Raw genomic sequence first — 55,042 nt, 5'->3', positions numbered from 1 at the left:
CAGGCGCCGGTCGGGCCGATCAGGCAGGGGCGCGCGGCGTGGCCGCGGGCGATCCAGGCGTCCAGCAGCTCGGCCGTGGCGTTCAGCCGCTCGGGATAGGCGAGCCCGGCGGCCTCCAGCCGCAGGTCGGGCCACTGCTCCGGCGGCGGCAGCCGGTCACGCGCGAAGGTGTCGATGTGGGCGCTGCCTTTGTTCGCGTCGGGGGTCACCGGGCCCCTCCGCGCACCGAGCGCTTCAGCCGGTCCAGCAGCGCCAGCAGGGTCACCACCTCCTCGCGCTCCAGCCCGTCCATCAGGTCGACCAGCCAGGTCTGGTGCGCGTCGGCCATGCCGCGGAACGCGGCGCGGCCGGACGGGGTGAGCCGGACGAAATGCGTGCGGCGGTCGTAGGAGGCCGAGGCGCGCACCGCCAGCCCGTCCTGCACCAGCCGGTCGACGATGCCGGTGACGTTGCCGTTGGTGACCATCAGGCGCTTCGACAGCTCGCCCATGGTCAGCCCCTCCGGCGCCTTGTCGAGCAGGGCCATCAGGTCGAAGCGGGCCGGGGTGGTGTCGAACGTCTCGCGCAGGCGGGTGCGCAGCTTCTGGCCGATCAGCGCGTCGCAGGCCGACAGCCGCAGCCACAGGCGCAGCTCCGGCCGGGCGGCGAGATCCGCCGCCGCCTCGACGTCGGTGGGGCCGTCGCCCTGTCCTTCGGCCGTCTCGTCGATGATGGCGGGGCCGCCAGCCTTCACCAATCCCCCTAAAGCGCTTTCTTGATTATCGGCCGCCCACTGTAAGGGGGCGCGGCGCCGCGGAGGCATGCGTTGAACGAATGGTGGCCATCCCAACAACGGGCACAAGCGCCTTGACCAAATAATAACTGATCAGCTATATAACCGTATGGCTATCAATTCATCGCTCGACCTCAAGTTCGCCGCCCTCGCCGACCCGACCCGACGCGCCATCCTGCAGCGTCTGGCCCGGGGCGAGGCGACGGTGTCCGAACTGCGCAAGCCGTTCCAGATCAGCCAGCCGGCCATCTCCAAGCACCTGAAGGTGCTGGAGAACGCCGGCCTGATCGAAAGTGGCCAGGACGCCCAGTCCCGCCCCCGCCGGCTCAACGTCGCGGCGCTGAACGAGACGGTGGACTGGGTCGACGGCGTGCGGGGCCTGTGGAACGAAAGCTTCGACCGCCTCGACGACTTCTTGAAGACGATCCAACGAACATCGAAGGAAGGGTGAGACCATGTCCCAGGAGGCTTTGGGGGCCGCCGGCCCCGTGTTCTCGATCGCGCGCGTCTTCGCCGCCCCGCGCCCGCTGGTGTGGCGGGCGTGGACCGACCCGGCGATGCTGGCGCGGTGGTTCGGCCCGAAGGGCTGCACCGCCACCATCTTGACCATGGACCTGCGTCCCGGCGGCTACCAGCACGCGCGCATGGAGATGCCGGGCGGCCTCGTGATCTGGGGCAAGTACGTGTACCGCGCGGTCGAGGAGCCATCGCGGCTGGTCTGGGAGCACTCCTTCGCCGACGAGCACGGCAACGTGGCACCCTCCCCCTTCGGCGGCGCCTGGCCGCTGCGCCTGCTGTCGACGGTGACGTTCGAGGAAGTCAGCGCGCGCGAGACGAAGATCACCGTCACCTGGGTTCCGATGGACGCCACGGAGGAGGAGTGCAAGGCCTTCGCGGACGGCAAGCCGTCGATGACCGGCGGCTGGACCGGCAGCTTCGATCAGCTCGAGGCGTTCCTGGCGGGCGCGACGGCGGCGTAGGCGCGCTCAGTCCGTCCCGAGGTACTGGTCGATCTCGGCCTGCTCCATGACGTGGGCGGTGCCGTGGATGATGCCGTTGGCGACCTGGATGATGCGGTGGATGATCTCCACCGACTGCCGGCAGTCCTCGCGCAGCCGGTCCGGGTCGCCGCCGTGCACGTCGTTGCCGATGCGCTCCAGCGTGCGGTCGACCACCTGCGTCATCTGCGCGATGGTGTCCTCGAACGGCTTGCGGAACTTGGGCGGCACGTGCTCGTACGCCTCGATGGCAAGCGCCTTGTCGGAAAAGCCGCTGTCGCGGAAATGCTCCTGGTAGGTCTTGGGCTGCCAGAGGCGGCATTCCTCCAGCATGTCCGGCATGTCCGGCACCATCTCGATCAGCATCACGATCTCGTTGAAGTGATTGAGATAGTCGGTCGCCAGCAGCGTCTTGTCGGAGATGTTGGTGCCGTGCACCCTCTGCCGCCATGCCTCAAGATCGGCGAGCTCCTCCGGCGTCAAGCCGTCGGTGACCTGGGGATCGGTCGTCTGCTCGTCCATCGGCGGTCGGAATCCGGGGTTGGGGCGGGGCCGGCCTCTCATTACCGGGCGGGGACCGCGGGTGCAAGCACCGCGGGCGGCGCTCCCCGGGAAAAGAAAGGGCCGCCGGCCGCGTCCGTGCAACGGCGCGGCCGGCGGCCTCGAGGAACTGGCGGTTCAGGGAGGAATCACACCATTGCGGCTTGGAACAGACGATCCGGGCCTTTGTTCCGAAATTGCGAGCGGAACGAAAAATGCGCCGGCTCCGGGGATGTCCGGGGCCGGCGCACCACAGTTGGAACATTCGCCTCGCCCAAAATCGGGCGAACACCATCGTAACTGGAAGGTCTTAGACAATGGTTAAGCCGCACCATCAGCAGCTTTCCGTCCGCCGGCCGGTGGCTAGATCAGCTCCGGGCCGGGTGTCCTTCGGCTTACTCCTTTTTGGTAAAACCGGGAGTTACTTTGGAATTCCCTCGGGAAAAGCTGCGCCTAATGCGATAGGCCCGTTCCAATTCGGGAACCAAGCGCCGACATTTACTGCGACCTGAAGAACGGCGACGCTGTCGTTGCCGCCGCATCGCGATGGGGGACGGGGAAGCACTATGGTGGAACGCACCCGCGAGTTGATGGCGCATCTGCCGTATCTGCGCCGTTACGCGCGCGCCCTGACGGGCTCGCCGGCGCGCGGCGATACCCTGGTGACGCGCGCGCTGGAGCAGGTCCTGGACGGCGCCGCCGGCCTGCCCGAGGGCGGCACCGCGCTGCGGCTGGCGCTGTACACGCGCCTCAACGCCCTGGCCGACGAAGGGATCGGCGGGCCGGGCGGGGGGATCGAACGCGGCTCGACGCACCCGGTGGAGGCGGCGCTCAACACGCTGGACGAGGTCGACCGGCGGCTCTACCTGCTGGTCAACCTGGAGGACGTGACGCTGGCCGACGCCGCCGACACGCTGCGCCTGCTGCCGGAGCAGGCGGTGGAGCGCCTGAACCACAGCCGCGAAGTGGTGCGCAACCACCTGACCGCGGTGATCCTGATCGTCGAGGACGACGCCATCATCGCCTTCGACCTGACCGAGACGGTGCGCAGCATGGGGCACCTCGTCTGCGGCAACGCCACCACCATGGACGAGGCGCTGGCGCTGTCGGCCGAGCACACGCCGACGCTGGCGCTGATGGACATCCGCCTCGCCGAGGGCGACAACGGCATCGAGGTGGCGCGCGAGCTGCGCCGGCAGCGCTTCCTGCCGGTGATCTTCGTCACCGCCTTCCCGGACGAGCTGGCCAAGCGCGGGCTGGAGCATCTCGGCCCGGTGATCCCCAAGCCCTTCACCCGCGACCAGATCGAACAGGCGATCACCCGCGCGGTGTTCACCCCCGTGCCGGAAGAAGCGAAGGTGGCGGCGCCGCCGGCGACCTGACGCGGCGCCTCCCTCCTACCGGAACACCACCGTCCGGTTGCCGTTGATCAGCACCCGGTGCTCGACGTGGTACTTCACGGCGCGGGCCAGCACGACGTTCTCGATGTCGCGGCCCATCGCCACGAAGTCGTCGGGCGTCATGGTGTGGTCGACGCGCTCGACCTCCTGCTCGATGATCGGCCCCTCGTCGAGGCCGGACGTCACGTAGTGCGCCGTGGCGCCGATCAGCTTGACGCCGCGCGTGTAGGCCTGGTGGTACGGCTTGGCGCCGCGGAAGCTGGGCAGGAACGAGTGGTGGATGTTGATCGCCCGGCCGGACAGCTTCTCGCACAGCTCCGGCGACAGCACCTGCATGTAGCGGGCGAGCACGACGAGGTCGATCTGCTCCTGCTCGACGATCTCCCACAGCCGGGCTTCCTGCTGCGCCTTGGTCTCGGCCGTCACCGGCATGTGGTGGAACGGCACGTCGTGCCACGCCGCCAGCTGGTAGAAGTCGCGGTGGTTGGAGACGATGGCCGGGATCTCGATCGGCAGGTAGCCGATGCGGTAGCGGTACAGCAGGTCGTTCAGGCAGTGCCCGAACTTCGACACCATGATCAGCACGCGCTGGCGGCGGGTGGCGTCGTGCAGCTTCCACGTCATGCGGAAGGGATCGGCCACCACCTCCTGGAACGCCTTCGACAGCTCGGCGTGGCTCGGCCCCTTGCGGCCGGCGGCGAAGTGGACGCGCAGGAAGAACAGGCCGCTGCCGCGGTCGCCGAACTGCGCGCTGTCGATGATGTTGCAGTTCCGCTCCGCCAGGAAGCCGGACACCGCGAAGACGATGCCGACCGTGTCGGGGCACGAGATGGTCAGGATGTATTCGGAGCCGGTCTGGGACATGCGGAAAACCACGGGCTGGCTGGGGTGACGGGGCACCTCCCCTAGCACGATTGCCCGCCGGATGCATCCGGCAAGGCGTGGGGAGCAGCATCCCCGAAAAAACAAAGCCCCTTCCCCGGAATCACCGGGAAAGGGGCGGATGCCCTGCCGTCGAGGGTGTCGGCCTCAGGCCTCGGGGAAGTGTTCCAGCTCCCGGCGCAGGTTGCTCGCCTGGGCGCGCAGGGCGACGAGACGGCCGACGTCGGGCGCCGGACGGCGCTCCTCCTCGACCAGCTGATCCTCGACCTCGCGCTGTTCCTGCCGGATGATGTTGAACAAGGCTTTCCTCAACATCGATGCCTCCGCGCTGCCAGTTCTTAAAATTTTAATCCGAATCGATCCATTCTTCAAGAGAGCGTTCGGACGATATGGCGTCTTCGGTCGACTTTGCTCCGATACGTCATGAAGACGCCAGTTAACCTTGCGGAGTAGTTTGGCGGCGCTTGACAACACTTTTTCGCATGCGCATTGGTTAATGGCCGTGGGCCGCCAGCGGAGGCGTGGCCGTATCCACGGATGTCGAACGCGACGCAACGTCGCATGGAACAGGGTTCGTATGAACAGAAGGCTTCTCGTCAACCTCTTGTGGTCGCTGCCGCTGGCCGGCGGTTTCACCCGCACGGCGCTCGCGGTGCCGGCCTTGGCCCCCCGGCGGGCGGGCGTGCCGGTGGTGGTGCTCGACCCCGGCCACGGCGGCGCCGATCCCGGCGCCATCGGCCCGCACGGCACGCGGGAGAAGGACGTCACCCTCGACATCGCCCGCGAGATGGCGCAGCGCCTGACGCGCGAGCACCAGGTCAAGGTGGTGCTGACCCGCGAGGCGGACCGCTTCCTGGCCATCGACGAGCGGGTGGAGATTGGGCGCGCGGCACAGGCCGACCTGTTCGTCTCCATCCACGCCGACAGCGCGCCCACCAAGGAGGCGCGCGGCCTCTCCGCCTACACGCTGTCGGCCAAGGCAACGGACGGTTTCGCCGGTGCGCTGGCCAGCCGCGAGAACCGCGCCGACGCGGTGGCGGGCGTGGACCTGAAGGGCGCCAAGCCGGAGGTGCGCGCCATCCTCATGGACCTCGCCACCCGGCACACCGCCAAGGCGTCGCTGGTCGCCCGGCAATCCATCGTCAAGGGCGCCGGGCGCGAGCTGCGGCTGCTCGACAACCCGATGCGCGCCGCCAATTTCGCCGTGCTGAAGGCGCCGGACGTGCCGTCGGTTCTGGTCGAGACCGGCTTCCTGTCCAATCCCGAGGACGAGCAGGCTCTGCGCACCGCCGACGCCCGGCGCACCGTCGCCCGGGTGCTGGCGCGCGAACTGGCCGCCGTGCTGGCGCGGGCGCCGTTCGCGTAAGGCCCGCCGCAGCCGATTTCACACCCTTGTCTTCGCAAGTGCAGCATCCCTGCATCACCTGGAAACAAAGACCAAGATGAGCGAAAAAACCCGTTGCAATCCGACATCAGGCGTGACTTTTTCGCACCGCCCGCCCAGTGGTGCGGCGGGTGGACGGAGGTCGGTCGTGTCGGGCTTGGCGCGCCTGTGGGCGGTGGTCGGGTTGGCCGTTGTGGCGGTCGGCGGGACGGCGTGCGTGCCCCTGGTCCTCGGCGCCGGCGGCACCGCCGCGGTCGCCGCGCACGAGAAGCGCGGCATCCGCGGCTTCGCCAACGACACCACCATCACCGCACAGATCAACGAGCTGTGGTTGCAGCATTCCCTCGACCTCTACCAGCGACTGAGCACGCGGGTGAACGAGGGCCGCGTGCTGCTGACCGGCCGCGCCGCCGACGCGCAGCAGCGCCTGGACGCCGTCCGCCTCGTCTGGCAGGCCACCGGCGTCAAGGAGGTCATCAACGAGATCCAGGTCGACAACGACTCGGGCATCGTCGATTCCGCCAAGGACACCTGGATCAACACGCAAATGCGCACGCGCCTCACTTTTGATGGTGCAGTCGCGGGCCGCAATTACAACATCGATACGGTGAACGGCGTTGTCTATCTGATGGGATGGGCCGAGAACCAGGCCGAGCTGGACCGCGTCATCGGCCATGCCCGCGCCATCCCGAACGTGCAGCGCGTCGTCAGCTACGTCCAGGCCCAGCCGTAGAGAACCAGAAGTAGAGAAGAGGCATCCCGCACCGCCATGGCCCTCGTCTTCGCCCCGAGCCGCTTCGCCGCCTTCCTCTCGGCCCTGGTCCTGGCCGTGGCGACGCTTGCCGGCGCGGCGGGCGCCTGGGCGGCGGAAGGACGGGGGCAGGACGCCAACAGCCCGGCCAACCGGCTGTTCGTGCAGGCCATGCAGCTGGTCCGCCAAGCCGACAACACCTTCGACACGGCGGAGGAGAGCCGCTTCCTCAAGGAGGCCGACCGGCTGCTGAACGAGATCGTCGCCAAGTACCCCGACAGTTCCCTGGCGGTGCAGCTGGTGACCAACCAGTTCGTCGGCGACTTCGACTTCTACGAGTTCCGCGGCCGCATCAAGGCGCTGGTCTGCAACGAACCGCTGAGTAGCCTGTGCTTCCTGCACCGCATCGGCGAACTGCTGCCGCCGGTGGAGACGCCGATCGCCGCGGCGCGCTGGGACTGGCTGTCGCTGGCGGTGGCCTACCAGCAGCTGGGCGACCCGGGCCGCGCCAAGGAGATCGTCTCGCCCTTCGTCAGCGCCGTGCGGCGCGGCAAGGCGGCCGACAGCACGGGGCAGGACCTGTTCGTCGCCCGCGCGCTGGCGCTGATGGGGCAGGCGCCGCTGGCGCTCGACATCACCCGGCAGATCACCGACTGCGGCACCCGCATCTACAACCTGGGCGACATCGGCAAGGCGGCGGCGTGGCGCGGCGACGCGGCGCAGGCGGCGGCGCTGGCCGAGGAGGCCAAGCAGTACGCCGCCTCGCACGGCTGCTCGTGGGAACTGGGGATCGTCGTGCAGGCGCTGCTGCGCGCCGGCAAGGAGGCGGAGGCCCGCACCCTGTTCCTCAACACCGTGGAGACGCAGTTCTCCAAGTTCCGCGAGGCCAAGGAGCTGAAGGGCGACTGCTGCCCGCCCGAGCTTGCGGTGGCCGCCGCCGACCTGGGCGACCCGAACCTGGCACTGGGCATGCTGCGCAACGTGCAGGACGAGAACCCCTGGACCATCCCGGCGGTGCTCGGCCGGCTGGCGCGGCGCGGCGACGCCTCGGCAGCGCTGGGCTACGCCGAGCAGGTGCAGGATACCGACGTGCGCGGCGAGGCCCTGGCCGAGCTGATCGACGCCAGCGTCAAGCGCAACGAGCGCGCCGCGGGCGAGCAACTCATGCGCCGCCTGAGCAAGCTGGTCGAGGACAGCAACGGCAAGCGGCCGGGGCTGCTGGCGCAGCGCGCCAAGGCGGAGAAGGTGCTGCACGGCGAGGACCGCTGGCGGACCACCTTCCAGCAGGCGATCACCGCCGCCGAGCGGGCCAGCAACTTCGTCCGCCGCGACATCGGCGCGCCGCTGCTGGCGACCCTGGTGCGCATCGAGACCGGCCTGCCGATGCTGGACTGAGTGCCGGGCCGCCGTAACCCCTTGGTGGCCTCCGCCCTCGCCTTCTGAACCCCACACCCCCCTCTTGCACCGCAGCGGGCACTCCCCCCCCTCCCCTACACTCGGGGCGCCATCCGGCGGTGGAGTCAATCGGTCGAGGGGGCCGCATGTCCGTCACCACGCTTCACAATCCGACTCCCAGGGCGTCCAAGGGGCTGGTCTTCGAGATCGGGCGCAAGCTGAACACCTGGGGCTCGCGGACCGAACCGGAGGAGCGGTTCGCCTGGAAGCAGTTGGAAGGCTGCGAGCGCGTGCTCGACGTCGCCTGCGGCATCGGCACCTTCATGCGGATGCGCCCCGCCAAGACCGTCGGCATCGACCTCAACGAGGACAGCGTCGAGCACTGCCGGGCCCTGGGCCTCGACGCCCGGTTGGGTGACGCGCTGAATCTGGATTTCGAGGACAGTTCCTTCGACGGCGTCCATTCCGCGCACGTCATGCACGCCTTCGACGCCGGGCAGGCCACCCGCTACCTGTCGGAACTGATCCGGGTAACCCGGCCGGGCGGGACCATCGTCGTCTCCAACCTGTGCGATCCGGCGCAGATCTTCGGTTACCCCGAGGTGGCGCGGCCCTACACGCCGGAGGCGCTGTTCCGCATGGTCCACGCGGCGTCCAGCCCGCGCTCCAACGTCGGCACGGAGATCGCCGGCGTGCGCTTCAAGGCCATGCACTTCCGCCGCCCGCCGCTGGTCCGCTGCCGCTTCGTGCGGTCGGAGACGCTGTGGCACGCCGCGGGGGTGCTGAACTCGCTGCAGTACGGCTGCTTCCTGCGCAAGTTCTGGACCTTCGAGGGCTACACCATGGCCGTCACCAAGGCGGCCTGACCCTAAAGACAGGTCCGCCCCTTCCCCGAGGCTCCGGGGAAGGGGCGGTCTCACCTCCCTTTATCGTTCCGCCCATTTTCAGGACGCTACGCCGGGCCGGTCCCCGTGATGCCGATCCGGCGGACCTTGGGCTTGCGGTCCCCGGTCTTCGGCAGCGTGACGGTCAGCACGCCCTTGTCGAAGCCGGCGGTCACCTTCTCAGGATCCACGGTGTCGGGCAGACGGAAGCTCCGGCTGATCGTGCCGTAGCTGCGTTCGATCAGGTGATGGTCCTTGTCCTTCTCCTCCTTTTCGGCCTTCTTCTCACCCTTCAGGGTCAGCACGCCGTCGTTCAGCGTCAGCTCGACGTCCGTCTCGTCCATGCCGGGCAGTTCGGCCTTGATGGTGAGCGCTTCGGGCGTTTCGCTGACGTCAACCCGCGGCATCGGCTCGACGCGGCCAAGCCGCGGCCAGCCGAACGGCTCACCGAAAGGCATCATCGACCCGAACACGCCGTCGAACAGACGGTCCATATGCGTCCGCAGATCCAGGAACGGATCCCTGTCGATCCGCACGGCCGGAGCACCACGCATCGTCGTGGCGCTGGTCGGCATCGTCTCAGTCCGGTCGGTCATCACAACCTCCCTCGCCGGACACCGGCGCCGAAGCGCCGGGAAGGTCCTCGGCCTTCGACAAGATATATAGCATTTTTCGCGCTTTTTCGCAGCCGCTCCGATGGGCGAGGGACAGCGTGTCGCACCCCTTCAGAGCACCTGCTTCGGCAGCGACATCAGCTCGCCGCGGATCTTGCCGAGGCTGGGGCGGTTGTGCGGGCCGAAGGGCACGGGACGGCACAGGTGCATGGAGGTGATGCCGACACGCGCGGTCAGCAGCCCGTTGATCACGCCCTGCCCCACCCGCGTCGACAGCGCCGCCACCAGCGAGCCGCCGAGCGCCTCGACCGCCACGTGGTGCGCGCTCTCGGTCACCCCGGCGACCGCGAGGTTGGCGAGCATCCGGCGCAGCAGCCGCAGCGAGCCGACATAGCCTGGCCGCGCCCCGTACAGCCCGGCGACGGTGCGCACCAGCTTGAGGTTGCGCCACAGCACCACGGCGAGATCGACCACCGCCGCCGGGCTCAGCGCGGTGACGATGGCGGTGTCGCGGGCCGCCAGCAGCACCGTCTGGTAGGCGCGGCGGTCGAGTTCCGACAGCACCTCGCGGTCGATCAGCCGCACCACCTCCGCGTCGTCGTGCGCGTCGGTCACGAAGTCCTTCATGCGGGCGAGCGCCGGCTGCAGGTCCGGCCGGTCGGCGTAGAGGCGGCCGAGCGCGCCGGCGAAGCGGTCGCCCTCCCCCTGTGCCGCCGTCACCATCAGCGCGCCGGCCTCGCCGCGCAGCTGGTCGATGCGGCGCAGGCGGCGCAGGCTGCGCAGCTCCCTGACCAGCATCGCCACCGCCGAGATGCCGGCCACGCCGACCAGCGCCGCCACCAGCGTGCCGAGCGCCAGGCTGGTGGCGAACGACCGTTGCAGCAGGTCGGCGGTGTCGAAGCCAAGCGCCACCAGCACCAGCGCCGCCAGCGCGCCGAACAGCCATCGCCCGATGCCCGGACGCTGGCCCTCGGCGAGCAGCGCCGGCAGGCGCTCGGCGGCGGAGCCGGGAGGGGCGTCCTCCTCGACGGGGACCGGAGCGGCGTGCGCCGGGTCGATCTCCATGGGGGGGACCCAGGTTCGATCCTTAGTGGGGCGGTCGGTCATGCCAGATAGTCCCCCAGCAGGAACTGCAACGCCTGGTCCAGCCGGATGTGCGGCAGCCCGCGCCCGTCCGCCCCGGCGTCCGGCGGCGGCTTGAAGGGCATGAACTGGTAGGGACGCAGGAAGACGTCCCGCATCTCCGGAATGTCGCCGGGGTAGAGCACCGTCTCGCGGTCGCGCCCCACCGGCGTACCGCGCACGCAGCGCAGCTGCTGGCCCTCGTGCTCGGCCATCACCGTCTCGGTGGACTTGAGCGCGGCGATGGCCATGGTGTCCACCTGGGCGCCTTCGAAGCGGACGGCGCGCCGCGCGTCGGCGACCAGATCGTCCAGCAGGCGGCGCAGGTTGGGATGCTGGCTCGACGCGATGTGGTCGGCCTTGGTGGCGGCGAACAGCACGCGGTCGATCTTGGTGCCGAACAGCCAGTCCAGCCACCCGGACGAGCCGTGCCGGAACGGCTCCAGGCTCAGCTCCAGCGACCGCTTCATGTCGGCCACCGCGTCGGGGCCGGCGTTCAGCGCGCCCAGCACGTCGATCAGCACGATCTGCCGGTCGAGCCGGGCGAAATGCTCGGCGAAGAAGCGGCGGACGACCACGGTCCTGTAGGCGTCGTAGCGCTCCTCCAACAGCTCCCACAGCGTGCCGCGGCCGCGCGGCGCGCCGGGCAGCGGGCAGAAGGTGAGCAGCGGCGCGTTCTCGAAGTCGCCGGGCTCGATGAAGCGGCCGGGCTGGATCAGGCTGAGGCCGTCGGCGTTGCGGCAGGCGTGCAGGTAATCGGTGAACAGCCGCGCGCCGGTGCGCGCCAGTTCCTCCTCCGCCCGGCCGGCGGGATCGACGGTGCCGAGCCACGCCCGCCAGTCGGCCGACAGCGCGGCGCGCGGCGCACGCCCGGCCAGTTCCAGCGTCAGGGCGCTCCACTCGGCGAAGGACTGGTTGAGCAGCGGCAGGTCGAGCAGCCACTCGCCGGGGTAATCGACGATGTCGAGGTTGAGGATCGCCGTCGGCTGCACCACGCGCTTCAGCGCCGAGGTGGAGCGGTAGCGCATGGCGAGGCGCAGCTGGCTGATGCCGCGCGTCGGCTCCGGCCAGCGCGGGTCCGGGCCGGACAGCGACTTCAGGTGCTCCTCGTACTGGAAGCGCGGCACATCCGGATCGGGCTGCGGCTGCAGGCGGGCGGCCTGCAGGCGGCCGGTGGAGACCACGTCGAGGAACGGCAGCCGGCCGGCCCTCAGCAGGTTGTCGACCACCGCGGTGGTGAACACCGTCTTGCCGGCGCGGCGCAGGCCGGTGACGCCGAGGCGGACGCTGCTTTCCACCAGCGCCCGCCCGGCGACGCCGCCGGCCCGTTCGACAAGGCGGGAGCCGGCGGTGGTCAGGTCATCGAGGTTGGGCAGGCGCACGGGGCGGACTCGCGGCAGGGTTGGTCCCCGCACATATGGGGGCCACGTCTCAGCTGTCGAGGTTGCCGAAGCTGTGGAAGTTGAGGAGGCCCGGCGCCTTGTCGATGATCTCCTCGAGGATCAGCGAGGCGGTCTCCAGGTCGCGGCCCAGCTCGGCGCCCAGCTTGCCGGAATAGTTGGGGCGGTTCAGCTTCTCGTGCGCGTCGTGCAGGCTGCGCAGCTCGGCCATGAAGATCTCGCGGGCCCCCATCGGCAGGATCGGGTTGGCCGACAGCACGAAGAAGAACCGCATGCTGGCCCGCACCAGCAGCGCCAGCATCACCATGTCGAGTCGCTCGAACTGGTCGCGCAGGTCGTCGGAACGCTCGCTCTTGAGGTTGCGCAGGCGCTGCTCGATCAGGATGACCAGCGCCTGGAACTCGCCGACCTTGTCGCGGAACTCGCGGTAGGCGCCGAAGCTGTGCTTGCTGGCCTCGTGCTCGGCGATCTTCGCCAGCTTGGACGCCTCGCGGCACTGCCGCTCCAGCGCGCTCAGCAGCTGCTTGACCTCTTCGCGGGTGTACTGACGCTTCATGGCTGCCTGGGCAGATAACCGACGGGACGACGCCCGGCCGTATAGCACGGCTGCGGGAGAAGGTCACCGTGGCGTGTGGTCCCAAGCGCTTTCTTGGTTCCGGAAGCCGCGCCGCCGAAGCAAGAGTTCACACGGATTTCGCGGATTGAGACACGGATTACACGGATTTTCTTGATGCTTGCGGCACCGAAGCTCACCCGCAAGCCTTTGCTATGATGCAGCAATATCCGTGCAATCCGTGTCTCAATCCGTGAAATCCGTGTTCCGGGTTGCCCTCCGGATCAGTGGTCGGCCGCCACCGCCTGCGCCGGCTTGCGGACCAGCGGCATGAACAGCAGCGCGGTCAGGAACACGCCGGCCATCACCAGGAACAGGTCGTTGAAGGTCAGCACCATGGCCTCGCGCTGCACCATGCTGGCCAGCATCTTGGCCGCCGCGGCGCTGGGGTCCGCCACCAGCCCGTCGAAGCGGGCGGCGAGGCCGTCCAGCGTGTCCTGCACCAGCGGGCGCGCCGGGTTCAGGTTGTCGCCCAGGCGGTTCAGGTGCAGGGCCGCGCGGTCGATCATCACCGTGTTGATGGCGGCCAGACCGATGGCGCCGCCCAGGTTGCGCATCAGGTTGTAGAGGCCCGACGCGTTCTTCAGCTGCGCCGGCGGCAGGGTGCCGAGCGCCAGCGTGTTGATCGGGATGAAGCACAGCATCAGCGACATGCCGCGCACCGCCTGCGGCAGGAACAGCTCCCAGAACGAGGCGTCGGAGGTGAGGCCGGAGTTCAGCCAGACGCCGCTGCCGAACAGCGTCAGCCCGATCGCCAGCATGACGCGCAGGTCCAGCTTCTTCGACAGGATGCCGGCGATCGGCGCCGACATGAACTGGAACATGCCGGTGACGAACATGATCTCGCCGATCTGCAGGCTGTTCAGCCCGCGCACCCGCGCCAGGAACAGCGGCGTGATGTAGACCGCACCGTAGAGGCCGATGCCGATGATGAAGCTGTACAGCGAGCCGATGGCGAAGTTGCGGTCGCGGAAGGCGCGCAGCTCGACGATGGGGTTGCGGTAGGTCAGCACCCGCCAGAAGAAGCCGACGCCGGCCGCCACCGCGACCACGGCCAGGATGGCGATGGCCTCGTCGTCGAACCAGTCGTTGCGCGGCCCCTCCTCGACCACGTACTCGACGCTGCCGAGGAACAGCGCCATCAGCCCGAGGCCCAGCAGGTCGAAGCCCTTGAGCAGCGAACGGTCGCCCTTGTCGAAGTCGACCAGGTTCCACACCAGCGTGGTCACGATCAGGCCGGGCACGACGTTGATCAGGAACAGCCAGTGCCAGGAGAAGGTCTGCGTCAGGTAGCCGCCGAGCGTCGGGCCCAGCGTCGGCGCCATGGTGGCGACGAGGCCGATGACCACCGACACGCCGGCCCGCTTCTCCGCCGGGAACAGCGCGAAGCTGGCGGCGAACACGGTGGGGATCATGGCGCCGCCGATGAAGCCCTGCAGCGCCCGCCACAGCACCATGGTCTCGATGCCCGAGGTGAAGGCGCAGGCCACCGAGGTCAGCGTGAAGCCGGCCGCCGACAGGGTGAACAGCACGCGGGTGGACAGGATGCGCGACAGCATGCCCGACAGCGGGATCATCACGACCTCCGCGATCAGGTAGGAGGTCTGCACCCAGCTGATCTCATCCGCGCTGGCCGACAGGCCGGCCTGGATCTCGCTGAGCGAGGAGGAGACGATCTGGATGTCGAGGATCGCCATGAACATGCCGACGATCATCGCCAGGAACCCCAGCTTGTCGCGCCCGGTGAGCGCGCGCTGGGGATGAGAGACCGCCGCGTCCCGGCCGCTGGGGAGCGGGGGGCTCGGCCGGGACGCGGGGCCTTCGCCGCCGTGCGGCCCATGTTGGGGGGCGGGGCCGCGGGCGGATTCGGGAATGGCGATGGCGGTCATGGGGGGACCTCGGGGTGTATTGCCCCCACCCCGGCCCTCCCCCGCTTCGCGGGGGAGGGTGCCTTTAATCCCCCTCCCCTGCGAAGCGGGGGAGGGGTCAGGGGTGGGGGCAAGCGTGTGCGTTTACTTCTCCGCCACCGCCTTCGACGAGATGGCGGTGCCGAACACGGAGCCGGCCAGATGCGGATGGTCGTCGCGGCCGCGGGTGTCCACCTCGGCGACCACCGACAGCCCCGGCCGCAGCAGGCCGGACAGCTCGGTGTCCTTGGGGAGCGCGATGCGCACCGGCACGCGCTGCACCACCTTGGTGAAGTTGCCGGTGGCGTTCTCCGGCGGCAGCAGGCTGAACTTGGAGCCGGACGCCGGGGCGAAGCTCTCCACCGTGCCGGTCAGCTTCCTGCCGGGGAAGGCGTCCACCTTCACCTGCACCTTCTGCCCCGGCCGCATGTCGGCGAGCTGCGTCTCCTTGAAATTCGCCACCACGTAGACGTCGGGCAGCGGCACCAGCGAGAGCAGCTGCACGCCCGGCCGGGCGTACTGGCCGACCTGGACGCCGCGGTTGCCGACCACGCCGTCCACGCCGGCGCGCACCACCGTGTTGTCGAGGTCGTTGCGCGCGGCCTCCAGCGACGCCGCGGCCTGCTCCATGTGCGCCTTGATCTCGGCGGAGGCGGCCTCCAGCACGGCAACTTGGTCGCGCTCGGCGGCGAGCGCGGCGCGCGCCTTCAGCACGGCGGCGTCGGCCTTGCGCAGGTCCGCCTCGGCGGTGTCGAGCGCCTGGCGCGAGGTCCAGTTGTCGCTGGCCAGCGAACGGGTGCGGTTGAACGCCTGCGCGGCGCGCTGGCGCTCGGCCTCGGCGGAGGCCAGCTCGGCCTCGGCGCGGGCGATCTGCGTGCGCTGCCAGACCAGCTTCTGCTCGTTGCTGCCCAGCGCCGCCTTCTGCGCCGCCACGTTGGCCCCGGCCTCGGCGACCTTGGCGCGGTAGTCGCGGTCGTCCAGCACCACCAGCACGTCGCCGGCGGCCACCTGCTGGTTCTCCGCCACCCGCACGTCGCGCACGTAGCCGGCGACCTTCGGGCTGACCACGCTGATGTCCGACTGCACGTAGGCGTTGTCGGTCGATTCGACGAAACGCCCTTCCGTCCACCAATGCCAGCCGCCATAGCCGGCGCCGGACAGCGCGATCACAGCGACTCCCGACAGAATGAGCTTCCGAACGCCCTTGGCCATGGTTATTTAACCCCTGCGGTGCGGTTTCGCCGGTCCTGTCGCAGGGCCGAACTGAACCGTTCAGTTTTGTCTTGAGGCAAGATGGCGCAGTGCATATCTCTTGTCAAGAGTGAACTGAACGGTTTAGTACTATCCATGCCGGTACGGGTTTCGAAGAGGTGGGAGGACGGAATGGCGGGTGTGGTGGCGCCGAGCCCCGAGGCGGGCTCAAAGCCGGCGCAGATCCTGGAGGCGGCGGGCAAGCTGTTTCTGGAGAACGGTTACGGCGCCGTCAGCATGGACAACGTGGCGAAGACCGCCAACGTGTCCAAGGCGACGCTGTACGCGCATTTCCGCAGCAAGGACGAGCTGTTCGCCGCCATGGTGGCGTGCGAGTGCCGCGACCAGATGGGCGCCCTGACCTGCGAGGAGGTGAGCCGGATGGAGGTGGCCGACGCGCTGCGGCTGGTCGGCCGGCGCTTCATGAGGCTGGTGCTGTCCGGCAAGGCGCTGGCCGCCTACCGGGTGGTGGTGGCCGAGGCGCACCGCTTCCCCGAGCTGGCGCGCGCCTTCTACGAATCCGGCCCGGCGGTCTCGCACGCACACCTGGCGGCGTACCTGCGCGAGGCGGACCGCCGCGGCGCACTGCGCATCCCCGACGTCAACCTCGCGGCCGAGCAGTTCTTCGGCCTGCTGAAGGCGCACATCCACACGCGCTTCATCCTGTGCATCGAGAGCAACATCACGGAAGCCGAGCTGGAGCGCTTCCTCGAAGCGGCGGTGACCCTGTTCACCAAGGGCTACGCGGCGGCGCCGTAATAGAGCATGGCGGTGTGCCGCGCCTCGGCGAAGAACAGCCAGCGCTCGGCCAGCACGCCGACGGCGGCGCTCGGCACCGCCAGCACCGCCAGGGCCGGCAGCGCCAGCGCCGCGAGGCTGAGCAGCAGCGGCAGCGCGAACAGCGCGGCGTGGGCGATGCGGCGCAGCTTGGCGGCGTGCGCGCGGGCGACCTGATAGCCCAGCTCGCGCATCAGGAAGTTCTCTTCGGTGTGCGGCTTCTCCAGCAGGTGGACGCGGCCGAGCCGGTCCAGGCCGGTGGCGCCGCCCACGTCGCGGCGCGGCGCCTGCGCGTCGATGGCGCGCCAGTACGCCGCCTTGACCAGCCAGCCGGCCGCGCTCAGCCCCACGGCGAGCCCGCCCAGCCCGCGCCAGCCGCCGCCCCACAGGCCTTGCAGGGCGGCCAGCAGCAGCGCGCCGGTCATCAGCGCCAGCACGAGGTACACGGGCGGCACCCAGCGGCTGTTCCATTGCCGGACGGCGCGCAGGGACGCGTAGATCATCGACGTGGCGTAGACGGTGGCGAGCGCGAGAAGCGCGCTGGCAATGCCCAGCACGGCCACCAGCCCGCGTGGCGCCCCCAGCAGCACCGCCAGCCCGAAGAGGCCCGCCGGCGCGTAGGCGGCGAGCGCCAGCACGCCCTCGCGCGACAGCCACGACGACCGCCACTGGCTCACCGCCCGCCACGCCCGCTCCGGGTGCGTCAGGTGGAGGGTGGAGGACAGCAGGCCGCCGGTGACCAGGGTCAAGGCCAGTGCGAGGGCCGTCAGGGTGAACCACGCGCCGGGCGGGAGGAGGCCGAACGGGGTGAGGACGCCCAGCAAAGCCAGCAGGCCGTAGCCGGCGCCGGACGCGGTGGTGAAGAAAATGACGGAATAGGCCGGGTGCATGGTCACCGCGTCAGCATCTTGTCGACCCAGCGCAGGAAGCGCCCGCCGCCGTGGTCGACCTTCGGCAGCTCGGCGCCTTCCGCACGCTTTCCGGGCCGGGGCGGCAGGTAGGTGCCGGTGGGGTTCTGGCCGAGGTCCTCCATCACCCGGAAGCCGCCGCGCTCGCGGCTGAGCTTCGACACGGTGGATTCCGGATCATTGAAGTCGCCGAAATGCCGGGCCTTGGTCGGGCAGGCCAGGACGCAGGCGGGTTGGCGCTCCTCCTCGCGGAGGTTGGCGTTGTAGATGCGGTCGATGCACAGCGTGCACTTCTTCATGGTGCCGTCGACCTCGTCCAGCTCGCGCACGCCGTAGGGGCAGGCCCAGGCGCACAGCTTGCACCCGATGCATTTGTCGTAATCGACCAGCACGATGCCGTCCTCGGCGCGCTTGAACGAGGCGCCGGTCGGGCAGACGGTGACGCACTGCGGCGTCTCGCAGTGGAAGCAGTTCTTCGGGAAGTGCACGGTGCGCCCGGCCCCCCCCTCCCCCGCCTCGTAGGCGAAGACGCGGTTGGCCCAAGCGCCGCGCTGGCCGGCCTGATAGGCGTTGACGTCGCCGAGCGGCGCCGGGTTGCCGCCGGCGTTCCATTCCTTGCAGCTGGTCACGCACGCGTGGCAGCCGACGCAGGTGTCCAGGTCAATGGCGAGCGCCAGCCGCTTCGGCCCGCGGGTCTCCGGCAGGCTGGTCATAGGCGATCCCTCACGCGCGGCGGCACCGGCAGGCCGGGAGCGCGCGGGATGGCGGCGAACTGCGGCTCGGCGAGCGTGGCGCCGGCCACCTTCTCGATCCGCACCCGCAGATCGAACCACGCCGCCTGGCCCGTAACCGGATCGGAGTTGGACAGCTCCTCGCCGGGCAGCCGCTCGGAGATCAGGTGGTTGAGCAGGAAGCCCTCGGTCGCCTCCGGCGCGTCGGGGGCGAGGTTCCAGGCGCCCGAGCGCTTGCCGATGGCGTTCCAGGTCCACACCGTGTCGGGGTTGACGCCGTCCATCAGCTTGACGCGCACGGTGATGGCGCCGTGGTGGCTGGTGACGCGCACCCAGTCGCCGTCCGCCAGCCCCAGCCGCCGCCCGGTGGCGGTGTTCACGTACAGGTGGTTCTTGCCGAGGATCTGCCGCAGCCACGCGTTCTGCGAATGCCAGGAGTGGTACATGATCATCGGCCGCTGGGTCAGCGCGTGCAGCGGGAACGCCTGCTCGTCCACCCGCGCGCCCTCGAAGGGCGGGTACCAGACCGGCAGCGGGTCGAAGGCGGCGCGCACCCGCTCGCGCAGCGCGTCCGGCGGCTGCACCGGGCCGTGGCCCTGCGCCGCGAGGCGAAACTTCTGCAGCGGTTCCGACCAGATCTGCATGACCATCGGCTTGGGCTCGGCGACGAAGCCCATGTGCACGGCGAAGTCCAGGTAGTCGCGGTTGGCGAACTTGTAGAACTGCTGGCCGGGCTCCAGCTCGTGGCTCCAGAAGCCGCCGTTGGCGACGTAGGCCTGGAGCTGGTCCGGGTTCGGCGCGCCGCGGCCGACGCAGTCCGCCTTCGGCCCGCGCCAACCCGCCAGCGGGCCGATGCCCGGCGAGCGCTCGTGGTTGACGATGTAGTCGGCGTAGTCCTTGTACTTCGGCGCGCCGTCCTCGGTCACCATGCTGGGCAGGCCGAGCCGGGCGCCGAGGTCGAGCAGCACCGTCTGGAAGGCGCGCACGTCGCGGTCGGGCTCGACCACCGGCTGCCGGATGGCGTCGGCCGGCCCCTCGGCCGAGCAGATCGGCCGGTCGAGCAGCGAGATGCAGTCCCAGCGCTCCAGGTAGGTGGTGTCCGGCAGCACGAGATCGCTGTACGCCACCATCTCCGAGAAGAAGGCGTCGGAGTAGATGATGCGCGGGATCCTGTACGCGCCGGTCTCGTCGGTATCGGTCAGCATCGCCATGGTGCCGGCCGTGTTCATCGACGAGTTCCAGCTCATGTTCGCCATGTAGAGGAACAACGTGTCGATGGGGTACGGGTCGCCCTTCCAGGCGTTGGCGATCACCATGTGCATGGCGCCGTGCGCGGCGAGCGGCGCCTCCCAGCTGTACGCCTTGTCGATGCGGATCGGGGTGCCGTCGTCCTCCAGCAGCAGGTCCTCCGGTCCGGCCGGGAAGCCCAGCGGCATGCCGCCCAGGGGTTTGCCCGGAGCGGAATGGCGGCCGGCGGGCTTGAGGCCGGGCGGGATCGGCTTGGGGAACGGCGGACGGATGCGGAAGGCGCCGGGACAGTCCACCGCGCCCAGCAGCAGCTGCAGCAGGTGGATGGCGCGGCAGGTGTGGAAGCCGTTGGAGTGCGCCGAGATCCCGCGCATGGCGTGCATCGCCACCGGCCGCCCGGTGGTCACCGCGTGCCGCCGCCCGGCCCAGTCGGTCCACGGGATGTCCAGCGCGATGGCCTCGTCGAAGGCGGCGTGCGCCAGCTCCGCGGCGAGGCGGCGGATCGTCGCCGCCGGCACGCCGCAGCGCTCCGCCACCGCGTCGGGGCCGCAGGCCGGGTCCATGTAGCGCTCGGCGAGCAGCTGGAACGCCGGCACGGCGGTGCGGCCGTCGGGCAAAGTGACGTTGCCCACCAGGGCGGGCGCCACGTCCGGCAGCGTGGCGTCCACCAGCACGTCCTTGCCCAGGTCGTGGCACAGCGGGTTGCCGTAGGCGTCGCGGGCGAACAGCCCGTCGTCCGCGGCACCGGGGGCGCGGATCACCAGCCAGGGCGCGTTGGTGTAGCGGACGAGGTATTCCAGGTCGATGCGGTCGGCGTGCAGCAGCTCGTGGATCAGCGCCATGACCAGCAGGCCGTCGGTGCCCGGCCGGATGCCGATCCACTCGTCCGCCACCGCGGAATAGCCGGTGCGGATCGGGTTGACCGACACCACCTTGGCGCCGCGCGCCTTCAGCTTGCCCAGCCCCGTCTTGATGGGATTGGAATCATGGTCCTCGGCGACGCCGAACATCAGCAGGTACTTGGTGCGCTCCCAGTCCGGCTCGCCGAACTCCCAGAACGAGCCGCCCACCGTGTAGAGCCCGGCCGCCGCCATGTTGACCGAGCAGAAGCCGCCGTGCGCCGCGAAGTTGGGCGTGCCGAACTGCGCCGCCCACCAGCCGGTCAGCGACTGGCTCTGGTCGCGCCCGGTGAAGAAGGCGAGCTTCCTGGGATCGGTGCGGCGGATGTCGCCCAGCCATTGCGCGGCGAGGCCCAGCGCCTCCTCCCACTCGATCTCGACGAAATCGGCGGAGCCGCGTGGGCCAACGCGCTTCAGCGGCTTGCGCAGGCGGGCCGGCGAGGTGTGGTTCATGATTCCGGCCGCGCCCTTGCCGCAGATCACGCCCTTGTTCACGGGATGGTCGGGGTTGCCCTCGATGTAGCGGACGCGCCCGTCCTTCAGGTGCACGCGGATGCCGCACCGGCAGGCGCACATGTAGCAGGTGGTGTGCTTGACCGCGTCGCTGACGGGCGGCGACAGCGCCGCATCCGGGCCGCTGGGCACCCTATCTCCCTGGACCATTATTTTCTCTACTTATTACGTAGGCAATTATAGCCGTCTGCCATGCCGGTGGTCAATCGCCACATTGAACGAGTAATTTTTGCAGTTTTCCTATATCAACACCGATGATAGCGTTGATTGAATGACATATCACACGAAACAACCGCACAGGAGACGCGGCCATGACCTTGGGCACCAGCACGACCGCACCCCGTCCCGATGCACCGCCGCTCGACGACGGGTTGGCGTCCGTCGTCGCGGCGAACGTCCGCAGCTTCCGGCTGCGCCAGGGCCTGTCGCTCGACCTGCTGGCCTCGCTGGCCGGCAGCGACCGTGCGACGCTGGAGGCGCTGGAAGCCGGCGGTGGCCAGCCGACCATCGAGGCGCTGTGGAAGATCGCCAAGGCGCTCGACGTGCCGTTCTCCAGCCTGCTGAGCAGCGTCGGCAGCGGCGGCACCACAGTTATCCGGCGCGCCGAGTCCTCGCCGCTCGCCTCGGACGGCGGCGGTTTCACCTCGCGCGCGCTGTTCCCGCTGGAGGGCGAGCGGCAGGTGGAGTTCTACGAGCTGCGCCTCGCCCCCGGCGCCCACGAGGAGGCCGACGCCCACGCCGCCGGCACCACCGAGAACCTGCTGGTCTCCAGCGGTGCGGTGGAGGTGGTGACCGGCGATGGCGCGTACCGGCTGTGGCAAGGCGACGCCATCCAGTTCGACGCCGACGCGTCGCACGCCTACCGCAACGTCGGCGAGGAGGAGGCGGTGCTGTACTTGGTGATGACCTATATCCTCTGAACGGTGCAAATGCCCCGGATCGGTGGCCTTCCTGGGGCGCGGGCGCGGACGGCTTTACCGCGGGGGTGGTCCTGGTGCAGTATCCGCGCGCCATGGCCGCACTCCTTCAGAACCACTCCGGCGGGCTGTCGCCGCAACGCCCGACGCTGACGCTCGGCGCCAAGATCCGCATGATCAACTGGGGCCTCGTGCTCCTGATCTGCACCATCTCCGGCGTCGGCATCGCGCTGCTCTACTCGGCCGCCGGCGGCCAGTGGGATCCCTGGGCGAAGGCGCAGCTGGTGCGCGCCATGCCCGGCCTCGTGCTGATGCTGGGCATCGCGCTGGTCGATATCCGCATCTGGATGCGGCTGGCCTATGTCATCTATTTCGGCGTGTTCATGCTGCTGGTGGCGGTGGAGGTCATGGGCCACATCGGCATGGGCGCGCAGCGCTGGATCAACCTGGGCTTCTTCGTGCTGCAGCCGTCGGAGCTGATGAAGCCGGCGATGACGCTGGCGCTGGCCCGCTACTTCCACGGGCTGACGCTGGAGCAGGTCGGCCGGCCGCTGATGCTGATCCCGCCGATCCTGCTGGTGTTCACGCCGGTGGGCCTCGTGCTGCTGCAGCCGAACCTGGGCACCTCGCTGCTGCTGATCCTCGGCTCGGGCGCAGTGTTCTTCACGGCGGGCGTGCGGCTGTGGAAGTTCGCCATCGCCATCGGCGGCGGGCTGGCCGCCATCCCGATCGGCTGGGAGTTCCTGCACGACTACCAGCGCAACCGCGTCTACACCTTCCTCGACCCGGAGCTGGACCCGCTCGGCAAGGGCTACAACATCATCCAGTCGAAGATCGCGCTGGGCTCCGGCGGGCTGTTCGGCAAGGGCTTCACGATGGGCTCGCAGAGCCAGCTGATGTTCCTGCCGGAGAAGCACACCGACTTCATCTTCGTCGTGCTGGCCGAGGAGTTCGGCATGGTCGGCGCACTGACCATCCTCTTGCTGTACTGCCTGCTGCTGGTCTATGGCGTGGCGATCGCGCTGAGCTGCCGCAACCAGTTCGGCCGACTGGTCGGCGTCGGGCTGACGACGCAGTTCTTCCTCTACATGTTCGTCAACGTCGCCATGGTGATGGGCCTGATCCCGGTGGTCGGCATCCCGCTGCCGCTGGTGTCCTACGGCGGCACGGCGATGATGACGCTGCTGGTCTGCGTCGGCTTCCTGCTCAGCGTGTCGGTGCACCGCGAGGTGCGGATCTCGCGGACGGGGGTCAGCGAGTTCTGAGGTCCCGCAGGTCTTCGTGCCGGGGGCAACCCGGGCACACGGATTGCACGGATTGCGGCACGGATTACACGGATTTTTTATGCTTGCGGCGCTGAGGTCTACCCGCAAGCCATTGCTGTGCACGAATAAAAAGATCCGTGTAATCCGTGTTCTGATCCGTGCAATCCGTGCATCCGGGTTGCCCGCCACAACAGGATCTCACGGCTCCTCCGGCGGCAGGTCCACGCGCTGGATCATCACCTTGTCGATGCGCCGGCCGTCCATGTCCACCACCTCGAAGCGGTGGCCGCGCCAGACGAAGTGCTCGGCCGCGATGGGCACGTGGCCCAGGCGCTCCAGCACGAAGCCGGCGAGCGTGTGGTAGCCGCCCTCCCCCTTCAGGTCGGGCACGCCGACGCGCGCCTCCACCTCGTCCACCGGCAGCATGCCGTCCACCAGCCAGGAACCGTCCTCGCGGCGGATCACAGCGCCGTCGGCCTCCTGCCCGGCCTCGGGCAGCTCGCCGGCGATGCTCTCCAGGATGTCGGTGAGGGTGACGATGCCCTCGACGCTGCCGTACTCGTCCACCACCACCGCCATGTGCACGGTGGACTGCTTGAACAGCTCCAGCAGGCGCAGCACCGGCGTGCCGTCGTGCACCATCAGCGGCTGCACCAGCGCGCCGCGCAGATCCATCGCCCGTCCGCGCAGCGCCTGGTCGAGCAGCGCCTTGGCCGACGCGATGCCCAGCACCTCGTCCACGTCGCCGCGGCAGACCGGGAAGCGGGAATAGCCGCTGTCGCGGATCTCCGTGGCAATGGCTTCGGGCTTGTCCTCGGGGTCGAGCCACAGCACGTCCGGGCGCGGCGTCATGATGGCGCGCACCGTGCGGTCGGCGAGGCGCAGCACGCCCTCGATCATCTGGCGCTCGGCCGGCTCGAACACGCCGCTCTGCGTGCCCTCGGCGATGAGGGTCTTGACCTCCTCCTCGGTCACCGTCTGCTCGCGCGTGGTCGGCAGGCGCAGCAGCCTCAGCAGCGCCTCGGTCGAGGCGCCGAGCAGCCACGCCAGCGGCAGCGCCACCCGCGAGAGGCCCTGCATCGGCCGGGCGACCGCCACCGCGATGCCCTCGGCGTTGACCAGCGCGAGGCGCTTGGGCGCCAGCTCGCCGACGATCAGCGACAGGTAGGTGATGCCGGCGACCACCAGCGCGAAGGCGACCTGCTGGCCGTACGGCGCGATCCACGGGATCTGGTCCAGCTGCACGCCGAACCGTTCGGCCAGCGTGGCGCCGCCGTAGGCGCCGGCGACGATGCCGATCAGCGTGATGCCGATCTGCACGGTGGACAGGAAGTGGCTGGGGTTCTCGGCCAGCTCCAGCGCCGCCTTCGCCCCCCTGGCCCGGCGCCCGTTCTCGGCGAGCTGCTGCAGCCGCGCGCGCCGCGCCGACACCACGGCCAGCTCGGACATGGCGAAGAAGCCGTTGACCACGATCAGCACGACGATGACCAGAAGTTCCCAAACCATGACCGGTGCCGCTTCCCCCTCTTGTCTCTCAAGCCGTGGCCAAGCCGACGAGCATCAGCAGGCCCTGCGCGAATCCGAACACCACCGCGGCGACGATGGCCAGCGCCACCAGCCCCGCCACCAGCCCCGCCACGATGAAGGCGCCGTCCTTCTCGATCAGGCCGAGCGCCATCAGCGCCAGCGCGAAGGCCGGCGGCTGGTTGCCGAAGACGATGGGCAGCGCCAGCACCCCGGCCAGAACAACCATGGCCGCGCCGATGAAACGCTCGGCGACCGGCGACGTCAACGCCGGCAGCCGCGCGCGCAGCAGCCGGCCCTCGATCCACTGCATGCGCGGATGCGCGCGCCGGAGGACGTTCAGGAAGCCCTCGCGCTCCATGCTCGCGGCGGCGAGGCGGCGCGGCAGCCAGGGCTGCGCACGGCCGAACATCAGCTGCGCGGCGATCAGCACGATCGGCAGCCCGGTCACCGTGGACAGGCCGGGCACCGGCAGCACGTTGGGAATCGCCAGCAGCAGGATCATCGCGCCGAACGCCCGGTCGCCGAGGATGCGCACGAGATCGCCCAGCGCGATGCGCTCACCGTGCTCGTGGGCGAGGAACTCCTCCAGCAGTTCGGACGCGCGGGCGCGGCGCTCCCCCTCAGGGCTGGAAGCGGGGGCGGATATGGGTGGGTCTTCGCTCACTGCGCTCCCAGCGGTTGCGGGTGCGGCGCACCCCATGCCAGTGCGGTGCACAAGGAATGATCCCCTGTTCTACCGGATCCCCGGCGGGTTGACCAGCCGCCAGCCTCAGCCTTTTCGTCGGGCCGCCCCCTACCGCCCCTTCTGCACCGCGAAGCTCAGACGCTTGGTCAGATCCGACTTGTTGACCGGCTTCACCAGATAGCCGGAGATGCCGTAGGCGATGGCGCGCTTCACCGTCTCCGCCTCGCGGTGGGCGGTCAGCACGATCACCGGCAGGTCGGTCAGCGGCGCGCCGCCGGAGGTGCGCAGCGCGTGCAGCAGGTCCAGCCCGCCCATGCGCGGCATCTCCAGGTCGCAGATCACCAGGTCGATCCGCTCGCCGTGCTGCTTCAGCAACTCCAGCGCGTGGACGCCGTCGCGCGCCTCCCACACGCTGCGGACGGCGAGGTCGTACAGCATCCGCGACACCGCGGTGCGGGTGGCGGAATCGTCCTCGACCAGAAGGATGCCGAGGTCGTGGACGGACTGCGGCGCGGCGCTCTGCGGATCGGCCATCATGGTGTGTCGTGCCCGGCTCTCTCCCGTTCTCCGCGTGCATGGTACGGCGCGCGGAACCCCGTGGCAATCGCGGGCGCGAACGCTTATGGTCGTGTCCTTCGACGAACGACGGCCACGCGTGGACCACACCCCCTCCCCTTCCCTGCCGCACGCCGCCCTGCCGCAGGATGACGTGCTGACGCCGACGATGCTCGCCGAGGTGCTGGAAGCCACCGGCGCCGGCATCGCCGTGCTCGACGCACGCCAGGGCGGGACGCCGCTGGTCTACTGCAACCCGGCGTTCGAGGAGATGACCGGCTACACCGCGGCGGAGCTGGCGGGCCGCAACCTCGCGCTGCTGCGCGGCCCGGACACCGACCCGCGCACCGCCGACACGCTGCGCCGCGCGCTGGACGAAGGAACGCCGGCGGCGCTGGAGATCCTGAACTACCGCAAGGACGGCGCGCCGTTCTGGAACGCGCTGTCGGTCCGCCCGGTGCGCGACGCCGCGGGCGCGGTGCGCTGGCTGGTCGGCTCGTCGATCGACATCACGCGCCAGCGCCGCTCCGAGCAGGACCTGCGCGACGCCCAGGACCAGCTCACCCGCCTCGCCGCCGAGACCTTCGCGCTGGCCGAGGACCTCGACCGCGCCCGCGAGGAGGCCGATACCGCCCGCGTCGCCGCCGAGAACGCCAGCCGCGCCAAGTCGCGCTTCCTGGCCATGATGAGCCACGAGCTGCGCACGCCGATGACGGCGGTGCTCGGCATGGGAGACTTGCTGCTGGGGACGGCGCTGAACGAGCAGCAGAAGGGCTTCGTCAACACGTTGCGCTCCTCGGCCGACACGCTGCTGGATTTGCTCAACGACATCCTCGACTTCTCGAAGATCGAGGCCGGGCAGCTGGAACTGGAGGAGATCGACTTCGCGCTCGGCCGGCTGGTCGAGGACGTGGTGCAGCTGTTCCAGGTGCGCGCCGCCGCGAAGGGCCTCAGCCTGACCGCCTCCGTCGCCGACGAGACGCCGGCCTTTGTCCGCGGCGACCCGACGCGGCTGCGCCAGGTGCTGTTCAACCTGGTGTCCAACGCCATCAAGTTCACCGAGCGCGGCGGCGTCGAGATCTGCCTGTGGGCGCCCCACACCGCGGACGGCGAGGATATCCTGCTGCGCTTCGAGGTGGCGGACACCGGCATCGGCATGACGCCGGAGCAGCGGGGCCGCCTGTTCGAGGCGTTCGTGCAGGCCGACGCCTCGACCAGCCGCAAGTACGGCGGCACCGGGCTGGGGCTGGCGATCTGCCGGCACCTCGTGCAGGCGATGGGCGGCGAGATCACGGTGACGTCGGAGCCGGGCGACGGCTCGACCTTCGGCTTCTCGATCCGCGTGCGCCCGGCGCAGTCCGTCCCGCGGCGGACGCCGGACCTGAAGGACCCGGCGCCGCAGCCGGTGGTGTCGCTGCACATCCTGCTGGCCGAGGACAACGACATCAATCGCATGCTGATCTCCACCATGCTGACCCGCATGGGGCACCGGGTGGACGCGGTGGGCGACGGGCGCGCGGCGCTGGCGGCGCTGCAGGGGCGGAGCTACGACCTGCTGCTGCTCGACATGGAGATGCCGGTGCTGGACGGCGGCTCCACCGCGCGGGCGATCCGGCGCAGCGCCGGGCCGGTGGCGCAGATGCCGATCATCGGCATCTCCGCCGACGCCCTGCCCGAGCACCGCGACCGCCACATGGCCTGCGGCCTCGACGAGTACATGACCAAGCCGGTCGACTGGGAGGCGCTGGATACCCTGATGCTGGAGGTCGTCGGCCGGCCGCGCACCCAGCGCCCGGTTCCCGCCGCAGCCCCCCCGGCGGCCGCCGAGGGCTTCCTGGGCATCCCGCTGATCGACCGGGTCAAGCTGTCGGAACTGCGCCTGGCACTCGGTGCCGAGAGCCTGGAAGGCATGCTGCGCCTGATGCCGGAGGCCGCGCTGCGCGAGCTGTCGGCCATTCACGCCGCCTTCCAGGGCGACCGGCCGCGTGACCTGGGGCACGCGGCGCACACGCTGGCCGGGCTCGCCGCCAACTTCGGCGCGCCGCGGCTGGCCGCCGTCGCCCGTGCCGTCAACGAGCGGCACGCCGACGCCGAGACCGTCGCCGCGCTGCTGCCGCTGCTCGAACAGGCGGTCGCCGACACCAACCGGCTGATCGAGGATCCCGACGCCGTGCAGGGCGCGGCCTGACCTCCCCGATGGAGCGCTGGCCGATGGAGCGCCGGTTGTGCCCCACCGCCCCGCTCTGATACTCATGGGCGATGACACGCCGCCGCTCCGCCTCGCGCACCGTATCCGATCCCGACCAGTACGATCTGCTCGACGTGCCCGAGCCGACGGCCGTGCTGATCACCTATTCCGGCCGGGTCGTCGACCTGGAGAAGCCGGACTTCAGCCGCTTCGAGATCGAGGACGTGGCACGCCCGCTGGCCTTCCAGTGCCGCTTCGTCGGCAACACCATCCGCTTCTTCAGCGTCGCCCAGCACTGCCTGCTGGCCAGCCATCTGTGCCCGCCGGAATACGCCTACGACGCGCTGATGCACGACAGCGAGGAGGCGTTCACCGGCGACTGGCCGACGCCATGGAAGGCGCGCATCGGCCGCGAGGCGATCCGGCAGGCCATCGCGCCGATCAAGGTGGGCCTGGCCCAGCGCTTCGGCTTCCGCTACCCGGAGCCGAAACCGGTCAAGGTGGCCGACCAGCGCGCGCTGGCGACCGAGCTGCGCGACCTCTGCGCGCCGCACCGGGTCAACTGGAAGGACCTGCCGCCGCCGGCCCCCGATCCCATCGTGCCGCTGGGGCCGGAGGAGGCGATGGCGGCGTTCCTGGCGCGCTATCGCGAGCTGCGGGGCGAAGCCTGACTACGCCCGCCCCGCCACGTGCTCGCCACGCCCGCGGCGGCCCTGGCGGGCGGCGGCCGGCATCGCCTCGGCGTGGCCTTCGGCCTCGCTGGCGGTGGCGCAGCGTTCGGCCAGCTCGCGGATCGCAGCGCGCACCTGCGGGTCGCGGATGTTCTGGAAATAGCGCGCCAGCATCAGCGCCTCGCGCGAGCGCAGCGTGCCCTCGGACTCCGCCTCGGCGCCCGCCGCCTCGGTGTGCGAACGCCGCTCCTCCAGCCCCTCGAAGAACACCGAGACGGGCACGCGGAAGTAGTGCGCCAGCGTGAACAGCCGGCTCGCCGAGACGCGGTTGAAGCCGCGCTCGTACTTCTGCAGCTGCTGGAAGGTCAGCCCCAGCGCCGAAGCCACGTCGCTCTGCGATAACCCGGCCAGCATGCGCAGCTCGCGCAGGCGCTGGCCGACGAACACGTCGACCTCGTTGAGGCCTTCCTTCTTCTCACGGCCGCGCTTTTTCACAGCTGTCCCCCGTGTGCATCGTACAAACTCTTGAGGCTTCAACACCGGGCAACCCGTACGGGTTGCGCGTGCGGCGGCGATTTCTTAGCTATGCCCGTCTCCCGGGCCCGTCAACGCACGCACCGGCGAACTCGCCCGATGATACATGGCGTTCCGATGCGCGTACGCCAAGCGCGAAGGAGCGGCGCGAACGGCGCGCCCCCTTGAGTTTCCCCAGGACGGGGTAGGCAGAATTTGCCCAGTGCCCGGCAAATTCTGCCGACGAATTAACCCTTAATTCATCAAAACCTTCGCACACTGCCCACCGTGAAAATCCATCGGCGTGGTTTTTGCAATTCCGGCCACCCCTGGTCCGGCGGCTGCAAAGTCTCACCGGTGCGGACGCCGGCCGCTGCTCGGGGACAACCGCGTGAACAACCTGCTGCAGACCTTGCGCAACCTGGGGCCCGCCCGCCTTGCGGCGATCGGCGCCGTGGCTCTGCTGCTGATCGGCTTCTTCATCTATCTGACCACGCGCCTGTCCACCCCGGACATGGAACTGCTGTACTCCGAGCTGCCAGCCACCGACGCCGCCGCCATCGCCAAGAAGCTGGACGAGAGCAAGATCCCCTACGCGGTCGACAAGACCGGCACCAAGATCCGCGTGCCGGCCGACCAGGTCGGCGTGGTGCGCATGAAGATGGCGCAGGCCGGCCTGCCGTCCGGCGGCTCGGTCGGTTACGAGTTGTTCGACAAGGGCGAAGGCTTCGGCGCCACCAGCTTCATCCAGAACATCAATCACCTGCGCGCGCTGGAAGGCGAGATGGCGCGCACGGTGGGCACCCTGGCCGGCGTGCAGCAGGCGCGCGTCCACCTCGTGCTGCCGAAGCGCGAGCTGTTCGCCCGCACCCAGAACCCGGCGACCGCCAGCGTCTTCCTGAAGCTGCGGCCGGGCGCCCAGCTGTCGCGCGAGAACATCTCGGCGATCCAGCACCTGATCGCCGCCTCGGTGCCGAACCTGGAGCCCACCCAGGTCTCGATCATCGACGACAAGGGCAAGCTGCTCGCCCGCGGCGGCGGGGCGAACAGCGAAGACGTGATGATGGCCAACGCCGAGGAGAAGAAGCTCGCCTACGAGCGCCGCCTCGCCGCAACCATCGAGGACCTGCTGGGCCGCACCGTCGGCTACGGCAAGGTGCGCGCCGAGGTGTCGGCCGACCTCGACTTCGACCGCATCACCACCAACTCGGAGATCTTCGATCCCGAGAGCCAGGTGGTGCGCTCCACCCAGACGGTGGGCGAGACCAGCCAGAGCCAGGACCGCGACCCGCTCCAGCCGGTCACCGTCGACCAGAACCTGCCGACCGCGCAGACCGGCAGCAAGGACAACAGCTCCATCTCCTCGAACAAGTCGACCCGCAACGAGGAGACGGTCAACTACGAGATCAGCCGCACCACCAAGAACCACGTCCGCGAGAGCGGGCAGGTCCGCCGCCTGTCGGTGGCGGTGCTGGTGGACGGCGTCTACACCCCGGCCGCGGACGGCGGCCGGCCGACCTACCAGCCGCGCCCCGAACAGGAGATGGAAAGCCTGAAGGCGCTGGTGCGCAACGCCGTCGGCCTCGACGCGGTGCGCGGCGACACGGTCGAACTGGTCAACATGCGCTTCACCACGCCCGAGGACGAGTTCGCCAAGCCGGACGCGCTGTTCCTGGGCATGACGAAGGACGACATCTTCCGCGTCGCCGAGATGGTGGTGCTGGGCATCGTCGCCGTCCTCATCATCCTGCTGGTCATCCGTCCCCTCATCACGCGCGCCTTCGAGAAGGCCGACGCGCAGGAGGACGACGACATGGACAAGCTGCTCACCGACCAGAGCGGCATGCCGGCGGCGCTGGCCGGCCCGACCGGCGCGCTCGCGCAGGACCTGGCGCTGGAAGCCGCGCAGGCCGACGAGGAGCTGGAGCAGATGATCGACATCAACCGGGTCGAGGGCCGCGTGCGCGCATCCTCGCTGCGCAAGGTCGGCGAGATCGTCGAGAAGCACCCGGAAGAGGCGGTGTCGATCCTGCGCAACTGGCTCTACCAGGAGAGCTGAGGACGCCCTGAATGACCTCCGTCCGCAAGTTCCAGTTCGACGAGTCCTTCGACGTCGATTCCCACCACGGGCATGGCCACCAGGGCTACGGCCACGTCGAGGAGGAGATCGCGCCCGAGCCGCCGCCGCCGACCTACGGCGAGGAGGAGATCAACGCCGCCCGCGAGGCGGGTTTCCGCGACGGCATGGTCGCCGGGCACAGGGCCGGCGAGCAGAAGGGCTATGACGAGGGCCGCGCCGCCGGCCTGGAGGAAGGCGCAGCATCCGCGCGCGCCGAGGTCGAGGGCAGCGACGCGGCGCTCGCCGCCCACGCGCTCGACCGCATCGCGCAGGGCGTCGAGGCGCTGCTCGCCCGGTTCGAGGCGGAGAAGAAGGCGCGCAGCGACCAGCCGGTGCACATCGCGCTCGCCATCGTCCGCAAGATGATGCCGGAATTGGCGCGCCGACACGGGCTGGCGGAGATCGAGGGGCTGGTGCGCGCCTGCCTGACCGACCTGCTGGACGAGCCGCGCCTGGTCGTCCGCGTCGCCCCCGACACCATCGAGCTGGTGCGCCCGCACCTGGAGGAGACGATCACCCGCAGCGGCTTCGACAGCAAGCTGTTGGTGGTCGGCGACGCCGGCATGGGTCCCGGCGACTGCCGGATCGAGTGGGCGGAAGGCGGCGCCGAGCGCGACACCGCCGCCCTGCTGGCCGAGATCGAACAGTCCGCGCAGCGTCTGCTCGACGCCGGCGCGCTTCATTGATTGAGCTGAGTTCCGGAGAGTCTTGATGGCCAAGGACACCTTCTCCCTCGACGAGCTGGACCAATCCGGCCGCTCCGACCTGTCGGAGTACGACAGCGGGCTGGGGCCGGCGAAGGACCTCGAGGCGGTGTACGACATCCCCGTGCAGATCTCGGCGGTGCTCGGCAAATCGACCATGCAGGTGAGCCAGCTGCTCAAGCTCGGCCGCGGCGCGGTGGTAGAACTGGACCGCAAGGTCGGCGAGGCCATCGACATCTACGTCAACAACCGGCTGGTGGCGCGCGGCGAGGTCGTCGTCGTCGAGGACCGGCTGGGCATCACCATGACCGAAATCATCAAATCGGACCGCGGATGACCGCCACCCGCGAGACCACCCCCGAACTCCGCGCCCAGCGCCCACCGTCCTCCAAGGGGGCGGCCCCGGCCGAGCGGGCGGCGACCTCGCCGGCGCGCGCCCGGCCGCGCGGCCGGCTGGACGCCGCCACGCTGGTCGGCCTGGGCGCCGCCGCCGGCGTCATCCTGGTGGCGATGGCGTCGGGCGGCAGCTTGCGCGCCTTCCTCGACCCGCCGTCGCTGCTGATCGTGCTTGGCGGCACGCTGGCGGTGACCACCGCGTCCTTCTCCCTGGGCGACGTGGCGTCGGCCTGGGGCAACGCCGGGCGCATCCTGGTGCAGACCAGCTACGACCCGCGCGCCGTGGCGCGTCAGGTCATGCTGCTGGCCGAAGCGGCGCGCCGCGCCGGCCCGGAGATGCTGAAGAGCATGCTGCCCGAGCTGAAGGGCGAGCCGTTCCTGCACCGTTGCGTCTCCCTGATCACCGAGGGGCCGCCGGCCGACGACGTCGAGCGCATGCTGACCGCCGAGGTCGAGGCGGTCACCGCCGCCCGCGCCAAGAGCGCCGCCGTGCTGCGCCGCGCGTCCGAGGTGGCGCCGGCCATGGGGCTGATCGGCACGCTGGTCGGCCTCGTGCAGATGCTGGGAGGCTTGAGCGATCCCTCCACCATCGGCCCGGCCATGGCGCTGGCGCTGCTCACCACCTTCTACGGCGCGGTGCTCGGCAACGTGGTGCTAGCGCCGCTGGCCGCCAAGCTCGAGCGCAACGCCGAGAACGAAGCCCTGGTCCAGACCCTCTACACCATCGGTGCCGTCTCCATCGCCCGGCAGGAAAACCCCCGCCGGCTGGAGATGCTGCTGAACACCCTGCTGCCCCCCGGGCGGCGCCTGCAGTACTTCGACAAAGAATCCCCGAGGGGAGCGTAAGATGCGTCTTCTGATCGTTGGAACCCTGGAAGGGTACATCACCGCCGCCGGCAAGATCGCCATGCAGCGCGGCGCCAAGGTGTCCCACACCGACAGCATCGAGGGCGCGCTCAACGCCTTGCGGGCCGCCTGCGGCGCCGACATCGCGATGATCGACGTGAAGCTGGACGTCGCCACCTTCATCGACAGCCTGAAGGCGGAGCGGATCAACATCCCGGTCGTCGCCTGCGGCATCGGCACCGACGCGGCGGCCGCGGTGCGCGCCATCCGCGCCGGCGCCAAGGAGTACATCCCGCTGCCGCCCAACGCCGAGCTGATCGGCGCGGTGCTGGAGGCGGTGGCGGAGGAGAGCCACTCCATCGTCTGCCAGGACCCGGTGATGCAGGCGACGCTGCGGCTGGCCGACCAGATCGCGCCGTCGGACGCCTCGGTGATGATCACCGGCGAGAGCGGCACCGGCAAGGAGCTGATGGCCCGCTACATCCACCGCAAGAGCCGGCGCGCCAACGAGAGCTTCGTCGCCGTCAACTGCGCCGCCATCCCCGAGAACCTGCTGGAATCCGAGCTGTTCGGCCACGAGAAGGGCGCCTTCACCGGCGCCGTGGCGCGCCGCATCGGCAAGTTCGAGGAGGCCAACGGCGGCACCCTCCTGCTCGACGAGCTGTCGGAGATGCACCCGCGCCTGCAGGCCAAGCTGCTGCGCGCTATCCAGGAAAAGGAGATCGACCGCGTCGGCTCCTCGCAGCCGGTGAAGATCAACGTGCGCCTGATCGCCACGTCGAACCGCAACCTGGAGGCCGAGGTCAAGGCCGGCAACTTCCGCGAGGACCTGTTCTTCCGCCTGAACGTCTTCAACGTCCGTCTGCCCTCCCTGCGCGAGCGCCCGCTCGACATCCCGCTGGTGGCCGAGCATTTCATCCGGAAGTACTCGGAGGCCAACGGACTGCCGGAGAAGCCGCTGTCGCCGGACACGCTGCGGATGCTGATGGCGCACCACTGGCGCGGCAACGTGCGCGAGCTGGAGAACACCATGCACCGCGCGGTGCTGCTGTCGCGCGGCGACAGCATCGGCACCGACGCGATCATGCTGACCGGCGCCACGCTGGCGCCGGAGGGCACGGCGCAGGCGTCGATCCCCGCCGACTCCCCCGTCGCCAACCCGTTCGCCGGCCCCGCCGGCACGGTGCCGGCAGCGGCGGAACCGCCCCGTCCGCGCCTGCCGACCGGCCTGCCGGCCGCCTCCTACGCCCCGCCGCCGGGCACCGTGCCGCCGCCCCCGGCGACAGCGGGCCTGAGCGCGCTGGTCGGGCGCACGGTGGCGGACGTGGAGCGCGACCTGATCATCGAGACGCTGTCGCACTGCCTGGGCAACCGGACGCACGCGGCGAACATCCTGGGCATCTCGATCCGCACGCTGCGCAACAAGCTGAAGCAGTACAACGAGGAGGGCGTCCCCGTGCCGCCGCCGGGCGCCGAGGACCGCGGCGCGGCGTTCGGCTAACCCTCTAGAGGACCGGCACCGCCATGGCGCTCACCGAACACAATCCCGAACGGGCTTCGACCGGCGGCATGGCCGGCGGCGGCAACCTGGCCGCGCTCGGCGAGATGGTCGGGGTGATCAAGGCGTCGCTGAAGCGTGGCGACGTCGCCATGGCGGTCGGCATCATGATGATCATCGTCGCGTTGATCATGCCGATGCCGACGCTGCTGCTGGACTTCATGCTGGCGGTGTCGGTGACGGTGTCGGTGCTGATCCTGATGGTGGTGCTGTTCATCCAGAAGCCGCTGGAGCTGTCGTCCTACCCGACCATCCTGCTGATCACCACGCTGCTGCGGCTGTCGCTGAACATGGCGTCGACGCGCCTGATCCTCAGCCACGGCCACGAGGGCACCTCGGCGGCCGGGCACGTCATCGAGGCGTTCGCCAGCTTCGTGATGGGCGGCGACTTCATCATCGGCGTGATCGTCTACGCGATCCTGACCATCGTGAACTTCAAGGTCATCGTCGCCGGTTCGGGCCGCATCGCCGAGGTGGCGGCGCGTTTCACCCTCGACGCCATGCCCGGCAAGCAGATGGCCATCGACGCCGACCTCGGCGCCGGCATGATCGACGAGCAGACCGCCCGCAAGCGCCGCAAGGAACTGGAGGACGAAAGCGCCTTCTTCGGCTCCATGGACGGTGCATCGAAGTTCGTGAAGGGCGACGCGGTCGCCGGCCTGCTGATCATGTTCATCAACATCGTCGGCGGCGTTTCCATCGCGGTGATGCGCCACGACATGCCGGTGCTGCAGGCGCTCGACACCTTCACCAAGCTGACCATCGGCGACGGCCTGGTGTCGCAGATCCCGGCGCTGGTGATCTCGATTTCCGCCGGCTTCCTGGTGTCGAAGGCCGGAACCGGCGGTTCCACCGACAAGGCGGTGGTCGGCCAGCTCACCGGCTACCCGATGGCGCTGGGCATCTCGGCCGGCCTGCTGCTGATCATGGCGGCGCTGCCGGGCATGCCGTCCTACATCTTCCTGCCCGTGGCCATCGCCACCGGCTCCGCCGCGTGGTTCCTGCCGCGCTTCCGCCGCCGCCAGGAGCAGGAGCAGGAGCTGGCCGAGGTCCAGGCCGCCAGCGACGCCGCGCCGGTGGCGGAGGAGCCGATCTCCACGGCGCTCGCCATCGACCTGATCCGGCTGGAGCTGGGCTACGGCCTGCTGTCGCTGATCAACGCGCCGCAGGCGGGCAGCCACCGGCTGACCGACCAGATCAAGGGCCTGCGCCGGCAGGTCGCGTCGGAAGCCGGCTTCGTCATGCCGGCGGTGCGCATCCAGGACAATCTGCAGCTGCCGCCCAACACCTACGTGATCCGCATCAAGGAGATCGAGGCCGGCCGCGGCGACGTGCGCCCGAACATGCTGCTGGTCATGGACCCGCGCGGCGAGGCGATGAGCCTGCCCGGCGAGCAGACCACCGAGCCCACCTTCGGCCTGCCGGCGATCTGGGTCGAGACCGGCTACCGCGAGGAGGCGCTGTTCAAGGGCTACACCGTGGTGGACCCGTCCACCGTGGTGACCACGCACCTGACCGAGGTGCTGAAGGACAACATGCCGGAGCTGCTGTCCTTCTCCGAGACGCAGAAGCTGCTCGACGAGCTGGACAAGGCGCACCAGAAACTCGTCGCGGACGTCATCCCGGCGCAGATCACCGTCGGCGGGTTGCAGCGCGTGCTGCAAAACCTTCTTGCAGAACGCATCTCGATCCGGGATCTTGCGGCGGTCCTCGAAGGCATCTCCGAGGCGGCGGGGCAGACGCGCAGCATCACCCAGATCACCGAGCACGTCCGCTCGCGTCTGGCGCGGCAGATCTGCGACGCCTGCACCAACGAGATGGGCTTCATACCCCTCATCACCATGTCGCCGGAATGGGAGCAGGCCTTCGCCGAATCCCTGATGGGCGACGGCGACGACCGGCAGTTGACCATGGCGCCCAGCCGGTTGCAGCAGTTCATCACGGCGGTGCGCCAGACGTTCGAACGACACGCGATGATGGGTGAGACGCCTGTGCTGCTGACCAGCCCCCTGATCCGGCCGTACGTGCGCTCCATCGTCGAGCGCTTCCGGCCGTCGACGGTGGTCATGTCGCAGAACGAGATCCACCCGAAGGCCAAGATCAAGACGCTGGGGCAGATCTGATGACACGCGTATTTGCCCCTAGCTGGAAGGAGGTTCGGCCATGAGGCTGAAATCCTTCCACGCCAAGACGATGGCCGAGGCGATGCGGCTGGTCCGCCAGCAGCTCGGCGACGACGCCATCATCGTGGCGACCCGTGAGGAGGAAGGCGGCGGCGTGCGCGTCACCGCCGCGGTGGAGGAGGACGCCCACCCCTCCGAACCGGCGCGCGTCAACGCCGCCGTCGCCCACCGCCCGGTCGCGGAACCGGAGATCGACGTCGGCGAGGCGGTGGCCGACGCCCTGCACCGCCACGGCGTGCCGGCCTCGCTGGCCGAACAGCTGATCGACGCCGCCGCCGGGCTGGACACCGAGGACCCGACGCTGGCGCTGGGCGCAGCACTTGACGCCGTCTTCACCTTCCACCCCCTGGCCAACGGCGGCACCAGCCGCGCGGCGATGCGGCCGCTGGCGCTGGTCGGGCCGCCGGGCTCCGGCAAGACGCTGACCGTCGCCAAGCTGGCGGCGCGCGCCGTGCTGAAGAACCGCTCGGTCGGCGTCATCACCACCGACACCGTGCGCGCCGGCGGCGTCGACCAGCTCGCCGCCTTCACCCGGCTGCTCAAGGTCAAGCTGCATCGCGTCGAGGACCCGGAGGCGCTGGGCGGCGCCCTGGACTTCAGCCGCGGCAACGACCTGACGGTGATCGACACCGCCGGGCGCAACCCCTTCGACGCGGAGGAGATGGGCGACCTGCGCGCCCTGCTGGCCGCCGGCGACGTGGAGCCGGTGCTGGTGCTGCCCGCCGGCATGGACACGGTGGAGGCGGCCGAGACCGGGCTGGCCTTCAAGGCGCTGGGCGTCAAGCGCCTGCTGGTGACGCGCCTGGACGTGGCGCGCCGCTTCGGCAGCACGCTGACCGCCGCGCACCGCGCCCGCCTCGTCTTCTGCGACGGGACCGTGGCCCCGAAGGTGGCCGAGGGGCTGACGCCGCTGAACCCGGTGGCGCTCGCCCGCCTGATGATGCCGCAGCCGGAAAAGCCGGCCGCCAAGCCCGTGCCGGCCAAGGCCCGGGCAAAAACGAGAGAAACCAAAGCCGCTCACGCCGTGAGCTCGTCGAGGACCGCACCATGACCGAAAAGGTTTTCCCGGCGTCCGCGCCCATGGCCCCAGCCTCCAACGTGCGGCCCCTGCGCGGCAGGAACGTCATCGCCGTGGCCTCCGGCAAGGGCGGCGTCGGCAAGACGTGGTTCTCCATCACGCTGGCGCACGCGCTGGCGCGCATGGGCAAGAACGCGCTGCTGTTCGACGGCGACCTCGGGCTGGCCAACGTCGACATCCAGCTGGGCTTCCAGCCGAAGCGCGACCTCGGCCAGGTGATCGAGGGCACGGTGACGCTGCAGCGCGCGGCCGAGCGATTCCCCGACGGCGGCTTCGACATCATCGCCGGCCGCTCCGGCTCCGGCACGCTGGCGACGCTGCCCAGCCAGGCGTTGTCGTCCCTGCGCAACGACCTGTTCGATCTGGCGCGCGACTACGACTACGTGATCATGGACATGGGCGCGGGTGTGGACCGCACCGTGCGCACGCTGTGCGGCCCGGCCGGCACCACGCTGGTGGTCACCAACGACGAACCGACCTCGATCACCGACGCCTACGCCTTCATCAAGCTGACCCACGTCACCAACCGCAACGCCGACCTGCGCGTGGTGGTGAACCTGGCGCAGACGCTGAAGGAGGGCGACCGCACCTACGGCACCATCCTCAAGGCCTGCCAGAACTTCCTGAAGTTCAAGCCGCCGCTGGCCGGCATCATCCGCCGCGACCTCAAGGTGCGCGACGCCATCCGCAACCAGATCCCGATCCTCACCCGCTCGCCGGGCAGCGACGCCGCCAACGACGTGCTCCAGCTGGCGCAGCGTCTGGTGAAGAGCAAGGAAAGCGTGGAGAAGGCGTAAGGAGACCCGATGGGCAGCGCCGGCCCCATCCCGCCGCCGGTGACGACGACGCCGGTGGCCGCCCCGACGGGAAGCGCCGCGCCGGTGCTGGTCGGCGAGGCGGCGGCGGTGGTGCTGCCGGAGAAGCTCCAGGACCTCGCCCGCCCGGTTTCCCTGCCCGGCACCGTCGCCGGCACCACGCCCGAGGGGCTGACGCGCATCCGCACGTCGCTCGGCGACGTGATGATCGATCTCGCCGCACAGCTGTCGTCCGACAAGGCGGTCACCCTCCAGGTGCCCGCCGGCCAGCCGCCCGGCCGCGTCCAGGTCTTCACCAACGGACCCGCCGGCGCCGCGCCGAACGCCGCGGCGCCGGCGACGCCGCAGCCGTCGGCTCCCGCCGCCGCCCAGCAGCCGGCGGTGCTGGTCTCGGTTCCCACCCCTGCGCCCCCCTTGCCCGGCGCGGCGGTGCCGCTGTTGCCCGGCGTGCTGCTGCCGGCGCTGGTACTCGCCGCGGCCAAGCCGGCCGGCCCCTCCGCGGGAGTGCCTCCGACACCGCCGAGCACGCCGGCCGCGCCTCCGCCACCCTCCCCTGGGAACGCCACGCCGACGCCCGCCTCCGCCGGCGGCGCCGCACCGACCCCGACAGCCGCGCCGTCGCCCCAGCCGAGCGCCGCACCGCTGCCGTCCGGCCCGCCGGGCGAGGCGCCGGTGCAGTTGGGCGGCGACGCCGCGCACCGGGGCGCCGCGTCGCCGCAACCGAGCGGCACGCCCGACGCTCCGCCCGACACGCCGCCCCCGGCCAAGCCCGCGCCGCAGCCCAATCCCCAGCCGCCGGAGCCTGGGCCGGGCACGCCGCAGCAGGGCAAACCACAGCAAGGCGCTCCGCAGCCGGAACCGCCGCGCGCAGGAATACCGCCGCAGGGCAGTGCTCAGCCGAGCGTGCCTCAGGCCGGAACGCCCCAGACGGCAACGCCGACCGCGACGCCGCAGGCTGCCCCCCCGCCGTCGGTCGCGCCGCAGCCGGCCGCTCCCCAGGCCGGCACGCCTCAACCGCCCCAGACACCGGCGACGCAGCCGCAGCCGACAGCCCCGCCGCCAAGGTCTCCGCCGAAATTGCCGCAGCCGGCGCCGCTGCCCGGGGCGCCGCCGGCTGCCGCGCCGTCAGCCCCCGCGCCCCCGTCACCACAGCCCATCCCCGAAGCTCCAGCCGATGCCGCCCCGCGTCCCACTGCGCCCGCCCCTGCACCGGAGGCGCCGCCCGCAGCCGCTCCACTTGGCCGGGCGCCGGTGCTGGTGCAGGGAACGACGGTGGCGCTGAAGGTCGTGACCGTGGCGCCGCCGGGCGCCCCCCCTCCCCCGCTGCCCGCCACGCCGCCGGCCGCGCCGCTGCTGCAAGGCACCGTGGCGGGGACGACGCCGCAGGGGCAGCCGATCCTCGCCACGCCGCAGGGCATGCTGGTGCTGACCAACCAGCCGCCGCTGCCGCCCGGCACACAGGTGGTGGCGGAACTGGCCGACCCGTTGCGCGCCCGCTCCGCCGCCGCTCCGCACGGCCCGGAGCCGGCGCCGCCCGGCAAGGAATGGCCGGCGCTGCGCCACGTGCTGGAGGCGCTCGCCGCGCTCGACCCGGAGTTGGCGCGCGCGGTCGGCAACAGCGTGCTGCCGCAGCCGAACAAGAAGCTGGGCGCGGCGCTGACCTTCCTGCTGTCGGCCCTGCGCAACGGCGACGCCCGCGGCTGGCTGGGCGAGGAGGCGGCGTCGGCGCTGGAGCGCTCCGGCCAGACGACGCTGCTCCGGCAGATGGAGGAGGAGTTCCGCGCCCCCGCCCGCGCCGCGGCGGAGGCGCCGTCGGACTGGAAGCCCTACGTGCTGCCGATGCTGGACAACCAGACGCTCCAGGCCATGGAGGTGTACGTCCGCCCGCCCGACGCCGACGAAGGCCGCAGCGGCGGCGAGGAGCGCGAGGGCAAGGGCAACCGCTTCGTCTTCGAGGTGACGCTGAGCCGGTTCGGCCCGCTGCAGCTCGACGGCCTCGTGCGGCCGCAACGCTTCGACCTGATCCTGCGCAGCCACGCGGCGCTGCCGGCCGAGTTGCAATCCGAGCTGACCGAGGTGTTCGCCAACAGCCTCGGCTCCATGGGCTTTTCCGGCGCGCTGGCGTTCCAGACGGGCGCGCGCAACTGGGTGAAGCTGACCCGCGCCGGGCGCGCCGGCCTCGGCGTCACGGCCTGAGCGGAGGACCGCCATGTACCGCCGCGAGCGCCTGACCACCGCGCCCAACCCCGACGCCCGCCACGATTATCTGGTGACGCTGACCGGCGAGCCGCAGCCCGGCACGCGGCTGGAGCTGCGCTACGTCCCCGACCGCTGGGTGATCGACCCGGCCGGCTTCGCCGCCTACCTGGGCGAGCTGGCGGCGTTTCCCGGCGGGCTGGAAGCGCTGGTGCTGGCCGTGCTGGACGACGTCGGCAACGAGGCGGTGCCGCGCTGGACCGAGGTGCGCGCCGAGCGCGCCGGACACCGCGTGGCGGTCGAGGACCGCCAGCCGGGCTGGGACAACCCGCACCTGTTCGCGCGGATGGAGCGGTATTGAGGGGACGTTACGTCCCCGCGTTCTCCTGCTCCTGCCGGCGGCGGAAGCCGACCAGCGCGGTCTCGTCGAGCATGGCCTCCTCCTTGCGGCGGATCTTCTCGCGTTCGCGCTTCAGGCGCTCCTCCTCGGCGAGTTCGAAGCGCTTCAACTCCTGGAAGGCCTCGGCCATCTCCTCGGTGGCGACGGCGATCTGCTGCTCCACCTGGGCGATGGAATCCTGCAGACGCCGGCCGCGCTCCAGCGCCGCCTTGGCGAACGCCGCGTAGCCGAAGGCGGCCATCGGGTCGGCGCGGGCGACCTGCTGCTCGTACAGCATCTCCTGCTGCAAACGGTGCATCTCGGCGACCAGGCGGTCGTGCAGGTTCTGCAGCTCGGCCAGCGCGCGGCGCTTCTCGTCGAGCTGCCACTTGTGCAGGCGGATGACGGTTTTCAGGCTGCTCATGACCACGGCACCCCGAGGATTTCGGCGAGCTGGGCGTATCCGGTGGCCAGATCGGTGGCCTCACGCTTCCCCTGCTTGAGGAAGGCTTCCAGCGCCGGGTTGTAATGGATGGCCTCGTCCACCTGCGGGTCGGTGCCGCGGCGGTAGGCGCCCAGGCGGATCATCTCCGCCATGTTGTCGTAGGCCGACAGCAGCCGGCGCGCGCGGCCGACCAGCTCGTTCTCCGGCTGCGAGTTGCAGCCGGGCATGGTACGCGACACGCTGCGCAGGATGTTGATGGCCGGATAGCGGCCACGCTCGCCGATCTGGCGCTCCAGCACGATGTGGCCGTCGAGGATGCCGCGCACCGCGTCGGCGATCGGCTCGTTGTGGTCGTCGCCCTCCACCAGCACGGTGAACAGGCCGGTGATCGAGCCGGAACCGGCGACGCCGGGCCCGGCGCGCTCCAGCAGCTTCGGCAGCTCGGCGAAGACGGTGGGCGGATAGCCCTTGGTGGTCGGCGGCTCGCCGGCGGACAGGCCGATCTCGCGTTGCGCCATGGCGAAGCGCGTCACGCTGTCCATCATGCACAGCACGTCGCGGCCCTGGTCGCGGAAATACTCCGACACCGCCAGCGTCATGTAGGCGGCCTGCCGGCGCATCAGCGGCGGCTCGTCGGAGGTGGCGCAGACCACCACGGCGCGCGCCAGGCCCTCCTCGCCCAGGTCCTCGACGATGAATTCCTGCAGCTCGCGGCCGCGCTCGCCGATCAGGCCGATCACCGCCACCTCGGCGGCGGAGAACTTGGCGAGCATCGACATCACCGACGACTTGCCGACGCCCGAGCCGGCGAAGATGCCCATGCGCTGGCCGCGGCAGCAGGTCAGGAAGGTGTTGATGGCGCGGATGCCGAGGTCGAGCTTCTGCCCGACCCGCACGCGCGAATGCGCCGAGGGCGGCGTGTTGCGGATCGGGATGCCGATGGGGCCCTTGGGCAGCGGTCCCTTGCCGTCCACCGGCTCGCCCAGCGCGTTGATGACGCGACCCAGCCATGCGTCGGTGGGATAGACCGCGGGTTGACCATCGGCCACCAAGGCCCGACATCCCAGCCCGACGCCGTCGAGCGAGCCCAGCGACATCATCAGCGCCCGGCCCTGCCGGAAGCCCACGACTTCGCAGGGAACGCGGCGTCCGTCGCGGGATTCGACGATGCAGCGCCCGCCGACCGACAGCTCCTTCTCGATGCCGCCGACCTCGACCAGCAGGCCGAGCACGGCGGTGACGCGGCCGAACCGCCGGTAGTCCGGCAGCGCATTAATGTCATCGAGGAGGCGGGCGACGTCGGCGGGCACGGCAGCGGGTCCGGAACGGCGTTAAGCATTGAAAACCGCAGTAAATTTGGGTTTTCTGCGGCACTGGCGTCATCATCGGCCGGAAAGATTAACGTTAAATGAAGCGCATTCCGGCGCTGGCGTTAAGCTGAATCGTCTGTTAACCTGTGTAAACGAGCGACCTAACCTGTTAAGCATGTGCCGCCAACCATAGGACCGGCCGACGGTCGTCGGCTGTGACCGGGGTCACGGAAGGTTCGAAGGGTTCGGATGGGTAAGGCACCACCAACGTCGGGATTCCGCCAATGAGGGTTCTGCTGGTCGAAGACGATACCTCGGTCCAGAAGAGCATCGAGCTGATGCTGCAGTCCGAAGGGTACATCGTCGACTCCACCGACTTGGGCGAGGACGGGCTCGAAATCGGCAAGCTGTACGACTACGACATCATCATCCTGGACTTGATGCTGCCGGACATCGACGGCTACGAGGTGCTGCGGCGGCTGCGCGCCGCGCGGGTCACCACGCCGATCCTGATCCTGTCCGGCCTGTCCGAGCTGGATCACAAGATCAAGGGTCTGGGCTTCGGCGCGGACGACTACCTGACCAAGCCGTTCGACAAGCGCGAGCTGATCGCCCGCATCCAGGCGATCGTGCGCCGCTCCAAGGGCCATTCGGACAGTGTCATCCGCACCGGCCGCCTGACCGTCAACCTCGACACCCGCACGGTGGAGGTGGACAACCAGCCGCTGCACCTGACCGGCAAGGAATACGGCATCCTGGAGCTGCTGAGCCTGCGCAAGGGCACCACGCTGACCAAGGAGATGTTCCTCAACCATCTCTACGGCGGCATGGACGAGCCGGAACTGAAGATCATCGACGTCTTCGTCTGCAAGCTGCGCAAGAAGCTGGCCGCCGCCACCCAGGGCGACAACTACATCGAGACGGTGTGGGGCCGCGGCTACGTGCTGCGCGACCCGCACGAGGAGATGCACCACGCGCCGCCGCCCAAGGTGGCGCAGCAGGCGGCGGGCTGAAGCCCGCCGCGCGTCTGTCCGATCACTCCGACGGCTTCGGCACGATCCGCATCGCATCGTTGTGGATCGTCCGCAGGTGGCGCGGAAAATCCCGTTCGACGATACGCAGCAGGTCGGCCAGCGGCGGATAGTCGCCGACGCCGAACAGCCGCATGTCGTCGATGTAGATCGAGCAGGCGTCGATCAGGTACGGGCGCGTCTCGCGCGCCCGGCGCAGGCATTCCAGCTCCGCCAGAATCGGCGAGACGATGTTGCCGTGCGCCGTCCCCTCCCCCGCGTAATGGCTGTCCAGCCAGAACAGAGCCGGCTGGTCGAGCCCCTGGAGAATCGTGTCGAGCTGGGTGGCGCTGTCGCCGTGCAGGCAGGTGATGCGGTCGTTGCCGGCGAAGCGCCCGCACGCCTTGCGGTACAGTTCGTCGTCCAGTTCGATGGTGAAGACCCGGCACTTCAGCAGCGCGGCGATGGCGTCCGTGGTGTCGCCGAGGTACGTGCCGGTTTCAACGAAGCAGGAATAGCCGCGGTTCACCATGCAGTGGACCAGGCCCATGCGCTTCAGAAGGTCGGGCGGGAAGCGCGGTTCGTCGCTGACGGCCCATTCCAGGATGAAGCGCGCGGCTTCGGGCTCGATGGACAAACCGATGGACGGAAGCGCGAACTGCTCCATTGGGGCGGGTCCCGGCTCGTTGCAGGACGGCCAGCTTAGGGAGGGTCCGGGCGCGTGACAAGGCCGTCCCCTTCCCCTGCGGGCCATGTTCCGGCACCATGGCCGGCCATGGACGCCATCCTCCTTGCCCTGGCCCGCGCGGCGCTCAACATGGGCGACGCCCACCTGAAGGCCGGCCGCCCCCCGGCGGCGGCCGCCTGCCTGCGGTGCGTGCTGGCGGTCATGCCCGACTTCGATGCCGGCTACGCCCGGCTCTCGCAGGCGCTGGCGGAGGAGCGCGCGTGGCCGGCGCTGCTCGACGCGTACCGCCGCCTCGCCCTGCTGCACCCGGAGTTCGCGGAGGGCGCCTGGGCCCGGCGGGCGTCGGTGCTGCGCGCCATGCTGCTGGACGCCCACGGGCCGCGGGTGCTGGGCGGCCCGTTCGCCGGCATGGCGTTCGACGGGACGGTCAGCGAAGGCTGCTACCTGCCGCGCATGCTCGGCTGCTACGAGGCGGAGCTGCACCCGCACCTCGACGCCCTGGCGGCGCGTCGGCACGATGTGGTCATCAACGTCGGCTGCGCCGAGGGCTACTACGCCGTCGGGCTGGCGCGGCGCTGGCCGTGGGCGACCGTGCACGCCCGCGACATCGACCCGGCCGCGCTCGACGCCTGCCGCCGGCTGGCCGCGGCCAACGGCGTCGCCGGCCGCGTGGTGGTCGGCGGCCGTTTCGAGGGCGCCGACTTCGCCGCCTTCGCCGGACGGCGGGTGCTGGTGGTCTGCGACGTCGAAGGCTTCGAGGAGGCGCTGCTCGACCCGGAACGCTTCCCGGCGCTGGCCGGCTTCGACGTGCTCGCTGAGCTGCACCCCTTCGCCCGGCCGGACATGGCCGGGCTGATCGCCGGGCGCTTCCGGTCCACCCACGCGGTGACCGTGGTGCCGAACCGCGTGCCCGACGCCTCCGCCCTGCCCGCCCCGCTGGCCGGGCTGGGCGCCGAGGACCGGGCGCTCGCCGTCTGGGAGACGCGCGGCACGCCGACGCCCTGGGCGGTGATGACCGCGCGTGCTATGGATCGCCCATGATCACCGTTGCCTACGACCATCTGCGCGCAACCGGCGACGCCGCGTACGAGATGCTGGCCAACGCGCCGACGCCGCGGCGCGGGCGGACGCTGGCGGCGATGCTCTCCGCCTACGCGGCGATGGCGCCCGACCGCTTCCGCATCGCCGCCGCCGCCACCTGCGCAACGGACGGCACGCCGTTCCTCTATCCCATCGAGTTCGACTACCGCTTCATGGACTCCTACGAGTCCGGCCGGCCGCCGGTCGCCGAGGGGGTGTCGGCCGCGGTGCTCGACGCGGTGCGCGGCGGGCGCGCCGTGATCGTCCTGTTCTTCGGCCACGAGCCGCGCTCGCTGCGCTTCGAGGACGGGGAACGCACGGTCTTCGACCTCGTGCAGAGCTTCATCGCAGTACACGGGTTGCCGCCGGAGCGCGTCTTCCTGCTGAACGGCAACCTCGCCGGCGAGGGCGAGTTCACGGCATGGCGAACGGCGCAGGGGCTGGACGAGACGGAGACGGTGCAGTACCGCGCCGTCGAGTTCTGGGCCGCCTTCGTGCGCGAGACGCACCGGCTGCAGGCGCGGGGACTGGAGCTGTCGGGCACCATCGACCCGGTGTCGTGGGTGACGCGCCTGTCGCTCGGCCCCGCCGCGCAGCCCTACGAGGCGCGCTACCAGACGCCGGAGCGGGTGCGGCGCGAACTGGCCTCCGGCCACCTGCGCGGCAAGAGCTACATGAACCTGAACAGCCAGCCGCGGCTGCACCGCCAGCTGGCGGTGTCGTGGCTGGCGGCGGCCGGGCTGCTGGAGCGCGGCCACGTCAGCTTCCCGCTGATGGACCGCAACCTCAACGGCGCCGAGACCTGGCCGCAGGAGATGGCGGCGGAGCGCGACGCGTGGTTCGCGCTGCACCGCCGGCTGCCGCTGTCGGTGGACATCGGCGACCCGATGGACGCTATCGGTCAGGTGTACGTCAACCTGTTCTTCGTACAGCCGCGGCTGTTCCCGTACGACGACAGCTACGTCAACCTGACCAGCGAGACCTTCTACTTCGCCGACGACCTGCTGTACGTGTCGGAGAAGGGCTTCAAGCCGCTGGTGTACCTGCAGCCGATGCTGCTGATGGGCAACCGCGGGGCGCTGAGCGCGCTGCGCGCCATGGGATTCCGGACCTTCGGCCGGCGCATCGACGAGTCCTACGACGACATCGCCCACCACGGCGACCGCCTGCACGCGGCCTTCGAGGAGGCGGCCCGCCTCGCCGCCCTGTCACCAGCCGGAGCGCGCGACCTCTACGCCGACCTGCTGCCGGAGATGGAACACAACTTCCACCGGCTGACCGAGGGGCGCTTCCGCTTCGACGACGTCATCGACGAGATGGCGGCGCTGTTGCCGCGCTGAATGGCCTCCCCTCAGCGGAGCGCGGCGTCCGCGGGGGCGTAGCTGCTGACCTCCACCAGATTGCCGTCCGGATCGCGGACATAGACCGAGGTGATCGGCCCGGTGGCGCCGGTGCGCGGCACCGGGCCTTCCTCGATGGCAACGCCCTGCGCGGCGAGGTGCGCCTGCACCTCGGCCAGGGGCTGCTCGGTGATCAGGCAGAAGTCGGCGGTTCCGGGACCGGGGGACCTGGCCTTCGGCTCGAACTCCTTGCCGGCGACGTGCAGGTTGATCTTGTGCCGGCCGAAGCTGAGCGCCTTGCGCCCCAGCGCCCCGAAGGTCACCGCCTCCATGCCGAGCACGCGCGTGTAGAAGTCGATGGTGGCGTCGATATCGCGCACCGTCAGGACGAAATGGTCGATGCGGTCGATGCGCATGGGGGCCTCCCGTTGATGCCGGGCGGGCGACGCCGTCAGAACGCCGCCGCCCTGGCCCCGGCGGTGTTGAAGCCCGGTCCGCTGGACAGCGTGTACAGCCCGCGCTGGCCGTCCACCGGCTTGAAGCGGTCGGTGATGCCCAGCACCGTCTCGGCGCCGCCCAGGTACAGCACGCCGTCCGGCGGCATCTGGCGGGCGATGGCCTCCAGCACCTTGGTCTTGGTCGGCTGGTCGAAGTAGATCAGCACGTTGCGGCAGAACACCACGTCGAACTGGCCGAGCCCGCCGAGGTCGCCCAGCAGGTTCCACTCCTTGAAGCTCACCATCTGCCGCAGGTTGGGCCCGATCTGCCACTTGTCGCCCTGCTGCTTGAAGTGCTTCACCAGCATCTGGATGGGCAGGCCGCGCTGCACCTCGAACTGCGTGTAGATGCCGGACTTCGAGCGCTCCACCATTTCCGCCGAGATGTCGGTGCCGACGATCTCGATGCGCCAGCCGGCGACCTTCGCCGCGTCCTCGTTCAGCAGCATCGACAGCGAGTACGCCTCCTGCCCCGACGAGCAGGCGGCCGACCAGATGCGGATCGAGCGCTTGGCGGCCCGCGTCTCCAGGAGACGCGGCAGCACGATCTGCTTGAACTGGTCGAAGGGCTTCTGGTCGCGGAAGAACGAGGACTCGTTGGTGGTCATCGCCTCCGTGATGTCGCGCAGCAGCGCCTCGTCCTTGCGGGTGCGGACCGTCGAGGCCAGTTCATCCAGGCCCTTCATGTTCCACTTGCGCGCCACCGGCATCAGGCGCGATTCCAGCAGGTACGCCTTGTCCTTGGTGAGCACCAGACCCGAGCGCTGCTTCAGCAGCGTGGCGAACATGTCGAAGTCTTCGACCCTCATGGCCGCGCCCCCGTCGCCATCTTGCGGAGTGTCGGGCCGATCTCCTTGAGCGGCAGGATGGCGCTGCACAGCCCGGCCTGCGCCACCGCGCCCGGCATGCCCCACACCACGCTGGTCGCCTCGTCCTGGCCGATCAGCACGCCGCCCTGGTTGACCACCTCGGTGCAGCCGCGCATGCCGTCCTGTCCCATGCCGGTGAGGATGCAGGCCAGCACCTTGCGCGCGCCGAACCCCTTGACGATGGAGCGCATCATCGGGTCCACCGCCGGCCGGCAGAAGTTCTCCGGCGGATCCTTGGTCAGCGTCAGCACGTTCTGCCCGGCGCGCTGCGCCACCAGCATGTGGAAGTCGCCCGGCGCGATGTAGACCCGGCCGCCGGTGATGACTTCGCCGTCCTTGGCCTCCGCCGCGGCGAGGCCGCACTGGCGGCTGATGTGCTCGGCCAGGATGGTGGTGAAGGTGGCCGGCATGTGCTGGGTGATCATGATCGGCTGCTGCAGGCCCTTGAGGTGCGACAGCACCTCGAACAACGCCTGCGGGCCGCCGGTCGAGCTGCCGATGGCGACGATGTCCGGCCGCGCCGGCGGGTTCGGGAAGGGGCGCAGCGTGATCGGGCCGGGCTCCGGCCGGCGGAACGGCGCCAGGGCGGGCGCGCCGGCGGCGCGCTCGGTGGCACTCGGCAACGGTGCGGCGGGCGTCAGCGGGCGGATCTCGCCGCGCGAGCGCGACCCGGCGCGGCGCGCCGCGGCGCCCAGCGCCTTCACCTTGGAGACCAGCTCGCGCTTGAAGTCCTCGGCCCCGCCGACCTCGCGGGTGGAGGTGGGCTTGGGGATGTAGTCGGCCGCGCCCGCCTGCAGGCAGCGCATGGAGACGTCGGCGCCGCGCAGCGTCAGCGTGGACGCCATGATGATCTTCACCTGCGGCGCCACCGCCAGCAGCTTGGGCAGCGCCGTGATGCCATCCATCACCGGCATCTCGATGTCGAGCACGATGACGTCGATGGAGTTGCGCTGCAGCGAGTTGATCGCCATCTGCCCGTCGCCGACCGAGGCGACGACGCGGATCTCCTGGTCGCCCTCCAGCGCGCGGGTCAGCAGGCCGCGGATGACGGCGGAATCGTCCACCACCATGACCCGGAAGGGGTCGGCGGCGCCGCCGGCCGGGGCGGGCGGCGGCGCCGGAGGCCGGGCGGCGGAGAAGGGGCGGAAGCTGTCGGACATGCGGCGTTCAACCTTACTAGCGGCGTCGACCGCTCACAGCAACCCGATCTGCTGGAACTTGGTCTGGATGATGTCGCTGTCGAAGGGCTTCATGATGTACTCGTTGGCCCCGGCCGACAGCGCCTCCTGGATGTGCGCCAGATCGTTCTCGGTGGTGCAGAAGACGACCTTGGGCGCGTCGCCGCCGCTCATCTTGCGCAGCCGGCGCAGGAACTCGATGCCGGTCATCACCGGCATGTTCCAGTCCAGCAGGATGGCGTCGGGCATGGCCCGGGCGCACGCCTCCATGGCCTGGCGGCCATCCTCCGCCTCGGTGCAGGCGAAGGACAGCTCTTCCAGGATCTTGCGGGCGACCTTGCGGACCACCCGGCTGTCGTCCACCACCAGACAGGATTTCATCGCAGGCATCCCAGGCTCGCCCGGCGTGGCCTCACGCCGCTTCCATGTTGGTGAAGTTGAGCAGACGTGGGACGTCCAGCACAACCATCAACTGCCCGTTCAGGCGATAAATACCGGTGGACACCTCGCGCCAGCGCGGATCCAGCGTCGCCGGGTTGCGCTCGAAGTCCTCGTTGGACAGGCTCAACACCTCGCCCACCGAATCGACCATCAGGCTGTACAGCTCGCCGCGCAGGTCCACCACGATGGACATGCCCGGCTTGTCCTTCGGCCGCGCCAGCAGGTTGAGCCGCAGCCGCACGTCGATGGCGGTGACGATGCGGCCGCGCAGGTTGAGCGACCCGGCCACCTCCGGCGGCGCCAGCGGGATGCGGGTGATCTTCTGGTGCCCCAGCACGTCCTGGACCTGCAGGACCGGGATGCCGAACAGCTGGTCGGCGATCGTCATGGTCACGTAGTCCTGGGAGCCGCCGGAGACGACCTCTTCGCCCTTGGTCTTCTTGGCGGGGAGCTTGGCGTTGCTGCTCATGCTTGGGCACCCTTCTGCTCGGACAGCGTCTGCTGAAGCGCAAACAGCAGCGCGTCACGGTCGAACTTGGCGACGTAATCGGTGAAGCCGGCCTGCCGGCCGCGGTCGAGGTCGCGCGGCGTGGCGTGGCTGGACAGCGCCACCAGCGGCACCGCCTGCCAGCGCGAGCCGCGGCGCACCGTCTCGGCGAAGTCGAAGCCGCTCATGCCCGGCATCTCGATGTCGGAGACGATGACGTCGAAGTCCTCGCCGGCCTCGCACAGCGCCAGCGCCTCCTGCGCGTTCTCCACCGCGGTGACGTCGTAGCCGGCCACCGAGAGGAGCGGGGTGAGCAGGTTGCGGAAGAACGGGCTGTCGTCCACCAGCAGCACGCGCTGCGACTTCTCCTCCTCGAACGCCTCGCTGCCCTGCGACGAGCCGAACCAGTCCTTGTAGGCCTGGGTGAGGAAGAAGCCGGCGTCGATCACCTCGGTCGCCTTGCCGGCGATGATGGCGGAGCCCATCAGGCCCGGACGCTCGGCGGTCAGCTGGACCACCAGCTTCTCTTCGACAATGTCCACGATCTCGTCGACGATCAGGCCCATGGAGCGGTCGCCGTCGGCGAACACCAGCACCGGCTGGCGGCCTTCCTTGCCCAGCATGAAGCCCGGGTCGATCGGCACCAGCGGCATCAGTTTGCCGCGGTACTGGACGACCGGCAGGCCGTTCGACATCTCCACCGCAGCGACGTCCACATCCTCCAGGCGGGCGACCAGCGACAGCGGCACCGCCTTCGGCGCGCCGTCCCCGGCGCGGAACAGCAGCAGCGCCATCTTGTCCTCCTGGCGCGTCGCCTGGACCGTCGTGGTGTCCTTGCCGGCGTTCTCGCCCATGGTGATCTCGCCCGACGCCGAGGCGATGCCGTTCGGGTCGAGGATCATGATGACCGAGCCGTCGCCGAGGATGGTGTTGCCCGAGAACATCTCGATGTGGCGCAGGATCGGCGCCACGGGCTTGACCACGATTTCCTCGGTGTCGAACACGCGGTCGACCATGATGCCGAAGGTGTAGGTGCCGACCTGGGTGACGACGATGAAGGTCTCGTCGTCGGCGCGCTTCTCCTTGCCCTCGACGTCCTCCAGGCGCAGCAGCTCCTGCAGGGACACCAGCGGCAGCAGGCGGTTGCGCAGGCGCAGCACCGGAGTGCCCTTCAGGCGCTCGATGGTGTGCTCGCTGTCCGAGGCGGCGCGCACCAGTTCGACCACGCTGATCTGCGGGATGGCGAAGCGCTCGCCGGCGCACTCGACGATGAGCGCCGAGACGATGGCCAGCGTCAGCGGGATCTTGATGACGAAGGTCGAGCCCTTGCCCTGCTGGGACTTGATCTCGATGGTGCCGCCGATCTTCTCGATGTTGGTCTTGACCACGTCCATGCCGACGCCGCGCCCCGACACGCTGGTCACCTTGGCCGCCGTCGAGAAGCCCGGCTTCATGATGAACTGGATGATCTGCTGGTCCGACATGGCGGCCAGCTCGCCCTCCGAGGCCATGCCGTTCTGGATGGCCTTCTGCTTGATCTTGTCGATCGCCAGGCCCTTACCGTCGTCCTGGATCTCGATGATGATGTGGCCGCCCTCGTGGTAGGCGTTCAGGGTGACGCGGCCGGTCTCCGACTTGCCGGCCTTCAGGCGCTCGGCCGGGGTCTCCAGGCCGTGGTCGGCCGAGTTGCGCACCATGTGGGTGAGCGGATCCTTGATCAGCTCCAGCACCTGGCGGTCCAGCTCGGTGTCGGCGCCGAGCATCTGCAGGTCGATCTTCTTGCTCAACTCGTGCGCCAGGTCGCGCACCAGGCGCGGCAGCTTGGCCCAGGCGTTGCCGATCGGCTGCATGCGCGTCTTCATGACGCCTTCCTGCAGCTCCGAGGTGACGTGGTTGAGGCGTTGCAGGGGTGCTGCGAACTCGCTCTCCTTCTGCGAGCGCAGGATCTGCAGCAGCTGGTTGCGGGTCAGCACCAGCTCCGAGACCATGGTCATCAGGTTTTCGAGCAGGTCGACGTTGACGCGGATGGTCTGCGCCGCGACGGCCGATTCCTTGTTGCCGGCCTCGCGCACGTCGTCGCCGCTGCTGCCGGCGGACTGGGCGGCGTGGGCGGCCGGGACCGGCATCTTGGAGGCGGCGGCCGGTACCGGGTCGGGCTCGGGCACCGCCAGTTCCTTGGCGGGCTCCGGCTCGGGCTCGGGCTGGACCGGGGTGAGCGCGGTGGACGGGCCGGGGGCGGCGTTCCAGGCGGCCTCGAGCTCCTCGAGCGAGACCGACGGGACCTCCACCTCCTCCTTCTTGGCCGGCGGCGGCGGGGGCGGCGGGGGAGCCGCGGCGGCGGGAGCGCCGCCCAGCTTGCCCTCGGCGCAGGCGTTCAGGCGGATGATCAGGTCGTTGTCGTCGCCCGGCGGCTCGGCCTCGGTGGCTTCCAGGACGGCGAGCAGCCCCTTGATGGTGTCCAGCGCCTGGAGGATCAGCGACACCGCCGCCGGGGTGATGACCAGTTCGCCGTCGCGGAACTTGCCCAGCACGTTCTCCGACGCGTGCGCGACCTTCTCCAGGCGCGGCAGGCCGAGGAAGCCGCAGGTGCCCTTGATCGTATGGACCAGGCGGAAGATGTTCGAGAGCAGCTCGGGGTCGTTGGGGTTCTGCTCCAACCGGACCAGCTCGACGTCGAGCACGGACAGGTTCTCGTTGGTCTCGGTCAGGAATTCACTGAGCAGATCATCCATGGCGTGTTCCCCAGGCCTTGTTTATCGTGCGGCGGCGCTCCCCGAACGGGCGCCGGCGGCACGCGGCCCGCCGGCCGCAAGCGGGCCTTCGGGCACGGGCGGAGCCTGTCAAACACTGATTAAAAGTGTCTTACCTCGAAAGGGTAGGCACACCCCGCGATGGCTTGTCACAGAAGGGCGAGAAATGAACGACGACGAACTGGCCAAGCAGGTGCGCGACGCGGTCGCGACGCTGAACGAGGTGTTGACCCGGGCGGCCCGCCACAGCCTGGCGGTGACCCTGCGCACGACGTCGCACCAGACCACCAACGGGGTCGAGCAGGTCGTGGTGGAGGCGCGGATCTTCAAGCAGCTGTGAGGCCGCCGCTCACCATTCCAGCGTGAACACCAACGTCTCCGGCCCCGCGGGCGCGGCGGAGAGACGCACCCCGTAGGTCTCAGCGAAGCGGCCGGTGATGTAGGGGTGGATGGTGCGGGCGGTCAGCTCGTCGGCGGTGGCGCGGCCGGTCAGCGCCGCCTCGGACTCCGGGGTCAGGGCGCCGGGGCGGCCCCTGGCGGTCACCGTGAGGCGGCCGGTATCCTGGCTGCCCTCGCCGCCCACGGTGATCGTGCCGCCGTGGGTCAGCGACTCCTCGGCCAGCACCAGCGTGTTCAGCAGCACCTTGACCACGCCGGTGCGCATCGCCGCCCAGTCGGACGGCACGCCCGCCGGCCAGTCCAGCGCGGTGCGCGAGCCCTCGACCCAGCCCTGGATGGCGCTGCGCACGTCGCCGAAGCCCTTCTGCTCACGCCCGGCCATGCCGTAGGCGAGGCGGAAGACGCGCAGCCGGCGGTCGGCCTGCAGCGAGGAGTGGTCGATCAGCTTGATCGCCTCGCCCATGAAGGCCGGGTTCGGCTCCTCATCCTCGTTCATCTCCTCGATCAGTTCGAGCCCGTTGCGGATGGCGCCGACCGGGCTGACCAGGTCGTGGCAGAGACGGGAGGCGAGCAACTCGACGACGCGGATGTCCAGGTCCATGTTCTTCACGCGGTGCGGGGGCCGAAGCGGGCGGCGGCGGGAACTTCCCGCGACGCTCCTCCTTCTTGTAACATCCGGCGCCGCGGGATGCCGCCGCTTTTCAGGAATAGGACCATGGATGACACGCTGGTGCCCGGAGCCTGGGTCCGCCACCCCGGCCAGCCCGACTGGGGCCTCGGCCAGGTGCAGTCGGCGATCCGCGAGCGGGTCACGGTGAACTTCGAGCACGCCGGCAAGGTGCTCATCAACACCCAGGTCGTCGGCTTGCGCGTCGTCGATCCCGACGAGGCGTGAGGCGATGCGCGCCGCGGTCCTGGCGGTCGGGATCGTCATGGCGGCCGGGTCGCCCGCCACTGCGGACCC

At 70.1% G+C, this 55,042-nt stretch carries 55 protein-coding genes (1 of these 55 cut by a window edge); 27 read left to right on the top strand and 28 right to left on the bottom strand.

Annotated features, from left to right (window positions below; translation table 11 throughout):
• Positions 1-209: the start of an AMP-binding protein gene (locus TSO221_RS26900; RefSeq protein ID WP_199229647.1), read on the bottom strand. It extends 1,423 nt beyond the left edge of the window; 209 of the gene's 1,632 nt are visible here — the first part of the coding sequence; the start codon lies at positions 207-209; its stop codon lies off the left edge, out of view.
• The gene (locus tag TSO221_RS26895; protein ID WP_247878292.1) at positions 206-733 is read right to left on the bottom strand and encodes a MarR family transcriptional regulator; all 528 of its coding nucleotides are present in this window, start codon (positions 731-733) and stop codon (positions 206-208) included. The genes TSO221_RS26900 and TSO221_RS26895 overlap by 4 nt, the downstream gene beginning before the upstream one ends.
• A 148-nt stretch (positions 734-881) precedes the next feature.
• Between TSO221_RS26895 and TSO221_RS26890 the strand changes: the two genes are divergently transcribed.
• Complete coding sequence (locus TSO221_RS26890) at positions 882-1,223, top strand: metalloregulator ArsR/SmtB family transcription factor (protein WP_199229646.1); 342 nt, start codon at positions 882-884, stop codon at positions 1,221-1,223.
• Between the two features lie 4 nt (positions 1,224-1,227).
• Positions 1,228-1,752, top strand: coding sequence for an SRPBCC domain-containing protein (locus tag TSO221_RS26885; protein WP_109121587.1), 525 nt, complete (start codon positions 1,228-1,230; stop codon positions 1,750-1,752).
• A gap of 6 nt (positions 1,753-1,758) precedes the next feature.
• Here the strand turns inward: TSO221_RS26885 and TSO221_RS26880 are convergent, their stop codons facing one another.
• Positions 1,759-2,292 carry a hypothetical protein gene (locus tag TSO221_RS26880; RefSeq protein WP_109121586.1) on the bottom strand — a complete coding sequence of 178 codons (534 nt, stop codon included), beginning with the start codon at positions 2,290-2,292 and terminating at the stop codon, positions 1,759-1,761.
• A 584-nt stretch (positions 2,293-2,876) separates the two neighbouring features.
• Between TSO221_RS26880 and TSO221_RS26875 the strand changes: the two genes are divergently transcribed.
• The gene (locus tag TSO221_RS26875; RefSeq protein WP_109121585.1) at positions 2,877-3,692 is read left to right on the top strand and encodes a response regulator; all 816 of its coding nucleotides are present in this window, start codon (positions 2,877-2,879) and stop codon (positions 3,690-3,692) included.
• Between the two features lie 15 nt (positions 3,693-3,707).
• Here the strand turns inward: TSO221_RS26875 and purU are convergent, their stop codons facing one another.
• Together purU and TSO221_RS36115 are read right to left on the bottom strand one after the other, a co-directional pair.
• Positions 3,708-4,574, bottom strand: coding sequence for a formyltetrahydrofolate deformylase (purU, locus tag TSO221_RS26870; RefSeq protein ID WP_109121584.1), 867 nt, complete (start codon positions 4,572-4,574; stop codon positions 3,708-3,710).
• Between the two features lie 165 nt (positions 4,575-4,739).
• Positions 4,740-4,907, bottom strand: a complete 168-nt coding sequence (locus tag TSO221_RS36115; RefSeq protein ID WP_199229645.1) for a hypothetical protein — start codon at positions 4,905-4,907, stop codon at positions 4,740-4,742.
• 262 nt (positions 4,908-5,169) lie between these two features.
• Between TSO221_RS36115 and TSO221_RS26865 the strand changes: the two genes are divergently transcribed.
• The 4 genes from TSO221_RS26865 (at position 5,170) to TSO221_RS26850 (ending at position 8,988) form a co-directional block, all read left to right on the top strand.
• A complete protein-coding gene (locus tag TSO221_RS26865) occupies positions 5,170-5,958 on the top strand; it encodes an N-acetylmuramoyl-L-alanine amidase (RefSeq protein WP_109121583.1) in 789 nt (262 codons plus the stop codon).
• Positions 5,959-6,124: 166 nt separating this feature from the next.
• On the top strand, positions 6,125-6,709 hold the full coding sequence (locus tag TSO221_RS26860) for a BON domain-containing protein (RefSeq protein ID WP_109121582.1): 585 nt from the start codon (positions 6,125-6,127) through the stop codon (positions 6,707-6,709).
• A 36-nt stretch (positions 6,710-6,745) separates the two neighbouring features.
• Positions 6,746-8,122 carry a hypothetical protein gene (locus TSO221_RS26855; RefSeq protein WP_109121581.1) on the top strand — a complete coding sequence of 459 codons (1,377 nt, stop codon included), beginning with the start codon at positions 6,746-6,748 and terminating at the stop codon, positions 8,120-8,122.
• Between the two features lie 146 nt (positions 8,123-8,268).
• Entirely contained in the window at positions 8,269-8,988 is a 720-nt protein-coding gene (locus TSO221_RS26850) for a class I SAM-dependent methyltransferase (RefSeq protein WP_109121580.1), read from the top strand.
• 86 nt (positions 8,989-9,074) lie between these two features.
• Here the strand turns inward: TSO221_RS26850 and TSO221_RS26845 are convergent, their stop codons facing one another.
• The 6 genes from TSO221_RS26845 to TSO221_RS26820 all read right to left on the bottom strand — a co-directional run bounded on the left by TSO221_RS26845 (position 9,075) and on the right by TSO221_RS26820 (position 15,874).
• Entirely contained in the window at positions 9,075-9,602 is a 528-nt protein-coding gene (locus TSO221_RS26845) for an Hsp20/alpha crystallin family protein (protein WP_109121579.1), read from the bottom strand.
• A gap of 129 nt (positions 9,603-9,731) precedes the next feature.
• Positions 9,732-10,685: a TIGR01620 family protein gene (locus TSO221_RS26840; protein WP_247878290.1), complete on the bottom strand. Its 954-nt coding sequence runs from the start codon at positions 10,683-10,685 to the stop codon at positions 9,732-9,734.
• 38 nt (positions 10,686-10,723) lie between these two features.
• Positions 10,724-12,124 carry a YcjX family protein gene (locus TSO221_RS26835; protein ID WP_109121577.1) on the bottom strand — a complete coding sequence of 467 codons (1,401 nt, stop codon included), beginning with the start codon at positions 12,122-12,124 and terminating at the stop codon, positions 10,724-10,726.
• Positions 12,125-12,173: 49 nt separating this feature from the next.
• The gene (locus tag TSO221_RS26830; RefSeq protein ID WP_109121576.1) at positions 12,174-12,698 is read right to left on the bottom strand and encodes a hypothetical protein; all 525 of its coding nucleotides are present in this window, start codon (positions 12,696-12,698) and stop codon (positions 12,174-12,176) included.
• A gap of 281 nt (positions 12,699-12,979) precedes the next feature.
• Entirely contained in the window at positions 12,980-14,644 is a 1,665-nt protein-coding gene (locus TSO221_RS26825; protein ID WP_109121575.1) for a DHA2 family efflux MFS transporter permease subunit, read from the bottom strand.
• A gap of 123 nt (positions 14,645-14,767) precedes the next feature.
• Positions 14,768-15,874 carry an HlyD family secretion protein gene (locus TSO221_RS26820; protein ID WP_109121574.1) on the bottom strand — a complete coding sequence of 369 codons (1,107 nt, stop codon included), beginning with the start codon at positions 15,872-15,874 and terminating at the stop codon, positions 14,768-14,770.
• A gap of 171 nt (positions 15,875-16,045) precedes the next feature.
• Between TSO221_RS26820 and TSO221_RS26815 the strand changes: the two genes are divergently transcribed.
• Positions 16,046-16,672 carry a TetR/AcrR family transcriptional regulator gene (locus TSO221_RS26815; RefSeq protein ID WP_109121573.1) on the top strand — a complete coding sequence of 209 codons (627 nt, stop codon included), beginning with the start codon at positions 16,046-16,048 and terminating at the stop codon, positions 16,670-16,672.
• Here the strand turns inward: TSO221_RS26815 and TSO221_RS26810 are convergent.
• Genes TSO221_RS26810 through TSO221_RS26800 form a run of 3 tightly spaced genes read right to left on the bottom strand, consistent with a single transcriptional unit; the run spans position 16,654 to position 21,121 of the window.
• Entirely contained in the window at positions 16,654-17,580 is a 927-nt protein-coding gene (locus tag TSO221_RS26810) for a DmsC/YnfH family molybdoenzyme membrane anchor subunit (protein WP_109121572.1), read from the bottom strand. The two genes, TSO221_RS26815 and TSO221_RS26810, sit on opposite strands and share 19 nt — an antisense overlap.
• Positions 17,581-17,582: 2 nt before the next feature.
• Positions 17,583-18,311 carry a 4Fe-4S dicluster domain-containing protein gene (locus tag TSO221_RS26805; protein ID WP_109121571.1) on the bottom strand — a complete coding sequence of 243 codons (729 nt, stop codon included), beginning with the start codon at positions 18,309-18,311 and terminating at the stop codon, positions 17,583-17,585.
• Positions 18,308-21,121: a molybdopterin oxidoreductase family protein gene (locus tag TSO221_RS26800; RefSeq protein WP_247878289.1), complete on the bottom strand. Its 2,814-nt coding sequence runs from the start codon at positions 21,119-21,121 to the stop codon at positions 18,308-18,310. Before TSO221_RS26800 ends, TSO221_RS26805 begins: the two co-directional genes overlap by 4 nt.
• Before the next feature lie 179 nt (positions 21,122-21,300).
• On the opposite strand from TSO221_RS26800, the gene TSO221_RS26795 reads away from it, so the two are divergent.
• Both TSO221_RS26795 and rodA read left to right on the top strand, forming a co-directional pair.
• Positions 21,301-21,909, top strand: coding sequence for a cupin domain-containing protein (locus TSO221_RS26795; RefSeq protein ID WP_109121569.1), 609 nt, complete (start codon positions 21,301-21,303; stop codon positions 21,907-21,909).
• A 92-nt stretch (positions 21,910-22,001) separates the two neighbouring features.
• Positions 22,002-23,171 (top strand): rod shape-determining protein RodA, encoded by a 1,170-nt coding sequence (rodA, locus tag TSO221_RS26790; RefSeq protein ID WP_109121592.1) that lies wholly within the window; start codon positions 22,002-22,004, stop codon positions 23,169-23,171.
• A 198-nt stretch (positions 23,172-23,369) separates the two neighbouring features.
• On the opposite strand, the gene TSO221_RS26785 is transcribed toward rodA, so the two are convergent.
• The 3 genes from TSO221_RS26785 to TSO221_RS26775 all read right to left on the bottom strand — a co-directional run bounded on the left by TSO221_RS26785 (position 23,370) and on the right by TSO221_RS26775 (position 25,920).
• Positions 23,370-24,677 carry a hemolysin family protein gene (locus TSO221_RS26785; RefSeq protein ID WP_109121568.1) on the bottom strand — a complete coding sequence of 436 codons (1,308 nt, stop codon included), beginning with the start codon at positions 24,675-24,677 and terminating at the stop codon, positions 23,370-23,372.
• Between the two features lie 28 nt (positions 24,678-24,705).
• The gene (locus TSO221_RS26780) at positions 24,706-25,362 is read right to left on the bottom strand and encodes an exopolysaccharide biosynthesis protein (RefSeq protein WP_247878288.1); all 657 of its coding nucleotides are present in this window, start codon (positions 25,360-25,362) and stop codon (positions 24,706-24,708) included.
• A 129-nt stretch (positions 25,363-25,491) separates the two neighbouring features.
• Positions 25,492-25,920 (bottom strand): response regulator, encoded by a 429-nt coding sequence (locus TSO221_RS26775; protein WP_109121566.1) that lies wholly within the window; start codon positions 25,918-25,920, stop codon positions 25,492-25,494.
• 118 nt (positions 25,921-26,038) lie between these two features.
• Here TSO221_RS26775 and TSO221_RS26770 point away from each other — a divergent pair, with 118 nt between their 5' ends.
• Both TSO221_RS26770 and TSO221_RS26765 read left to right on the top strand, forming a co-directional pair.
• A complete protein-coding gene (locus TSO221_RS26770) occupies positions 26,039-28,126 on the top strand; it encodes an ATP-binding protein (protein WP_247878287.1) in 2,088 nt (695 codons plus the stop codon).
• Positions 28,127-28,197: 71 nt separating this feature from the next.
• Entirely contained in the window at positions 28,198-28,797 is a 600-nt protein-coding gene (locus tag TSO221_RS26765) for a transcriptional regulator (protein ID WP_109121564.1), read from the top strand.
• Here TSO221_RS26765 and TSO221_RS26760 read toward each other — a convergent pair whose 3' ends face one another.
• Positions 28,798-29,292 carry a helix-turn-helix transcriptional regulator gene (locus TSO221_RS26760; protein WP_109121563.1) on the bottom strand — a complete coding sequence of 165 codons (495 nt, stop codon included), beginning with the start codon at positions 29,290-29,292 and terminating at the stop codon, positions 28,798-28,800.
• Between the two features lie 409 nt (positions 29,293-29,701).
• Between TSO221_RS26760 and fliF the strand changes: the two genes are divergently transcribed.
• The 10 genes from fliF to TSO221_RS26710 are packed head-to-tail and all read left to right on the top strand — an operon-like array spanning position 29,702 to position 41,566.
• Positions 29,702-31,369: a flagellar basal-body MS-ring/collar protein FliF gene (gene fliF / locus TSO221_RS26755; RefSeq protein WP_109121562.1), complete on the top strand. Its 1,668-nt coding sequence runs from the start codon at positions 29,702-29,704 to the stop codon at positions 31,367-31,369.
• 11 nt (positions 31,370-31,380) lie between these two features.
• Complete coding sequence (locus tag TSO221_RS26750; RefSeq protein ID WP_109121561.1) at positions 31,381-32,115, top strand: FliH/SctL family protein; 735 nt, start codon at positions 31,381-31,383, stop codon at positions 32,113-32,115.
• Between the two features lie 25 nt (positions 32,116-32,140).
• On the top strand, positions 32,141-32,470 hold the full coding sequence (fliN, locus tag TSO221_RS26745) for a flagellar motor switch protein FliN (protein WP_109121560.1): 330 nt from the start codon (positions 32,141-32,143) through the stop codon (positions 32,468-32,470).
• On the top strand, positions 32,467-33,375 hold the full coding sequence (locus TSO221_RS26740) for a MotA/TolQ/ExbB proton channel family protein (RefSeq protein WP_109121559.1): 909 nt from the start codon (positions 32,467-32,469) through the stop codon (positions 33,373-33,375). Before fliN ends, TSO221_RS26740 begins: the two co-directional genes overlap by 4 nt.
• Position 33,376: 1 nt before the next feature.
• Complete coding sequence (locus TSO221_RS26735) at positions 33,377-34,876, top strand: sigma-54 dependent transcriptional regulator (RefSeq protein WP_109121558.1); 1,500 nt, start codon at positions 33,377-33,379, stop codon at positions 34,874-34,876.
• Positions 34,877-34,899: 23 nt separating this feature from the next.
• Positions 34,900-37,056 carry a flagellar biosynthesis protein FlhA gene (gene flhA / locus TSO221_RS26730; protein WP_109121557.1) on the top strand — a complete coding sequence of 719 codons (2,157 nt, stop codon included), beginning with the start codon at positions 34,900-34,902 and terminating at the stop codon, positions 37,054-37,056.
• 40 nt (positions 37,057-37,096) lie between these two features.
• Positions 37,097-38,167 carry a GTPase gene (locus tag TSO221_RS26725; protein WP_109121556.1) on the top strand — a complete coding sequence of 357 codons (1,071 nt, stop codon included), beginning with the start codon at positions 37,097-37,099 and terminating at the stop codon, positions 38,165-38,167.
• The gene (locus tag TSO221_RS26720; protein ID WP_109121555.1) at positions 38,164-38,991 is read left to right on the top strand and encodes a MinD/ParA family protein; all 828 of its coding nucleotides are present in this window, start codon (positions 38,164-38,166) and stop codon (positions 38,989-38,991) included. The genes TSO221_RS26725 and TSO221_RS26720 overlap by 4 nt, the downstream gene beginning before the upstream one ends.
• Positions 38,992-39,000: 9 nt before the next feature.
• Complete coding sequence (locus tag TSO221_RS26715; RefSeq protein WP_247878286.1) at positions 39,001-41,205, top strand: hypothetical protein; 2,205 nt, start codon at positions 39,001-39,003, stop codon at positions 41,203-41,205.
• A gap of 13 nt (positions 41,206-41,218) precedes the next feature.
• On the top strand, positions 41,219-41,566 hold the full coding sequence (locus TSO221_RS26710; RefSeq protein WP_109121554.1) for a hypothetical protein: 348 nt from the start codon (positions 41,219-41,221) through the stop codon (positions 41,564-41,566).
• 7 nt (positions 41,567-41,573) lie between these two features.
• Here the strand turns inward: TSO221_RS26710 and TSO221_RS26705 are convergent, their stop codons facing one another.
• The gene (locus TSO221_RS26705; RefSeq protein ID WP_109121553.1) at positions 41,574-42,008 is read right to left on the bottom strand and encodes a flagellar export protein FliJ; all 435 of its coding nucleotides are present in this window, start codon (positions 42,006-42,008) and stop codon (positions 41,574-41,576) included.
• On the bottom strand, positions 42,005-43,339 hold the full coding sequence (gene fliI / locus TSO221_RS26700; protein WP_109121552.1) for a flagellar protein export ATPase FliI: 1,335 nt from the start codon (positions 43,337-43,339) through the stop codon (positions 42,005-42,007). Before fliI ends, TSO221_RS26705 begins: the two co-directional genes overlap by 4 nt.
• 284 nt (positions 43,340-43,623) lie before the next feature.
• Here fliI and TSO221_RS26695 point away from each other — a divergent pair, with 284 nt between their 5' ends.
• Positions 43,624-44,352: a response regulator transcription factor CtrA gene (locus TSO221_RS26695; RefSeq protein WP_109121551.1), complete on the top strand. Its 729-nt coding sequence runs from the start codon at positions 43,624-43,626 to the stop codon at positions 44,350-44,352.
• Between the two features lie 22 nt (positions 44,353-44,374).
• On the opposite strand, the gene TSO221_RS26690 is transcribed toward TSO221_RS26695, so the two are convergent.
• A complete protein-coding gene (locus tag TSO221_RS26690; RefSeq protein WP_109121550.1) occupies positions 44,375-45,016 on the bottom strand; it encodes a hypothetical protein in 642 nt (213 codons plus the stop codon).
• A gap of 108 nt (positions 45,017-45,124) precedes the next feature.
• On the opposite strand from TSO221_RS26690, the gene TSO221_RS26685 reads away from it, so the two are divergent.
• Complete coding sequence (locus tag TSO221_RS26685) at positions 45,125-46,078, top strand: methyltransferase (protein WP_109121549.1); 954 nt, start codon at positions 45,125-45,127, stop codon at positions 46,076-46,078.
• Positions 46,075-47,457, top strand: a complete 1,383-nt coding sequence (locus TSO221_RS26680; protein WP_109121548.1) for a hypothetical protein — start codon at positions 46,075-46,077, stop codon at positions 47,455-47,457. The genes TSO221_RS26685 and TSO221_RS26680 overlap by 4 nt, the downstream gene beginning before the upstream one ends.
• 11 nt (positions 47,458-47,468) lie before the next feature.
• On the opposite strand, the gene TSO221_RS26675 is transcribed toward TSO221_RS26680, so the two are convergent.
• From TSO221_RS26675 to TSO221_RS26650, 6 genes are all read right to left on the bottom strand, one after another.
• Positions 47,469-47,873 (bottom strand): VOC family protein, encoded by a 405-nt coding sequence (locus TSO221_RS26675; protein WP_109121547.1) that lies wholly within the window; start codon positions 47,871-47,873, stop codon positions 47,469-47,471.
• 35 nt (positions 47,874-47,908) lie between these two features.
• The gene (locus tag TSO221_RS26670; RefSeq protein ID WP_109121546.1) at positions 47,909-48,763 is read right to left on the bottom strand and encodes a protein-glutamate O-methyltransferase; all 855 of its coding nucleotides are present in this window, start codon (positions 48,761-48,763) and stop codon (positions 47,909-47,911) included.
• Positions 48,760-49,893 carry a chemotaxis response regulator protein-glutamate methylesterase gene (locus tag TSO221_RS26665; protein ID WP_109121590.1) on the bottom strand — a complete coding sequence of 378 codons (1,134 nt, stop codon included), beginning with the start codon at positions 49,891-49,893 and terminating at the stop codon, positions 48,760-48,762. Before TSO221_RS26665 ends, TSO221_RS26670 begins: the two co-directional genes overlap by 4 nt.
• 123 nt (positions 49,894-50,016) lie before the next feature.
• On the bottom strand, positions 50,017-50,382 hold the full coding sequence (locus tag TSO221_RS26660; protein ID WP_109121545.1) for a response regulator: 366 nt from the start codon (positions 50,380-50,382) through the stop codon (positions 50,017-50,019).
• A 31-nt stretch (positions 50,383-50,413) separates the two neighbouring features.
• Positions 50,414-50,911 carry a chemotaxis protein CheW gene (locus TSO221_RS26655; RefSeq protein WP_109121544.1) on the bottom strand — a complete coding sequence of 166 codons (498 nt, stop codon included), beginning with the start codon at positions 50,909-50,911 and terminating at the stop codon, positions 50,414-50,416.
• The gene (locus tag TSO221_RS26650) at positions 50,908-53,661 is read right to left on the bottom strand and encodes a chemotaxis protein CheW (RefSeq protein WP_109121543.1); all 2,754 of its coding nucleotides are present in this window, start codon (positions 53,659-53,661) and stop codon (positions 50,908-50,910) included. Before TSO221_RS26650 ends, TSO221_RS26655 begins: the two co-directional genes overlap by 4 nt.
• A 184-nt stretch (positions 53,662-53,845) precedes the next feature.
• Between TSO221_RS26650 and TSO221_RS36110 the strand changes: the two genes are divergently transcribed.
• A complete protein-coding gene (locus TSO221_RS36110) occupies positions 53,846-54,019 on the top strand; it encodes a hypothetical protein (protein ID WP_199229644.1) in 174 nt (57 codons plus the stop codon).
• Positions 54,020-54,028: 9 nt separating this feature from the next.
• On the opposite strand, the gene TSO221_RS26645 is transcribed toward TSO221_RS36110, so the two are convergent.
• Positions 54,029-54,679, bottom strand: coding sequence for a histidine phosphotransferase family protein (locus tag TSO221_RS26645; protein ID WP_109121589.1), 651 nt, complete (start codon positions 54,677-54,679; stop codon positions 54,029-54,031).
• A 114-nt stretch (positions 54,680-54,793) separates the two neighbouring features.
• On the opposite strand from TSO221_RS26645, the gene TSO221_RS26640 reads away from it, so the two are divergent.
• The gene (locus tag TSO221_RS26640) at positions 54,794-54,973 is read left to right on the top strand and encodes a DUF3553 domain-containing protein (RefSeq protein ID WP_109121542.1); all 180 of its coding nucleotides are present in this window, start codon (positions 54,794-54,796) and stop codon (positions 54,971-54,973) included.
• The last annotated feature ends 69 nt before the right edge of the window (positions 54,974-55,042 follow it).

The sequence above is a fragment of the Azospirillum sp. TSO22-1 genome (assembly GCF_003116015.1).
Taxonomy (GTDB): Bacteria; Pseudomonadota; Alphaproteobacteria; order Azospirillales; family Azospirillaceae; genus Azospirillum.
Note: the sequence above shows the minus strand (reverse complement) of the source record. Positions and strands in the feature narration are given on the sequence as shown.

What these genes read in the sequence shown, in the direction of transcription:
- TSO221_RS26785 (WP_109121568.1), bottom strand. Translation starts at nt 24,677, where the DNA reads ATGGTTTGGGAACTTCTGGTCATCGTCGTGCTGATCGTGGTCAACGGC.
- TSO221_RS26645 (WP_109121589.1), bottom strand. Translation starts at nt 54,679, where the DNA reads ATGGACCTGGACATCCGCGTCGTCGAGTTGCTCGCCTCCCGTCTCTGC.
- TSO221_RS26715 (WP_247878286.1), top strand. Translation starts at nt 39,001, where the DNA reads ATGGGCAGCGCCGGCCCCATCCCGCCGCCGGTGACGACGACGCCGGTG.
- TSO221_RS26795 (WP_109121569.1), top strand. Translation starts at nt 21,301, where the DNA reads ATGACCTTGGGCACCAGCACGACCGCACCCCGTCCCGATGCACCGCCG.
- purU (WP_109121584.1), bottom strand. Translation starts at nt 4,574, where the DNA reads ATGTCCCAGACCGGCTCCGAATACATCCTGACCATCTCGTGCCCCGAC.
- TSO221_RS26825 (WP_109121575.1), bottom strand. Translation starts at nt 14,644, where the DNA reads ATGACCGCCATCGCCATTCCCGAATCCGCCCGCGGCCCCGCCCCCCAA.
- flhA (WP_109121557.1), top strand. Translation starts at nt 34,900, where the DNA reads ATGGCGCTCACCGAACACAATCCCGAACGGGCTTCGACCGGCGGCATG.
- TSO221_RS26660 (WP_109121545.1), bottom strand. Translation starts at nt 50,382, where the DNA reads ATGAAATCCTGTCTGGTGGTGGACGACAGCCGGGTGGTCCGCAAGGTC.
- TSO221_RS26725 (WP_109121556.1), top strand. Translation starts at nt 37,097, where the DNA reads ATGAGGCTGAAATCCTTCCACGCCAAGACGATGGCCGAGGCGATGCGG.
- TSO221_RS26720 (WP_109121555.1), top strand. Translation starts at nt 38,164, where the DNA reads ATGACCGAAAAGGTTTTCCCGGCGTCCGCGCCCATGGCCCCAGCCTCC.
- TSO221_RS26675 (WP_109121547.1), bottom strand. Translation starts at nt 47,873, where the DNA reads ATGCGCATCGACCGCATCGACCATTTCGTCCTGACGGTGCGCGATATC.
- TSO221_RS26670 (WP_109121546.1), bottom strand. Translation starts at nt 48,763, where the DNA reads ATGAGGGTCGAAGACTTCGACATGTTCGCCACGCTGCTGAAGCAGCGC.
- TSO221_RS26775 (WP_109121566.1), bottom strand. Translation starts at nt 25,920, where the DNA reads ATGATGGCCGATCCGCAGAGCGCCGCGCCGCAGTCCGTCCACGACCTC.
- TSO221_RS26655 (WP_109121544.1), bottom strand. Translation starts at nt 50,911, where the DNA reads ATGAGCAGCAACGCCAAGCTCCCCGCCAAGAAGACCAAGGGCGAAGAG.
- TSO221_RS26840 (WP_247878290.1), bottom strand. Translation starts at nt 10,685, where the DNA reads ATGGAGATCGACCCGGCGCACGCCGCTCCGGTCCCCGTCGAGGAGGAC.
- TSO221_RS26875 (WP_109121585.1), top strand. Translation starts at nt 2,877, where the DNA reads ATGGTGGAACGCACCCGCGAGTTGATGGCGCATCTGCCGTATCTGCGC.
- TSO221_RS26805 (WP_109121571.1), bottom strand. Translation starts at nt 18,311, where the DNA reads ATGACCAGCCTGCCGGAGACCCGCGGGCCGAAGCGGCTGGCGCTCGCC.
- TSO221_RS26855 (WP_109121581.1), top strand. Translation starts at nt 6,746, where the DNA reads ATGGCCCTCGTCTTCGCCCCGAGCCGCTTCGCCGCCTTCCTCTCGGCC.
- fliN (WP_109121560.1), top strand. Translation starts at nt 32,141, where the DNA reads ATGGCCAAGGACACCTTCTCCCTCGACGAGCTGGACCAATCCGGCCGC.
- TSO221_RS26705 (WP_109121553.1), bottom strand. Translation starts at nt 42,008, where the DNA reads ATGAGCAGCCTGAAAACCGTCATCCGCCTGCACAAGTGGCAGCTCGAC.
- TSO221_RS26890 (WP_199229646.1), top strand. Translation starts at nt 882, where the DNA reads ATGGCTATCAATTCATCGCTCGACCTCAAGTTCGCCGCCCTCGCCGAC.
- TSO221_RS26820 (WP_109121574.1), bottom strand. Translation starts at nt 15,874, where the DNA reads ATGGCCAAGGGCGTTCGGAAGCTCATTCTGTCGGGAGTCGCTGTGATC.
- TSO221_RS26750 (WP_109121561.1), top strand. Translation starts at nt 31,381, where the DNA reads ATGACCTCCGTCCGCAAGTTCCAGTTCGACGAGTCCTTCGACGTCGAT.
- TSO221_RS26640 (WP_109121542.1), top strand. Translation starts at nt 54,794, where the DNA reads ATGGATGACACGCTGGTGCCCGGAGCCTGGGTCCGCCACCCCGGCCAG.
- TSO221_RS26650 (WP_109121543.1), bottom strand. Translation starts at nt 53,661, where the DNA reads ATGGATGATCTGCTCAGTGAATTCCTGACCGAGACCAACGAGAACCTG.
- TSO221_RS26845 (WP_109121579.1), bottom strand. Translation starts at nt 9,602, where the DNA reads ATGACCGACCGGACTGAGACGATGCCGACCAGCGCCACGACGATGCGT.
- TSO221_RS26885 (WP_109121587.1), top strand. Translation starts at nt 1,228, where the DNA reads ATGTCCCAGGAGGCTTTGGGGGCCGCCGGCCCCGTGTTCTCGATCGCG.
- TSO221_RS26830 (WP_109121576.1), bottom strand. Translation starts at nt 12,698, where the DNA reads ATGAAGCGTCAGTACACCCGCGAAGAGGTCAAGCAGCTGCTGAGCGCG.
- TSO221_RS26880 (WP_109121586.1), bottom strand. Translation starts at nt 2,292, where the DNA reads ATGGACGAGCAGACGACCGATCCCCAGGTCACCGACGGCTTGACGCCG.
- TSO221_RS26690 (WP_109121550.1), bottom strand. Translation starts at nt 45,016, where the DNA reads ATGGAGCAGTTCGCGCTTCCGTCCATCGGTTTGTCCATCGAGCCCGAA.
- TSO221_RS36110 (WP_199229644.1), top strand. Translation starts at nt 53,846, where the DNA reads ATGAACGACGACGAACTGGCCAAGCAGGTGCGCGACGCGGTCGCGACG.
- TSO221_RS26810 (WP_109121572.1), bottom strand. Translation starts at nt 17,580, where the DNA reads ATGCACCCGGCCTATTCCGTCATTTTCTTCACCACCGCGTCCGGCGCC.
- TSO221_RS26680 (WP_109121548.1), top strand. Translation starts at nt 46,075, where the DNA reads ATGATCACCGTTGCCTACGACCATCTGCGCGCAACCGGCGACGCCGCG.
- TSO221_RS26865 (WP_109121583.1), top strand. Translation starts at nt 5,170, where the DNA reads ATGAACAGAAGGCTTCTCGTCAACCTCTTGTGGTCGCTGCCGCTGGCC.
- TSO221_RS26815 (WP_109121573.1), top strand. Translation starts at nt 16,046, where the DNA reads ATGGCGGGTGTGGTGGCGCCGAGCCCCGAGGCGGGCTCAAAGCCGGCG.
- TSO221_RS26740 (WP_109121559.1), top strand. Translation starts at nt 32,467, where the DNA reads ATGACCGCCACCCGCGAGACCACCCCCGAACTCCGCGCCCAGCGCCCA.
- TSO221_RS26850 (WP_109121580.1), top strand. Translation starts at nt 8,269, where the DNA reads ATGTCCGTCACCACGCTTCACAATCCGACTCCCAGGGCGTCCAAGGGG.
- TSO221_RS26710 (WP_109121554.1), top strand. Translation starts at nt 41,219, where the DNA reads ATGTACCGCCGCGAGCGCCTGACCACCGCGCCCAACCCCGACGCCCGC.
- TSO221_RS26735 (WP_109121558.1), top strand. Translation starts at nt 33,377, where the DNA reads ATGCGTCTTCTGATCGTTGGAACCCTGGAAGGGTACATCACCGCCGCC.
- TSO221_RS26665 (WP_109121590.1), bottom strand. Translation starts at nt 49,893, where the DNA reads ATGGTGGTGGACGATTCCGCCGTCATCCGCGGCCTGCTGACCCGCGCG.
- TSO221_RS26695 (WP_109121551.1), top strand. Translation starts at nt 43,624, where the DNA reads ATGAGGGTTCTGCTGGTCGAAGACGATACCTCGGTCCAGAAGAGCATC.
- TSO221_RS26765 (WP_109121564.1), top strand. Translation starts at nt 28,198, where the DNA reads ATGACACGCCGCCGCTCCGCCTCGCGCACCGTATCCGATCCCGACCAG.
- rodA (WP_109121592.1), top strand. Translation starts at nt 22,002, where the DNA reads ATGGCCGCACTCCTTCAGAACCACTCCGGCGGGCTGTCGCCGCAACGC.
- TSO221_RS36115 (WP_199229645.1), bottom strand. Translation starts at nt 4,907, where the DNA reads ATGTTGAGGAAAGCCTTGTTCAACATCATCCGGCAGGAACAGCGCGAG.
- TSO221_RS26685 (WP_109121549.1), top strand. Translation starts at nt 45,125, where the DNA reads ATGGACGCCATCCTCCTTGCCCTGGCCCGCGCGGCGCTCAACATGGGC.